Here is a 54,461-nt window from a genome sequence, read left to right as displayed (position 1 = left end):
ACGCCGACGTAGCCGACGATGTGCAGCTTCGGCGCGCGCCCCGCGAAGGTCAGGATCACCGGCAGCCCCAGCGCGATGACGACGTCCCCGACCAGCGCGACTCCGTAGAACAGCGGCCAGAGCTTGTAACGGAACACCTCCTCGCCGCTGCCCGGCGCGAGCAGATTGGCGGCGGCGTAAGCCCCCATCGTGACGATCGTGCCGACGATGAGCGCCCATCCGCCCAGGCGCCTCACGTTGATGGTCATGCTCTCCTCCACGAGCTCGCAGCGCCCCGCGCTATGTGTGATGCCGCCCGTCGGCGGCGCGCCTTCAGCGTGAGCCCGGCTGACCTCCGGGGTCGTCGTGCGGCGGTCGGCACCGGGTCATACCCCGGTCGCGAACCGGGCCGCCGGAAACGCGACCTGCGGATGATGCCGCGCAGGTCCGGCCGCCCGTAACTTGCCGATGTGATGCGCTTGATGACGCCGGTGAAGGCCCAGGCGCGGGGCCGTTCAGAGGCGCGAGTGGAGTCGGAGACGCGTACATGGCTGCGGCATAGGCCGCCGGGGTTGCTACCCGACGCGCTGTTCGCGATCGCGATCGCCGCCTTCGCCCAGGTGAATCTCGCGTTCCAGCTCGACAACTCGACACCGCACGGCCCGATGCCGCCGGATGCTCGGCCTACTGCGCGGCGAAGAGGCCCGGCTCGCGCTCAAGCCGCAGCCGGGCACGGCGGACCTCGCCGACCTGGCCGACCACATGGCGGAGAGCGGTCTGCCGGTCGAACTCACCGTGGAGGGCGCGACCCGGCCGCTGCCCCCCGGCGTCGATCTGACCGTCTACCGGATCGTGCAGGAGGCGCTCACCAACGCGCTCAAGCATGCGGCGCCGACCACCGCGCACGTCGTGTTGCACTACGACGATCAGTCCGTACACGTAAGTGTCCGGGACACCGGGCAGGCGGGCGGGTCGGGCGGCACCAGCGCGAACCGGGTCGGGCACGGCCTCATCGGGATGCACGAACGGGTCGGGCTCTACGGCGGCACGCTCGAGGCGGCGGCCGCGCCCGAGACGGGCTTCACCGTGACGGCACGGCTTCCACTGCAGACGGACCAGCGATGGTCCGCGGCCTGCTCGTCGATGATCAGGCCCTCGTGCGCGGCGGTTTCCACTCCATTCTGGACGGTCAGGACGACATCGAGGTGATCGGCGAAGTAGCCGACGGCATGGAGGCCATCGACAAAGCGCTCCTGCTGCTGCCCGACGTCATCCTCATGGACCAACCGCATGCCGCGGATGGACGGGATCGCGGCGACGCGTCGCCTGCTGGACGGCGGCCGCTGCCCGGCGCGCATCCTCGTCCTCACCACATTCGATGAGGACCAGTACATCTATCGGGCACTGCGTGCCGGGGCAAGCGGCTCCCTACTCAAGAGTGCACCGCCGTGCGAGCTGGCCGGGGCCATCCGGGCGGTCGCCGCGGGCGAGGCACTGCTGGCACCGGAGATCACCCGGCGCAAGATCGAGGAGTAAGGGGTCCACGATAGAACGCCGGACGAAGACGGTCCGGCAGCTGATCCCACCCTCACCGGCCGGTTCATGCGGCACTGCACGCGGCCGACGTCGACGGCGACGATTGCCTCCGTGGTGGACTACTGAATCTGTCGCACCTGCCGGCTCGGCTGGGTCGAACAGTCGTGGACCCTGCCCAAGTACCAGCGCCACGGACTGGCCGCCGCGGAGCTCCACGCGCCCACGTCCTTGAGGATGGACGTGGGCGCGCTTCGATCTCGTTGCTGGCGCTGCGAACGCTACGACTCGCCCACCCCGAACGTGCTGGTGACGGCGGTGTGATCGCTCGTCCACGCGCTCGTGCTGACGTTCGTCACCGACGGCCAGCCGGCGACGAGGGTGTTCGAGCCGACGAGCCTCAAGTTCTTACCGGCGTACCCGACGTAGTCGACACGGTCCTGCGGTTCGGCATTGTTCGCCGCGTCGTGGAACTTCTGGAACGGCGACCAGGTGTTGCCTGGTGCGGCTACCGGATTCGGGTTGGCTTTGCGGTAGGAGTCGGTGAGACCCGTGCCGAAGATCGCGTCCGTCGCCGGCCAGTCGGTGGCACCGACGCCGCAGTGGGCAGAGGCGGTTGCGGCGGTCCAGTCCGCACCGGAGGGCGATGCGAGGTCGCCGAGGAGGATCACCGGCGTCTTGTCGGCGTTCTTCATGTCCTTCGCCATCGCTGAGGCGACGGCCTTGGCTTGCGCGTAGCGGGTCGTGCCCTTCTCGCTCGCGACCAGAGCCGACGGTGTCGTCATGTTCTGGAAGCAGGCCTGGTACGGGCCGTAGCCCTGCTCGTCAAGGGCGACATCCCAGATGCGGATGGTCCTGCCGAGCACATTCGCCGTGACGCCCACCGCGGGTGCCTTGCTCGTCGCGTCGACCGTGTCCGACTTCGACAGCGGGAAGGCGGACACGATGCCGAGGCCCTGGCCACCCTCGTAGGAGTACCAGCCCAGGGCGCTCGCGAGCTGCGAGGCGTACTGCCCGCCGTCTTCCTGTAGACCGATCACGTCGAGGCCGTTGTTTGCAATGACCGCCAGGTCCTTCTTCAGCGCGTCGTCGCTGTGGCTGCCGGCGTCCCAGACGTTCCACGTCGCCGTGTGGATCCGTGGGCCGTTGCCGGTGCCGTTGCCGGCCAACGGGATCTTGACTTTGATCGTGGATGTGGTCGTGCCGTCCGTTGCCCGGACGGTGATTTCGGCAGGGTTCTGCGCGCGGGCGTGCGGCGCTGTGCCCGTGACGACTCCGTCGTCGCCGACCTTGAGCCAGCTGTCGCCACTCACCTTGGTGTAGGAGGTGACCGCGCCGCCGTTCCAGAGGCCGGAGATCCGCTGCGAGACCTTTCCGCCGGTTGACGCCGCGGCGGCGTGGAAGGTGTCGGTCACGAAGCCCTTGGCCACCGTGGAACCTGCGTTGTAGGCAACTGCGGTCGGCGCCTTGCTGAGCAGGCCGCCGTCCGACGGCTTGGTCGCGTTGTAGTCATTCACGACCTGCGTGGCCGGCACCGCCTTGTTGAAGAAGGCGAGGTTGTCGATGTACGCATTGGTGTAGCCGTCAGCGGTGTCCGCCTCGCTGCCGCTCAGCCCGCCGATGTTGAACGCGAGCCCGCTGGTGAAGTTCGCCGACGCCGGGATCGCCTTTGTGCCTTCAACCGCGCCGTCGACGTAGATGGTCTCCAGGGCCGCGTCGCGGTCGAGCACCACGGCCACGTGGTGCCACCCGCCGACGACCGACGGCGGGTTGCTCGGCGAGTAGTTCCCAGTGGTGCTGAAGCAGGACTCGAGCTGACCGGCCGTGGCATGGTTGAACAGCGTCATGCCCGGGTTGGTACAGGAGCCGAAGTTCTGGTTGCTCATGATCGGCCCGTAGCTCGTGCGCGACTGCTCCCAGATCCAGAACTGGTAGGAGAAGCTCGACGAGCCGTCGGTCTGGCCGGCGATGAGCGGCAGCTTGACGTAGTTCGCGCCGTTGCTGACGGATGCCGCGAGGCCGTCAAAGCCGGTGACGTAGGCGGGTGTGCCCTTCCAGGCGCCCGTGTGGCCGCCGCCGGAGCCGTCGCGCAGGTCGCCGTTGAAGTTGTAGGACAGCATGGGCGCCACGGCGTCACCGGCCGCGATCAGCTTGCGCCATACGGCGTACAGCGTGATCTTGTCGCCGTCCTTGTTCGTCAGGTTGCCGACCACTTGGCCGTCGACGTACGCCGGCTGGCCGTCCGCCGTGGTCGCCCAGCCCGCGAAGCCGTAACCGCTACGGGCAAAGGCGTCTGCCGTCAACGCCGCCTGCTGGTCGTAGCTGAATGTCTCCGGCGCCATCGTGCCGCTGTCGGCGCCATTGGCGTCGAACGCGATCGTGTAGTGGATCGGCGCCGGGACGGCCTTGACGACGACGTCCTGGGTCGGCATCGCGAACGTGCCGTCCGCGCCGATCTTGAGCCCGGCGGGCGACACGACCTCCCACGTGGAGGTGTACCCGGTGGCCGGCGTCGCGCTGAGCGTGACGGTCGAGCCCTCGGCGGCGAACCCGGTGAGGTCGACGGACGTCTTCACGGAGACGTGGCCGTCGCCGGTGGCCGTCACGAAGTGGCTGCCGTCGGGCATCCACAGGGCGTACAGGGTCGTGCTGTCGCTCGGAGCGAGGTTCTTGACCGTGCCCTGGTTCTTGTAGGCGGCCGGGAAGTTCTTCGTCGCGCTCCAGCCGACGAAGGTGTATCCGGCGCGGGTGAAGCCGTTCGCCGGCAGTGTCGCCGACTGGTCGTAGGTGAGCGTCTGCGCGGGCGTGAGACCGCCGTCCGCGCCGTTGCCGTCGAAGTTGAGGGTGTACGTGTTGGGAGCGAAGTTCGCCTTGACCGTCACCGGCACGCCCGGGGTCGGTTCCGTGAAGCTGCCGTCCGCGGTGATCGCGAGGTTCGCCGGTGTCTGGGGCGCCCACGAGTCGAAGTGGTAGCCGGTTGCGGCCGACGAGGTGAGCTTGACGTTGCTCCCCGCGCCCGGGGCGAGTGGCGTGGAGAAGCCGGTGCCGTGACCGCCGCCGTCTACCGTCACCGCGAAGTGCGTAGCCGGGTTCGTCGCGGCGTAGTCGGCCGCGATCTGGTTCGCGCTGATCGCCTGGTCGAAGAAGTTCACGTTGTCGTAGAGCGCGTCGACGTCGTTGCCGTAGTTGACCGCGCCGCTCTGTCCGAGCACGTAGGGCAGGCCGGAGCGCAGGCTGAGCGTGCTGGCGATCTGTGTCACTTGGCCCGCGACCTTACCGTCGACGTACCAGGTCACCGTTCCCGCCGTACGGTCGACGACCGCCGCGAGATGGTGCCAGGAGCCGACAATCGGCGGGTTGTTGAGGCCGACGTGTACGGCCGTCGTGCCGTAGCAGCCGGTCAGTACGCCGTTGCTGCTCGTGTTGTTGTAGTAGCCGAGGGCCGCGTCGGTACACGATCCGCCCGTCTGGTTGGCGAATACCCAGGCGTCGCCGGTGTAGGAGATCTCCTTGATCCAGAACTCGAAGGAGTAGCTGCCGGAGGCGTCCGTCTTTCCGTCGACGAACTTCAGCTTGACGTTGTGGCCTTTGCTCACGTGGGCGGCGAGGCCGGAGACGCCCGTGCTGTAGGACGCGGGTCCGGTCCAGCTGCCGGTGTATTCGTTGCCGGTCGCGTCGGTGACCGTGGTGCCTGAGTCGCGGTTGAAGTCGTACGACAAGATCGGCTTGATCGGGTCGCTGGGGTCGTAGGTCAGGTCGCTCGACGGTACGACCAACCCCTTGAAGGTGGCCTTGACGATGACCGGGACGCCCGGTGCGGTGAAGCTACCGTCGGCGGCGATGGTCAGGCCGGCGGGCGACTGGACCGTCCACGAGTCGAAGACGTATCCGACCGCCGGGGTCGCTGTGAGCTTGACCGTCTGCCCCTTGGTCGGCACCGTCGACGAGGCGGTGGCACTGCCGTGGCCGTCGGTGGTCACCTGCACGGGGTTTGCCGCGGTGTAGTCCGCCGCGATCTGGTCCGCGCCGATCGTCTGGTCGTAGTACGCAAAGTTGTCGATGTATGCGTTGACGTGTCCATCGCCGTAGTCGACGCCGCTGCCGCTGAAGCCGCCGATGCTGAAGGCGAGGCCGCTGTTGAACGCGGTGTTCGCCGTGATCGAGCCGCTGGGCGACTGCGCGGCCCGCACGCCGTCGACGTAGAAGGTCATCGTGTTCGCCGTACGGTCGACGACGACCGCGACGTGGTGCCAGTCGCCAGTGATTGCCGCCGGGTTGACGCCGTGGACGTACTCCTTCGTGCCGGCGGCGGTCTGGCCCCAGCATGCCTCGAGCACGCCCTGCGCGGCCTGGTTGTAGAGGGTGAAGCCAGGGTTGCTGCAGGACACGAAGTCCTGGTTGCTGACGATGGATCCGTAGCTCGTGCGGGACTGCTCGTCGATCCAAAACTCGTACGAGAAGCTCGACTTGGCGTCCGTCGCGCCGGCGACGAGCGGCAGCTTGACGAAGTTCGCCTTGCCGGCGGAGTCGCCGCTCGCGCTGACGAACGCCGCCTTGCCCGAGACGCCGTCGACGTAGGCGGGGATGCCACCCCACGTGCCGTCGTAGCCGTTGCCGGACGAGTCGACGACCGTTGTGCCCGAGTCGTTGTCGAAGTTATAGGAGACGACCGGGACGACCGGCGGCGCGGCCGCGGCCGGGGTGGGGGCAAGGGCAGCGTTCGCGGTCACGACGACGACGGCGGCAACGCCGATCACCACGAGGGCCGCCGCTGCGGCCGAGACGCGACGCCAAGGCAGGCGCGGGGATGCCATGAGCTTCTCCTGGTTGATGTTGTCCATGGTGGTCAAGCCTTGATCTGAGCGATACGGCCGGCGTAGCGGTGCTGCCAGCCGGTGCCCGTGTCGGCGGTGATGACGACGTCGTAGTAGCCCTCGGAGGTCGGCCAGTTCACGGTCTTCGACGCACCGGACTCGACGTGGACCGTCTGTGTGCCGCCGTCGTACTCATGGGCGACCAGCGTGTACTCGACGGTCTCGCGCCCGTCGTTGTGCAGTTCGATCGAGACCGTGGGTTTGGTGCCCGCGATGAGGCGCACGTCGAGGCGGGGCACGCCTGCGTTGTTCTGGCCGGCGGGTAGCACGGTGCCGGCGTGGGAGCGGACGAAGCCGTCGGGCCCGTATACGCTGAAGGCGTACCTGCCGTCGTAGCGCTTCGCGTCCCAGCTGTACTCGGCGGGCTGCGCGGCCGTCACGGTGTGGGGCGTGTTGGAGGCCGGCGCGTAGGCGTCGGGGAACGCCTGCAGGCTGACGGCCTTACCCGCAGGTCCGCCGACCATGCTCAGCTTCGCGGTCACCGTGCCGTTGACGCGGTCCTCCACGAAGGTGCCGTGCGGGTGATACGACAGCGGGCGGTGGATCAGCGGCCTGTCGAGCTTCCACTTCTCGCCCGTGTACGTCTTGCCAAAGTCCGCGCTCGGTGCGTTGTTGGCGATCTCGATGAGGGCGTAGGTGTCGGGCAGGGACGGGGTGTCGAGCACCGGATGCTCGAAGTCGATGGCGCTCGTGAGGTCACCGCTGATCGCGCGACGCCAGTCGGTGATCATCGTGCTCTTCGCCGGCTTGCCCAGAGACTCGGTCCACACCTCCAGGAACCGGATGATCGAGGTGTGGTCGAACACCTCAGAGCTCACAAAGCCGCCCCGCGTCCACGGCGAGACCAGGACCAGCGGAGTACGAGGGCCGTAGCCGATCGGGGTACCCGCCAGGTTCAGCTTGCCGCCGCTGGAGAATTCGTCCTTGGTGCCGGGCTCGGGGCGCGGCGGCAGCGCGTGGTCGAAGGTGCCGTCGTTCTCGTCGAACGCCAGGATGACCAGCGTGTGGTTCCAGATCTCAGGGTTGCCCTGCAACGCCGTGAGGACGCGGTTGGTGTAGTGGGCACCGTGCTCGGGGTCGGCCGCCGGGTGCTCGCTCCACAGATACGGCGCGACGATCCACGAGACCTCGGGCAGCGGGAACTCCGCGCCTGGCTTGCAGGCGGCGATGAAGTCCTCCAATACGCCGTTGAGGTTCTCGTCGGAGTCGTTGTTGGGCAGGCCGTGGGCCTGGTATGGCTCCGAGGCGGCGCGCCACACGAGACCGGTGCCCGCGGCGTTCTTCGCCGGGTCGTTGCGGTTCGCGAGGTCCGTCGCGGTGTTACCGCTCGTCGTGAAGGTGGCGAAGCCGCGGATTGGGTTGTCGGTGTAGTCGCCGCACCACGAGCTGCCGTTATTGGTGTTGTCGACGTAGTTACGCCAAGTCACGCCGGCGGCTTGCAGCTTCTCGGGGTAGGTCTCCCACGCGCGCAGGCCGTTCGACTCGGTGCCGTTGTCGGTAACGCCGTTGGAACTGCCGGTCCACTGGTAGAGGCGGTTCGGCGTGGTCGGGCCAGCCACTGAGCAGTAGTTCTGGTCGCAAATCGTGTACGCGGTCGCGAGCGAGTACTGGTAGGGCAGTTCCTCACCGGTCATGTAGATCATGGTGTTGGTGCCCTTGGCGCCGACCCAGTTGTTGTACAGGCCGTTGTTCCAGGCCGAAATGCCCGTGCCGTACCCGTGGTCGTTGCCGATGGACATACCGCTGACCGTGGACTGGTGCTGCGGGCTGAGCGTCGAGCTGCCGTGCGGTTGCTGGAAGACCGTGGTGCCGTCCTGGTACCGCAGCGCCTGCTTGTCATCGAAGCCGCGCACGCCGGGCAACGCGCCGTAGTACTGGTCGAAGGAGCGGTTCTCCTGTATGAGGATCACCACGTGCTTCAGGTCAGCAATCGTGCCCGAGAACCCTTCGGGCAGTACGTAGTCGCTGGGCGTCTGGTCCGGCGTGCAGGCCGCGGCGCCACCGCCGACCACCACGATGCCGCCCAGCATGCCAAGCGCTTTGAGCATCCCGCGACGCGAGAGCCCGGAATGGAGAATGGAGTCCGGAACTATCCGTCTGCGCCCGTCATCGTACGCATCGGAAGTGTCGTGGCTCGGCTCGTTGGCCATGTTGCTGGCTCCTAGGGAAAGGTGGGGGAGATTGTTGCCCCGCGTAGCCACGGCATAGCGACGCCGCCCACCCCACGTGACGGGAAAATGAACGAAATCTGAATGCCGAGATTTGGCACTGCGCGGCTGCAGGCCGATGCCGCAGGCGCTTCGAAGTCGAGTCGGAGTTCGCCTCGTCCCGTGGTGCTTGCGTTTGGGGAATTCGTAGTCGGTACACATCGATGTTCCTGACGCAAGCGAACCGGGAGTGAGAAGCATCGACAACCTCATCGCCGAATCTCGCGGCAACACTGTCGTGGCCGCACCAACTGTCGGCGTCGAAAGAATGCCCTTTCGCCGACGCGTCTACGGCAAGATCGAAAACTACAGGTGAACGCCCCCGGCTCGGAGCTGCTGCGATGAGTTTCCCGACGCCGGGGCGGTAACCGCGGCACGCGGTCAGAGGTCGCCACCTCGCCAAGTCCCCGGCCTACAGCATGACCTTCCGGGTGCTGCGGGAGCAGCGGGTGGTGTTCCGCCGCACCCAAACCAGGGGCCCCACCAGTCCCAGCAGCACGATCGATCATCATGTCGTGGCGATGCCCGCCGCGCGAAAGGCCGGCTCGAGCGAACCGCTGTCGACATCCAGGTCCTCCCACGCGCCGATTCCGACCAGGGCGGATGGGGTTTCGGCAAGGGCAGGTACATCATCCAGCGCGTGCTGGAGAGCGGCGCCGACCGGAGCACATACCTTACGGGTATCGATGCATTGACTGCCCGCTATGGTGCTCGGGACGCCCACGAGGCGTCCTGACCATCACGGAAGGCGCAACATGACCAACCTCTCCCGGCGCGGGGTCCTTGCCGCCGCCGCCGCGGCCGCCGCAGCCCCGTTCGTCGCGGGCCAGGGCGCACAGGCGAAGCCGCCGCAGCCGAAGACCTGGGACCTCACGCTGCTCGGCACGTCGGACACCCACGGCAACGTCTACAACTGGGACTACTACAAGGACGCCGAGTACGACGACGGCGCCCACAACGATGTCGGCCTGGCCAAGGTGGCCACGCTGGTCAACGCCGTGCGCGCCGAGCGGCGCGGCAAGGCGACGCTGGTGCTCGACGCTGGCGACACGATCCAGGGCACCCCGCTGGCCACCTACTACGCCAAGCAGGAGCCGATCACCACCACCCGCGAGCAGCACCCGATGGCGCGGGCGATGAACGTCATCCGCTACGACGCCGTTACCCTGGGCAACCACGAGTTCAACTACGGGCTGCCGCTGCTGGACCTGTGGATCCGCCAGCTGGGCTTCCCGGCGCTGGCCGCCAACGCGGTGAACGTCAAGACCGGGCGGCCGGCGTTCCTGCCGTACGTCATCAAGAAGGTCAACCTCGGCGAGAACGCGCCGCAGCTGCGGGTCGGCATCCTCGGCCTGACCAACCCCGGCATCGCGATCTGGGACCGGGCCAATGTCGAGGGGAAGCTGCGCTTCGACGACATGGTCGCCACGGCGGCGAAGTACGTGCCGGAGATGCGTGACCGCGGCGCCGACATCATTCTGATCTCTGCGCACGGCGGCGACAGCGGCACCTCCAGCTACGGCCCGGAGCTGCCGAACGAGAACCCGTCGGCGCTCATCGCCCAGCAGGTGCCCGGCATCGACGCGATCCTGTTCGGCCACGCCCACAACGAGATCCCGCAGCGGTTCGTCACCAACGCCGCCACCGGCGCGCAGGTGCTGCTGTCCGAGCCGTCGAAGTGGGGCCAGCGGGTCACCCGGATGGACTTCACGCTCACCCGCGACCGGGGCCGCTGGCAGATCGCCAGCAAGGCAGCGAAGACCATCAACACCAACACGGTGGAGGCCGACCCGATCGTGCTCGCCGCCGTGCGCGAGCAGCACAACAAGACGGTCGCCTACGTCAACCAGCCGGTGGCGACCTCGGTGCAGGAGCTGTCGGCGGTCGAGTCGCGGTACAAGGACACGCCGATCCTCGACTACATCAACAAGGTGCAGACCGACGTCGTGACGGCGGCGCTCGCCGGCGGCACGTACGCGTCCCTGCCGGTGCTGTCGATCGCGGCGCCGTTCTCCCGCACCGCGCTGTTCCCGGCGGGCCAGGTCCGGATCAAGGACGTGGCCGGCCTGTACATCTACGACAACACTCTCGAGGCGGTCGTGCTCACCGGCGCCGAGGTGCGCGCGTACCTCGAGTACTCGGCGAAGTACTTCGTGACCCTCGCCCCGGGCGCGCCCGTCGACCCGGCGACGATCAGCGACCCGGCCGTGCCGGACTACAACTACGACACGCTGTCGGGCATCGAGTACGACATCGACATCAGCAAGCCGGTCGGGCAGCGCATCACGCGCCTGGTCCACCCGGGCACCACCACGCCGGTCGGCGACGCCGAGCAGTTCGTCGTGGCGGTGAACAACTACCGGCGCTCCGGTGGCGGGAACTTCCCGGGGATCGTCAAGACGCAGGTGTACAACGCCCAGCAGGAGATCCGCCAGCTGCTCATCGACTGGGCGCAAGCCAAGGGCGCGATTGACCCGGCCGACTTCTTCACGCAGAACTGGCGGCTGGTGCGCGAGGGCACGCCGGTCTTCTAAAGCAGGACTAGCTGCGCCGGTCGCTGTCCACGGGGGATCGGGCGGCGGGGCCGACCGCCGCCCGAACCGCGATCGCCAGGCCGAGCAGGGCCGCCCCGCACGCGGTGAGCAGCACAAACCCGCCGGTGGCGCCGTTGGCCTGCACGACGGCACCGCCGGCGAGTCCGGCCAGCGCGATACCGGCGGCGCTAAGCGCTGACATCAGCGCGAACGTCTGCGTCAGCAGCGACCGGTCGACGTGCCGCTCGACGAACGTGCCGGTCAGGATGATGATCGGCCCGACCCCGAGCCCGACGACGAACAGGGCGGTGAACTCGGCAACCTTGTGGTGCACGGCGGCGAGCGCGGCCGCCCCCGTGGTGATGAGCAGCGCCGCGCCGAGACCAGGATCCCCTATCACTCTGGTTTGTTGTGCGCGTCTGCACCGATCGCGTAAGGGGTGTTGATCCCCTCGTACGCCAGGTGAGCCACGAGGCCTTCGGCGGCGTGCGGAAGGTTGTGACAGTGGTCCATCCAGATGCCAGGGTTGTCGGCGACGAAGGCGATGTCGTAGGACTCGCCGTTGGCGACGTTGAGCGAGTCCACCCACCAGGGGCTCCCGGTGGCGCGTACGCCGTCCCGGCTGAGCACCACAGCGTGATGGCCGTGCAGGTGCATCGGATGGACCTCGCCACTGTGGTTCGAGATGTGTATCCGTACCACGTCGCCTTCACGGACGACGAACATCGGCACGTCCGGGAACTGGTGGCCGTTGACGGTCCAGAACATACCTGGACGCCCGTCGAGAAAGCCGGGCCGGCGGCCGATGGAGTACTCGAACCGCCGGTCCGGTGTGTCGGGGTCGAATCCGAGCTGAGCGCCGATGCCGTAGGTGAGCATGTCGAGTGTCCCGCCCGGTCGGGGCACCGCGTCCATCGCGAACGAACCTGAACCGAGCACGACACCGGTCGCCCCACCCAGATGGATCCGTACGGGCGTGCCGTCGTGGGGCATCGTCAGCTCCAGGTCGGCGCGCCCGCCGGCGGTGACGAGCACGGCCATGTCCCGCATGGGGGTGGGTCCGGCAAGGTCCGCGCCGTCCACCGCGACGAGGCGGTACGGCGCTCCGTGGACCCATGCCGGCATCGGCCCGTTGTCGGTGTTGATGACCCGTATCCGCGCAAGTCCGCCCGGCGGCACTGTGACCCGGACATCACCCTCGAAGCCATTGATCGTGCGTACGCCGTGGTAGAGGTGCACCAGCGCCACGACGTCGACCGCGTCGGGCGGGGGTGCCGCCGGTGTGACGATCAGCGCGCCGAGCAGACCGTCGCGGACCTGTTCGTGGGACATCTGGTGGGAGTGGTACCAGTATGTGCCAGCCCGATCGGCGACGAACCGATACGTGAACTCGCTGCCGACAGCGACCGCGTCCTGGGTGACGCCCGCGACCCCGTCCATCGCGTTGGGTACGTCGACGCCGTGCCAGTGCAGCGTCGTCCCGCCAGGCACGGACTCGTTGACAAGCGTCACCTGTACCAACTGCCCGACCGTTGCCCGGATGCTCGGGCCAGGTGACTGGCCGTTCAGCGTGTAGCCGTCCACCTCGCGACCGGACGGTAACCGGACGCGTCCGTGGCGCGCCGTGAGCTTGATGGCGACGTCGGCTGGCCGGGCCGGATCCGCAACGAGCGATGCGAGACTTCGCCCGCCCGCCGCGTGGTGAACATGCGGGACGCCGGCGGTGTGACCGCCGGCGTCCACGTACCCCATGTCCATCACCGAGTACGTGTCCGGTAACAGGCTCGCCTGCCAGAACCAGGCGAGCGGTCCGACGACGAGCGCCGTGGCCGCGCAGGCGATGGCCAGGCGGAGCCGGTCCGCCCGACGTACCCGGCTCATCGACACTGCCATCACACCGGCGTCGCGACAGGCGCTTCGGGACGCTCGGCTCCCCTCGGCACGGCGCGAGCCCGGTGCCCTGCATACACGGCCGTGCCGAACAGCAGTAGCGCGTTGAGGCCGTGCAGCGCGCCTAACGCAGGGACGTCGTGGCCGAACATGCCGAGGCTGACCTGTACCGCCACGAGCAGGAGCACGAGGCCAGCCCATTTCACCGCCCCGCGGACCTTCGTGAAGAACGAGACGATCAGCATGGACAGCGCGATCAGCGGGATGATCATCATCCCGTTCATGCCGTGCACCGCGAAGCCAACCGCCCCGGGGAAGGACGTCTCGCCGCTTTCCATCACAGCCTTGTCGAGCACGCCGCCGCCGTCGACCCACTTGCCGAGTCCGTACATCGCATAGACCACGGCCGTAGCCTGCACGGCCACCTCGACGGCGATCAGATACGCGAGCACCTTGTAGACAGTTCTCATGACGTTTTCTCCTCCTGAACTTATTCGGATCGAAGGCGGACTTGCCGAAGACGCGGGCGAGCAGCCACGGCCAGACCGGAAGCGCCAACCAGCCGAGAGACGCACATGACAACGCCCGGCACCCCTGTGCGTCCGCGGCACGTGGAACCTCCTCGAGGGAGTCCCCTGACGCTAGGGGTCCGCCGGGATGCCGTCGTCAATCTTGCGGACCACTCCGCTACGCCCACGGGTGGATGCCGGCCATCGGATGAGGGTGATAGCTTCCCGGGAGTTTTGACCGACCGACGTCGATTCACGGCGACGAAGGGAACGTTCAACAACCACTGCATCGCATCGTCGGTCTCCGACTGCGGGGGTTGATGCCATGCATCCCCAAAATCGCCCTTTGCTCGCAACACCGCCCTGCCCCGCGTCAGCACAGCACTATCACAGTGACCTGGCCCAGCGCCGGCTCGTCGACGCCGAAACCGCTTGCCCCGGTCGACCGGGCTCGGGCCGGTGTGCTGCCCCTTTGAGTGCTCGCAGGTGCGAGGAGTCCACGATCGCCGCGGACAGGTCAAGCCGGCCGGCGGCGCGCAGCTCGGCCAGGATCAGCTCGTGCAGCTGCTGCCAGACGCCGGCCTCGTGCCACTCCTTCAACCGCCGCAGCACTTGAAAAACTTGTCGGCCGGTTGTCGAAGCCGCCCTCCCCTGTTCGAAGTCTGTACGGAAGCGAGCCCCGCGACCCCAAGCCAGCCCGGACAGACACCCGCAGGAGAGTTCCGTGCGCAAGATCATCGCCTCGACCTACGCCACCCTCGACGGCTACATCGACAACCCCCACGAGTGGACGTTCCAGTACTCGGATGAGCGGTCCCAGCAGTACGCGTTCACGATGACTCTCAAGGCGGACTCCCTGCTGCTCGGCCGGGTGACCTACGAGGGTATGGCGCAGGCGTGGCCGAGCATGGGCGGCAACCCCTACGCCGACCACGTCAACTCCATCGCGAAGTACGTGGTCGCCAACGGGCCGGTGGACACCGCCGCATGGGGGCCCGCGACGGTCATCGCCGGGGACGATCTCGTCGCCGAGGTCACGCAACTCAAGGAGCGCGCCGGCGGGGACATCCTCATCTGGGGGACTGGCCGCCTGACCGACGCGCTCGCCGCGGCGGGGCTGCTCGACGAGTACCGGGTCTGGATCTACCCGGTGATCAAGGGCAACGGCGAGCCCTTGTTCCGGCCGGAGAGCACCACCGCACTGGAGTTCGTCGACTGCACCACTTTCGACAACGGCGTGGTCGTGGTCACCTACCGCCCGGTCAGCTGATCTGACGAGTCGCACCGGAGCGTGTCGGTGACGCACGAGCCCACACGATGACGAGGACCGATACCTGAGGAGATCGACATGAACGACGACGTAACGACCTACATCAATCGGGGACTGCCGTGGCAGCTCGAGGTGTGCGAGAAGCTTCGGCAACTCGTCCATCGGACGGTCCCGGACGTCGAGGAGCGGCTGGAGTACGGCAAGCCGCACTTCGCCAGCGATGGTCGGCACGTGGCAGCGATCCACGTCGCGCGGGGCAAGATTTCATTCTTGATCTTCAATGCCAGCGGCATCGATCCCGTCAAGGGCGTTCTCCGGTCGTTGGGCAACGGTGACCGGAAGACCGCTGACATCAGCGAAGGGCAGGCGGTCGACTACGAGCTTCTCGCCGACGTCCTGGCCAGGACCAGCGCCCGCTAGCGTTACGCGGAGCAGGCGGAAGCGCGCAGACAGGAGGAGACGACATGCGAGTTCTCGTGATGACGAAGGGCGCCGGCGCCGACGAGGAGAAGGGCACGCCGACGGCGGAGATGTTCGAGCAGATGAAGGTGTACAACGAGCAGCTGGTCAACGCCGGCATCATGCTCGGCGGCGAGGGACTGCAGCCCAGCGCCAAGGGCGCACAGGTGGTGTTCACCGAGACCGGCACGTCGGTCGTCGACGGGCCGTTCGCGGAGTCGAAGGAGCTCATCGCCGGCTACTGGATCTGGGAGGTCCGCTCGCTGGAGGAGGCCGTCGAGTGGGCCAAGAGATGTCCGTACGACCCGCGGTACGGCGCGGATCAGGTGCTCGAGATCCGGCCGTTCTATGAAATGGCAGACTTCGATGCCACTCTCGCCGCCGCCAGCGCCGACGAGGAGAGCCCGGCGCCCCGGGAAGACGGATGACGATGGACGTGCGGCGTACGATCGAGGCGCTCTGGCGGATGGAGGCGCCCCGGCTGATCGCCACCCTCGCCCGCCAGATCGGGGACGTGGGGGTCGCCGAGGACCTCGCCTCCGAGGCGTTCGTTGCCGCGCTGGAGCAGTGGCCGGCCGAGGGCATCCCGCCCCGGCCCGGCGCCTGGCTGATGGCCACGGCCCGGCACAAGGCGATCGACCGAGCGCGCCGCGAGGAAGCGGGCCGTCGCAAGGCCGCACTGATCGCGGTGGAAGCACAGCCGTACACGCCCGACGTCGCCGACGACCTGCCCGACCCGATCTCCGACGACGTACTTACGCTGATCTTCATAGCTTGTCATCCGATCCTGCCCCGGGAGGCGCGGGTCGCGCTGACCCTGCGGCTCATTGGCGGTCTCAGCACCGACGAGATCGCCCGGGCGTTCCTCGTTCCCTCGGCGACGCTCGGCCAGCGGATCTCGCGGGCCAAACGCACCCTCAGCGAGGCGCAGGTTCCGTTCGAACCACCCGGCGCCGACACGCTGCCGGCCCGGGTCGGTGCCGTACTCGAGGTTGTCTATCTCATCTTCAACGAGGGCTACTCCGCGTCCTCCGGCGACGGCTGGGTCCGCCGCGACCTGGCCCAGGAGGCGATGCGGCTGGGCCGGGTGCTGGCGGGCCTGCTGCCGACGGAGCCGGAGGTGTTCGGGCTGCTGGCGCTGATGGAGCTGCATGCGTCACGATTCGCCACCCGCGCCGAGCCGGACGGAACACCGGTCCTGCTGGACCGCCAGGACCGGTCGCGCTGGGACCGCATCCTCATCGCCCACGGGCTGTCGATGCTCGACCGCGCGGCCAAGCTTGGCCGGCCGCTCGGGCCCTACGCCATCCAGGCCGCGATCGCCGCCCATCACTCCCGCGCGAGGACCTTCGCCGAGACCGACTGGGCCGGGGTCGTCGCGTTGTACGACGCACTCGCCCAGGTCGCCCCCTCACCTATCGTCGACCTGAACCGTGCGGTCGCGCTGCTCTACGCGGACGGGCCGGAGGCGGCCCTCGCGGCGATCGACGCGATCCGGGACGACAAGCGCCTGGCCCGCTACCACCTGCTGGGCGCCGTCCGCGCCGACATCCTGATCCGCCTGGGTCGGACGGCCGAGGCCGCAGAAGAGCTCGAACACGCCGCTGACCTCGCGCCGACGCTCCACGAGCGGCAACTGCTCCGCCGGCGGATGGCCGATGCCCTCGCTGGCAAGGCCGCCGACACCGCGCCTTGACTCCAACGACTCACGACGAGTGTCGGTCGTAGCCACACCGGCGGCGAACTCGATGCGGACGTCGCGCAGCACCAAGTACACCCGCCGGGCTGGTTGGGCCATTGCGGGCAGCGGGTGAAGCGCCGGTGGACGGCATGCCAGCAGCTTTGTGATGCCGGCGGCATCACCCGGAGGGTGGTAAGCCGCCCCTGACGTGGCACTGACGCGGCGGGTTGAAGATGACGGGATCACCTGGTCAAGGCCCGCGTTGCGGGTCGGCCCTGAGACAGCGGGGCCACCGAGAATCAGGCGTAGCGAGCGGACACTGTCCAGCGGAATCGCGTCAGCCGCTGGGACGAGGGCGGTCGCGGCGTGGCGAACGAGATTCTCAACGCCGCGATGCACCGCCGACGCCAGTAATGCTCACCGACATCACGATGTTCGCGATCCTGCTCGCCGCTGCCTCACCGGGGCCCGTACGAGCAGACACTACGCCGCCTGCTGCGCCGCGCCGTCGAAGCCACCGGCTGCCGGCTGATCCTGGCCGATCCGTACCTCATTGAACCCGACCGGACCGACCCGCAACGCGCGGCGAGCGATCGGTACGGCGACGTCGTCGGCGCCCTCGCGAAGGAGTTCGACGCAGTGCACGTCGGCACCCAGGAGGCGTTCGACCGCGCGCTGGCCGACTCGTCGCCGAGGACTGGGCCGGCGACCGCATCCACCCCAACCTGCCAGGCCACGCGATCATCGCCGATGCGTACCTCGGCGCTCGGCATCACGAATACGATCTGACGCAGCGCCAGCAGCCCCGGCCCGCACCTCCGCGGCGGCTGGCGCCGGCGTGCTCGGCGTCGATCGTCGAGTTTGAGGAACCCGCCGTACCGCGAATCGACGGGGCCCTGCTCGCGCAGGGTTGCGCCGATGCCCCAGATCACCCCGCCGCACACCACCTCGGACGCCCCAGACGAGCTCCACGTGCACGGCTACGATCCTGTTCGAGGTCGAGACCCACATCAGCGACCTCGTCCTGGCCCAGCTCGTCGTGCGGTAGTCAGCCGCCGCCCCGCCCCGACGCGCCCCCTGGCCGCTGGCCGCCGCCCCTCGGCCCTAACCCGGTCGACGAGGGCCTCGGACTGGCCGCGATCGCCGGCCGGTTCGCCGACGACGACCTGGTGTCGATCCTGGACCACCTGCGCCCAAGCGCTGGAGGGTCCGAGCCGCACAACGGGGTCTTCCACGGTCACCGGGGATTGACAGACAGAGAATCACAGGACACCGGCAGGAGTCGCATGAGTGGACTGCGGCCGCACAATGATGCCGTGATCCCACCGCCGCCAGAGCCTGACGCTGTGTTGTTCCGTACCTCCGTGGGCCGGACCGTCGCGTTGTATGCCGCCGCCGTCGTCTTCATCTGGCTGTTCGGTACGTTGGTCTACGTCGGGCTGACGGCGCTACTCGACCGCACCGTCCACTTTGCCCTATCTCTGCAGCCTATGATCACTCCCGTCGGCGTCCTCAGCGTGTTGTTCGGAATGCGGATCCGCAACCTGCACTGGGTCCGGCTGTCCGCCGCCGGAGTGGAAATCGGCACGACCCGCACCCGGGCGGTCCTGGTCCCGTGGTCGGACGTGGAGTCGGCAACGGTCCGCGGCCGGTCCATCCTCGCCAACGTCGACATCGTCCCGTACCCGGCGGCGACCGTCGCGTTGCAAAACGCAAAGGGCCAGCTGTCTCCAACACGCACTCGCGGCGGGCGGCGGGGCTATCCCGTGCAGGTCGGGCTCTTTCGGGGCGGCCCCGGCGCAGTGGCGGCCGCGCTGCGCGACCGAGGCGTCCCGTAGGCCCGCCCGCGAGATGGAGACCTGGCCGCGCCGGGCGGGTTGGCCTGAGGTGCCAGCATGGCGCGGGTGCGCACCGATGACGAGCTCGTGGCCCTCGCCCGTGACGTCTTTCCCGCTGGCGTCGCCGAGCGGTGGCTAGGCCTGCGCCGGGCGGCCGTGGGGCTCGTCCCGCTGCCGGTCGGGGACGTCCGCACGCCCGTGGTCGGGCACCTCGGGGGCGAGCCGGAGCTGCCCAACGACGTGCCGTGGCCGGAGGCCGGCGGCGGGCGCCCGCTGTACCACGTGGCCACCGTCGATCTCGGCGCGCTGGCCCCGGAGGCGGCCGCGGCGGCCGGGGTGCCGGCGCAGGGGCGGCTGCTGTTCTTCGTCGACGAGGCGCTCTTCGAGGACGGCGCCGACGAAGACGACGAAGCAGAGGGCCCGGTGCCGGCCGCGGCGGCCCGCCTCGTCCATGTCCCGGCCGGGCGGACGGTGCGCCGCCGCAGCACTCCCGGGCGCGGCAACGCCTACGAGCGGACCCGGCTCGGGGCGCGGCTCGTCGCCACCGCCCCGGGGGCCCACGACGCCGCGGTGCGCCGGGCGTTCGGCGCCGAGCTCGACGACCCCGGCCACCCGCTGTTCGGCCTGCCTCTCGCGAGGGCGCTGGCCGATCCCGAGCCCGACCACCGCCTCGGCGGCCACCCGCAGCCGCTGCGCGGCCCGGTCGAGCTCGACGCCGCGGTCGCCGCGCTCGGCCCGGGCGCGGACGTGCGGCTGCTGGCCCAGTTCGACCGGGGCGACCCGGACATCGCCTGGCACGGCGACGACGGGGTCCTGCTGTACTGGCTCATCCGCGCGGACGACCTCGCGGCGGCGCGCTTCGACCGGGCCGTCTTCGTGCTGCGCCGCCCGTACCCGAACTGGGAGTAGCGTCCCTGCCCATGGAGCGAACGACGGCCTACAGCGACCCGTGGTACCCCCGGCCGTTCCCCGGCCCCGAGTGGGCCTCACGGATCCTGTGGTCCGCGACGAGCCTGCTCACCGCGTGGTCGGGCGCGGCGCACGCGGCGGTGACCCCGGCCGGCGACCCGGCGCAGGGCGAGCCGACCGACGCCGCCACCGCCCGGGCGCTGCTCGCCGTGCCGGGGTTGACCGCCGCGCAGCCCGCGGCGGCAAGGTCGCTGCGACCCGGACGTGGCTGGCGTGGGCCGAGCAGTACGTCGCCGACCTCGACCCGCTCCGCGGCGGCCTCGGGCTTCTGCAGCTCGCTGAGCCGACGCGGGAGCAGTTGCGGCCGTTCATGCCGACGCAGTATCGGCTGGTGTGGCCCGACTCGGCCGTCGCCCGTGAGCGCCTCGTCGCCAGCTACGACCGGCGCCGGCGGCCACGTTCGACTATCTGCTGGGCATGCTCGCCGCGGACCGGGTCGACATCGACCTCCGTTGAGCAAGCTGCCGGCGCCGCCTACGGCTATGGCCTTTCTCTATTGTGTGAAGGACGGCGGGCATTTCCTTCATAAACTTCACACAATTTCGCTCAGGCACATTATTGAACAAGCGGATTGCCATGGCTGGGCGTTACTGCCGCCGTTCGTCGCGTATTCGGGTGCTGCCGGATACTGGGCCGAAACAAAACTGAGGCTCCTCCCCCGATGGGGAGGAGCCTCAGTTTCTTGCTCGGGTCGATCAGGTGTGTGCGGTCAAATTGCCGCCGGTGAGGTTGATCTCACCGGTATTGGCGCCGGTCCAGTCCGACGAGAAGAGCAGGGTGCCGCCGCTCCAGAGCGTGACCCCCACGGAGTCGGACGCGCCCGGGGTGCCGCGGTCGGTGGCCGTGACCTGCAGCGTCAGGCCCGTGCCGACGGTGACCTCCTTCTTCGGGTTGGTGACGTCGACCAGCGTTGCGGTGTACCGGGCGTTCGCCGTGCCGTCCGCGCTCACGCCGACGGCGTTGAGCGATGTCGTGCGGACCTCGTACTGGTGGCCGCCGGAGGTGAACTTCACCGTCGCGCTCCCGGTCCGGCCGGCGCCGTTGTTGACCTTCGCGTCCAGCGTGAGGTCCACCGGGGACCCGGGCGTCGTCGCGTAGGTGCCGGCGGGCCGGGTCGGGCGCACCGAGCCGCTGCCGGTGATGAACCGGCCGTTGGCGTTGGCGATGGTCACCGTGGCGGTGGCTGTGCCCGTGTAGTAGCCACGGACGACGGCCATGACGGCGTGTTCACCGGCCGGCAGGGTCGCGGTGCAGCTCGCCGACGCCTCCGTCGTGGCCGTCCCGAGCAGCGCCACCGTGCCGGTGCACAGGGTCGTGCCACCCTCCTGGAACGTCACCGTAGCCAGGCGGATGTCACCGGCGGTGGTGTCGGTCGACCCGGGCAGCACCGAGCCGTCCCGCACCGTCGCGCGCAGCAGGGTCGGCGCCCCGCTCTCGCCCGCCGCCGTGAACACCCGCGTGTCTCCGGTGTAGACGGCGTCGGCGCCCTCCGCGATCACCTGGACGGTGAACGAGGTGCTCCGGCTGATGCCGGTGCCGTCGGTGACGGCGACGCTGACCGGGTAGTCGCCCGGCGCCGCGGTCGTGGCCCCGGTGACGGTCCATGTCCGCCGGCCGGGCAGCGTGTCGCCGGCCGAGGTCGACGCCGCCGCGAGAGACAGGCCGGCCGGCAGGCCGGTCGCCGTCGCCGTGAGCTGGGCGCCCGCGGTGTCCTCATCGGTCGCCGTCACGGTCACCGTCGGGGAGAGCGCGTCGCTGTACTCGACGGTGGCCGTGCCCGACGGCGTGTCGTTGGACACCACCGGCGCGGCGTGGATCGTGATGTCGGCGTCGTTGAGGTCGAAGAAGACATTCCCGACGGGCTCGACCTTGATGCGGCCCTTCGCGGTGGGGACGTTCGGCATCGTCACCGTGGCGCTGCCGGTGTTCGGCACGTCGTCGGCCAGGACGTACGTGAAGTGCTGCCCGCCGTCGACGGAGAGCGAGATCCTCACGCGTGCCGCGTTGATCGGCGCCGCGTTCGTGCCGGCCACGTCCCAGGTCACGCTCTGCTGCGAGCCGCCCTCGACGGTACCGGGGGTGGCCTGCGAGGTGACCAGGAACGGTCCGGCCGCGGGGGCGAGCACCAGCGCGACGTCCGCGCTGCCGACGCCGCCGCCGCCCGGGTGCCCGTCGCGGGCGGTGAGCCGGAAGTGCATGGTCCGGTCGCCGGTGAAGCCGACCCAGTCCGACGTGGGCAGGAACTCCGAGTAGCAGTCGACGAGGTCGGCCGGCACGTTCGTCGCGCCGCCCGTCGGCGGCGCCGGTGGGGCGGCCGGGCAGATGCCGGTCGCGGCGTTGGTGTTGCCCGACGCGATCTGCGCCAGGTCGGGGAACGTCCGGGTCGGGTTCGTGGTCACGGCGTTCTCGCCCGGCGAGTGGTACTGCTGGGTGTCGCTGGGGCTGACGTACGCCGCGACCCCGAACTGCCGGAACAGCGGGCCGGCGGTCTTGGTGTTGCTGACCAGCGCCGTGCCGGCCGCCGCGCCGCGGTCGTTCTGCTCCCACATGTACGTGACGGTGTCGCCGTCCGAGTCCGTCGCGCCGCCCGTCAGGGTGAAGGGGGTACGGACGGGGATGGTGTAGGACGCGGCCGGAAGCGTCACGACCGGCGCGTGGTTGGCGGTCGGCTCCACGATGATGCCGCCGTTGTCGATCGCGCCGCCCTTGGCGGTCTCGCCGACGAATCCGGAGGTGCCGGACGGGCCGGTGAGCGAGAGCATACCCACCCTGGTCGAGGCCAGGGTGCCGCCGAACGTGACCTGGAAGCCCTGGTCGTTCAGCGTTCCGCTACCACCGAACGCCGCCACGGTCACCGTCGCGCCGGCGGGCCAGCCGGGGATCGCCTCGATCGCGGCCTTGATGCCCGCGGTCGTGTAGTTCGTGCCGCGCACGATCGGCGCCGAGTCGCTGCCGTTGTACCGCAGCGTGAACGAGTCGCCGTTGGTGTCGAACTCGTACAGCGACGCGGTCTGCACTGCGTTGATCGCCGGCCGGTTCGACGTGATGTACGTCGTGATCTCCGTGTAGCTGCGCTGCGACCAGTACGGGTCGCTGTGCGGCTGCAGGTTGTCCTGCTGGCAGATCCCGGCGTACGCCATGATGGACGACCCACTGCCCGGCTCGTAGGAGTTCGCCGCGCTGCGGTTGCCGCCCGAGCAGTTGTACTGCGTGCCGTTGAAGGTGTGGTTGCCGGCGAACTGGTGGCCCATCTCGTGGGCCACGTAGTCGACGGCGTAGTAGTCACCGACCGGCTGCGGCAGGCCCGTGCAGCCCTGCGCCTTGGAGTTGCCGCCGACGACGCCGAGGCTCGCGACACCGCCGCCGTTCACGCCGAGGCCGATGTGGCCGATGTCGTAGTTGCTCGCGCCGATGAGCTGGCCGAGCACGATCCGGTTGCGGCTCAGCGTGCTGCTGGCGCACGACGTGAGCTGCGCCGTGGTAAAGCACGCGGCCGCGCCGCACGGCCCGTTGGGCTCGGTCGCCAGGGCGGACGTGTTCAGGTTGATCTTGTCGGTGTCGTTGACCAGGATGAGCCGGATCGCGGTCTCGTCCTCGTACACCTGCGTGACCCGGTTGATCAGGGTCACCTTGGCCGCCGTGACGTTGTCGGCGCCGAAGAACGCGGCGTACGACGGGTCGGTGACCAGCGCGAGCCGGTACGTACGCAGCGTGACCTGCGGGCCGGTCGGGACCTCGGCCAGCGCCTGCGCGACCGTCGCCTCGACGTCCTCCTGCTCGGCGAAGTCCGGGTGCGCGTTGGTCAGGTCGCGCCCGAAGTAGCTGGCGTACAGGCTGTCGTCGCCGTGGTAGTAGGGGTCGATGTACCACGCGCCGCCGGCGGAGCGCACGGAGGCGTGGAAGCCCAGCGGGGTCAGGTCGGCCCGGATGGTTGCCGTCGGGTCGTCGAGGCCGCGGCCGGTGTACGTCTTGATCTCCGGGTGCTTGGCCGCGAGGCCCGCCTCCATGATGGGCGAGTCGACCAGCTCGAACCGCTGGAGATCGCCGCCCGGCGCCGGCAGGGAGACCACGAGTGTCGCCTGGCGGGCTGCCGTGCGCTGCTCGCGGGGCGCGGCGTCCAGATCGGACTTCAGGGCCGCCCGGTCGAGGGTGAACGCCGCGAGGCGCTTCGCCTTCATCCCGGCCTGGTGGCCGTGCTTGGACTTCCCGGGCGGCGTGCCCTGGACCCGCTGCCAGGGGTTCTTGCCCTTGCCCGGCGCCGCGGAGGCGGGCTGCGGGAGCATCGCGACCGGCAGTGCGAGCAGCGCCGCGAGCGCGATCGCGCTCAGCCGCGCGACGCGGGTCCGGGCGCGGCGACGGGAGGGGGTGGTGTTGTGTGGCGGACCAGATGGCATCGAACAGCTCCTAGCTGTGGTCTCGGGACGAGCCCGCCGTCGTGGGCGGACGCATTGCCACGGCAATAAGCCCTTAGGCCTCGTTCGTGCGCGCAAGGGCTAACGGTCATTGATGACCAGAAAAATAGGTGTTTCTGACCGGTAGCGACTATCCGCCGTACAGACGAGTGAAATTCGACCGGGCCCGCCAATAGGATCACCCGGCCCCAATCAGATCGCGGGGTCACCCCCCATTCCGCAGGAGGCGAGGATTTGAACTCCCGGTTGCCCAGATAGGCCTTATTCGCCGCGACAGCGGCGACGACCGTCGTGGCGGGCGCGGCACCGGCCGAGCCCGGCCGGTCTCCATTGCGGCCGCTACTACCGAGCGCCCGGGCTGTACATGGACGAGCGTTGCCGACCGCGTATTAGGCGGGTCTCCATTACGGCGACTTCACCAAGGGCGAGCCCCGCACCGTCCAGGACAGGCAGCACCGGCCGAGCCCGGCCGGTCTCCATTGCGGCCTGCTCGTCACCACCAAGCGTGTGCACTGGAAGTCGGGCAGCACCGGCCGTCCCCGGCCGGCATCCATTGCAGCGCCGACGCCAAGCACGCCGGCCCGGTGTAGCGGAGAGAACTAGAGGATGGCGAGGGACTCGGCCGCCACGCGATCGAAGCTGGCTGTGGTTTGACAGGCCTGGTGGCCGGTGAGCACGGACGACGTCACGAGCGAGCTCGACGCGGACCGGGCTGCGGCTGTTCGGCAGCTCGTCGCTCGTGTCGGGGCGGTGGGCCGGGTTTCGGGCCGCAGGCCGTGGCGGGCGCTGCTGCGGCGGATCAGCCGCGGCCGGTGGGGCCAACGGCACGGCTGGCCGGTGGTTCCGGTGCTGGGCACGCCCTGGCAGGACACCGGAGCTGAGGGAGCCGCGACGGGCCGAGGAGAGCGCGGGCGCTAGTTACACCAGATCCCCCGCTTGCGCGGAGGTTCCCGATTCGAACGGAAATAGTAGGAAGCGCCTGCATGGCCTCGGCCGTCGCCGCTTTACTCAGGGATCAGCTCACTGAGCCGATCCAAGCTATATGCCTCCGATCCCTCCGGCAACGCCTCGGGGGCCTCGAGGCCGATGAACACGACCGGCTCGTCCGGAGGCGAGCCGTCCCAGGTCCGCACGTCGGCCCGCTCGCGCCACCGGTCGACCAGGTAGGACATGGTCAGGTAGCGGCGCTCGACCACGGCCCGCACCCGGTCGGCCACGGTGAGCTTGTTGTCCTCCACCCGGTTGAACGACGGCCGGCCCTGCAGGTACAGGTGCAGCCACACGGCCTGCCAGCCGTGCTCGCCCCGGGCGAACACCATCGGCAGCGCGATGCGGCCCTCGCCGCGCATCTGCGAGCGGGCCCGCACGGTGCGGGGCTCGAACGGGACGCCGCGCTGGTCCTCCGTGCGGATCTGGTAGCCGAACATCGACTCGGCGACGTCGTAGAACGACTCCCCCGCGTAGATGTAGACCTGCGGAACCACGTACTGGCCGCGGACCGAAAGGGGTACGTCGATGAACTCGGTCGCGCCGTCCCTCCCGTCGGTGATGTCGCCGGAGTGCACGATGCCGTCGTGCTTGTAGTTGGTCCAGGACACCTGCCCGGCGGTGTGGAAGTCCTCGTCGAGCAGCAGCACCGACAGGTCGTAGTCGGTGCGGCGGCTGGCCTGGCGCCAGTACGTGAAGAAGCGCAGCAGCTCACCGTTGACCGTGCTCCGCGAACCACGAGGCAGCACGGCGAAGCCGCCCTCGGCTGCCTTGCCCGACAGCGGCAGGGCGACGTCGAGCACCGCCGGGTCGACCAGCAGCGGCCGGTCGAACTCGGGCAGCCGGGCGCCGATCTCCGCGTCGAGGCGCGCCGACAGGTCGGCGACCAGGTCGGCGGGCAGCGGTGGCCGGCGGTCCGGGCCGATGTACGCGCGCCGGGCGCGGTTCGCGAACATGCGGGCGGACGCGGGGCGCAGCCGGTTGTCGAGGTGCTCCCGCAGCGAGCAGAGCACCCGGCCCGACGCCGAGCCGAGCGCACCGGTGACCGCCTCGACCACAGCGGCCCGCTCCGCCGCCGGGGCCAGCCGCAGCAGGCGGTCGGCCGAGCGCAGGAGCATGCCCGGGGCGGCCGACAGCGTCGCCGCGGCCGGGGCGATGGCTCCGGCGCGGATCGCCGCCTCGGCGCGGCCGGCGAGGGTGGGCACCCGGCGCTCGCCGCGCGCGACCGCAAACACCTGCTGGGCGTGCGGCCACTGGGCGTACTCGTGCGGGTGCAGCCGTTCGCCGAGCCGCTTCCACCGCTCCGCGTAGCGCGGGACGTCGCCGAGCTTGCCCGGGCTCGCGCCGATGATGTCGTTGAGCGCGCCGAGCAGGACCCGCCGCTCCCGGCGCCGGAAGGCGCGGAATCGGGTGGGCGTGGCGAGCGAGACGTCGCCGGCTGAGGCCTGGCAGGCCAGGCGCAGCACGTCGGTCGTGGTGTCCACGGCGAGCAGCGGCCGGCCGAGCAGGAGCCGGATGTCGTTGAGCACGGCACGGTTCTCCCGCACCGGGATCTCGGCCGGCTGCGGGCCGTCGGCGCAGACGACGGCGAGCTCGTCGAGCAGATCGAGGTCCGCCTCGCCGAGCGGCGTCGTGCTGCCGGCCAGGGCCAGGTACAGCCGCTGCGCTTCCGCCTCGGCGGTGTCGCCGAGGTGCAGCAGGGTGACCCGGTCGCCGGTCGAGGCGATCAGCGCGTCGTGGGCGTCCAGGAGATCGGCGTAGGTGTGCTGGTAGGTGCCGTAGCCGGGCAGGTCGAGCAGGTTGACCAGGCCCGAGGCGACCGCGTCGCGCAGCTGCCCGTCGGTCGCGGTGCCGCCGCCGGTGAGCACGGCCGCGCGCAGGCAGTCGGTCCAGAACTCGACGGTGTCCGGTACGTCGTCGGGGAAGCCGATGAAGTAGGCGTTGTGCTGGACGTGGTCGCCGACCAGCTCGCGCACCGCGGACACGACCGTGGCGGCGAGGTCCATCGCGGGGCCGGTGGCCAGGGCGCCGATGTGGTCCAGCAGGGCGCGGGAGGCCGAGAACCCGACGTCGAGCAGCGTGACGTCCAGCTGCCGGGCGACCGCGGTGCCGTCGCCGGCCTCGCCGGTGCTGGCGGGTACCCGCAGCGTCTTCTGGATGATGAGCTTCTCGAACATGCGCGCCCCTCCGTTCCGCGGCGGTGATCGTGGCCCGGTCGAGGCTACGGCATCGGTACTCAAGGATCATTCGATAAAAGGGCGCCCTTGTTGCAAGTTGTTGGCAACTACCGCATAGTGGCAGTGTGGAGCAAGATCGTGGGCGGGTCTGGGTCGAGGTGCTGGTCGTCGGGGCGCGCGGGGGCGGTATCGGCTTCCGGGTGATCGGTGGCGAGCTGACCTCGGGGGCTCACCCGGACGCCACGGCGGCAGGGATGGCCGCCCAGTGCGATGGTCCTCAACCTTGCTGGGTGCCGCCGCCGCTCACGGTCTTGCATTCCACCTCGTGGCGGTATGAGCTCGGGCGGGTCGTGCTGACATATGTCGCCGTCCGGGACGGGATGCCCGACCCGGGAAGCGTCGCGCTGGGGGACGGGGAGATCGCCCGCTCCGGGGACCCGGTCGCGCCCAGCCCGCCGGCGGTCACACTCGACGCGGTGGCCGGGCATGCCGTGCGGCACCTGGCGTGGCTGCGCTCCACCGACGAGGTGGTCGCCACGGCGCTGGCCGGGACCGACGAACTCTGGTCGGCCCTCGACGCGTACGTGCCGGCGCCGGCCGGGGCGCTGCTGCCGTAACGCCCCGGCCTGGCAAAAAAGGTCAGCGTGCCGAGGGCTCCAGGACGCGGGCCGCCGGCTCGTCGGCCGTCCGGTCCAGGTGGTGGCGCAGCTGCTCGCCTTCGACGTCGACGTTGGGCATGGCCTTGTCGAGCCAGCGGGGCAGCCACCAGGCGGCACGTCCGAGCAGTGCCATCACCGCAGGCACGACGATCATGCGCACGACGATCGCGTCGAACAGGATGGCCATGCCCAGCCCGAAGCCGATCGACTTGATGATCGCCTCGGGGCCGAGCATGAAGCCGAAGAAGACGCTCATCATGATCAGCGCGGCGGCGGTGACGACCCGGGCGCCGTGGCCGAAGCCGGAGACGACGGCGTCGCGCGGCTGGGCGCCGTGCACGTGGTCCTCCCGCATGCGGGTGACCAGGAAGACCTGGTAGTCCATGGCCAGCCCGAACACGATGCCGATCAGCAGGATAGGCAGGAAGCTGATGATCGGCCCGGTCTGGGCGATGCCGAACAGGCCGGCGAGCCAGCCCCACTGGAACACCGCGACGAGCGCGCCGAACGTCGCGGCAACCGACAACAGGAACCCGAGGGTCGCCTTGAGCGGCACCAGCAGGGAACGAAACACCAGAGCGAGCAGGATGAACGCGAGGCCGACGACGAGCGCGAGATACGGCAGGAGTGCGCTGCGCAGGCGTTCGCTGATGTCGAGGTTGATGGCGGTGGTGCCGGTGACGCCGACGCCCGCGCCCGCGGTGCCGTCGAGGTCGCGGATGGCGTGCACGAGGTCCTCGGTGGCCGCCGCGTCCGGGGCGCTGTCCGGGATGACGGTGACGATCGCCGTGTCGCCGGCCTGATTGGTCGCCGCGGGGGTGACCGCGGCGACGTCGGCCAGGCCGGTGATGCGCTGGGCGACCTGCCCGGCCGCGGACTCGGCCGCGCCGGCGGGCGCGTCGACGACGACCGTCAGCGGGCCGTGGAAGCCCGCGCCGAACCCGGTCGTGAGCAGGTCGTAGGCCTTGCGCTGGGTGCTGCCGGGCGCGGCGGCGGTGCCCTCGGTGGGCAGGCCGAGGCGCAGGTCGAGCGCCGGGAGCGCGATCGTGCCGAGTCCGAGCAGCGAGACGAGCAGCGCGAGCACCGGCCGGCGCACGACGGCGCTGACCCAGCGGGTGCCGAGAGTCGCGTGGCCGCGCCGGCCGCGGGTCCGCCCGGCGGTGATCCGGCGCCCGGCGAAGCCGAGCAGCGCGGGCAGGAGGGTGAGGGCGATGAGCACGGCGATGGCGACGGTGCCGGCGGCGGCGACGCCCATCTCCGTGAGGAACGGGATGCCGACCACGGCCATGCCGGCCAGGGCGATGATGACGGTCAGGCCGGCGAAGACGACCGCGGAGCCGGCGGTACCGACCGCCCGGCCGGCGGCTTCCTGCGGTTCGCGCCCCTCGGCGACCTCGTGCCGGTAGCGGGAGACGATGAACAGGGCGTAGTCGATGGCGACGGCCAGGCCGAGCATCGTGGCCAGGGCCGAGGTCGTGCCGGACAGCTCGAGGAAGTGCGTGGCGATGCCGATCACCGCCACGCCCAGGCCGACGCCGAGGAGCGCGGTCAGCAGCGGCAGGCCGGCGGCCAGCAGCGAGCCGAACGTGATGAGCAGGACGACCGCGGCCACCACGACGCCGAGGATCTCGCCGACCGGGGCGTCGCTCGCGGCCTGCACGGCGTCACCGGAGACCTCGACGGTGAGCCCGGCGGCGCGCGCCGTGTCGATGACGCCGGTCAGCTTGCCGCGGGCGGCGTCGGTCAGGTCCGCGGACTTCGCGGTGTAGGTGACATCGGCGTAGGCGACGGTGCCCGCCTGGTTGACGGACCGTGTCTTGAACGGGTCCGTGACCGAGCCGAGCTGCGGTGACGTGCCGAGGTCGGCGACCGCCCGCTCGATGGCCGCCTGGCTGCCGGCCGAGGTCAGCGTCTGGCCGTCCGGGGCGGCGAACACGATCCGGGCGGCGGCGTCGCCGGCCGTGGTGCTCTGCGCCGCCGCCTGCGGAAACCGCTCCGCGAGCAGGTCGATCGCCCGCTGCGCCGGGGTGCCCGGGATGCTGAACGTCGACGATGCCGGCTTCGCCAGCGCGGCCATGCCGACCACGGCGGCCGCGAGCAGCGCCAGCCAGGCGAACGCGACCGCCCAGCGGCGACGGAACGAGAACCGGCCCAGCCGGTACAGCAGCGTGGCCATGAGCAAGATCTCCTGACTGCAGAACGGATAACATGCAACTGCCACTCCACGATCGCCGCGGACGGGGCCGAGATCGTCGTCCGACGGGAGCCGGGTGCTACTGCGATCGCAGTAATCGCGGCGTGCGGGCGTTGCTGCGAATGGACGACGAATGGCGACACGCCACCGCCTACCGTCGAAGGGGTGGGGACCGACATCATCGAGCTCGGCCGTGACTGGGTGACCCGTCATCGGGCCCGGCTCTCCGATCTGCTGCTGGCCGGCGCCGCCGGTGCGCTCGCGCTGCAGTCGGAATGGCAGGCCGGCCCCGGCCGCACGGCCGCGGTCCTCGCGGTGAGCGTGGCGGCGATCCTCGTGCGCCGGCGGTGGCCGGTGCCCGCGCTGCTCGCCGTGACCGCGGCGGCCCTGCTCACGGTCGTCCTCGAGACCCCCTCGGGGGCGCTGCTGCTGGTCCTCGGCGCGCTCATGTACAGCACCGCGCTGCACACGAGCCACCGGCGGCCGTGGCTGTACGCGCTCAGCGTCTCCGGGATCCTGTTCCTGGCCGGGCTGCTGGTCGACTTCGACCACTGGTGGGCGGCGAGCAGCATCGGGCTGTTCGCGTGGATCTGCGGCGGCGGGGCGCTCGGGGACGCGGTGCGCAACCGGCGCGCGTACATCGCCGAGGTCACCGAACGGGCGCTGCAGGCCGAACGGACCCGCGAGGACGAGGCCCGCCGCCGGGTGATGGACGAGCGCCTGCGCATCGCCCGCGAACTGCACGACGTCGTCGCCCACCACATCGCCGTCATCAACGTGCAGGCCGGCGCCGCCGGTCACGTCATCGCCCGGCACCCGGAACAGGCCGGACCCGTGCTGGAGGTGATCCGGGAGGCGTCCGACACCGTGCTACGGGAGATCAAGTCCGTGATCAGCGTGCTGCGTGAGCCCGGCGAGACCGACAGCACCGAGCCGAGTCCCGGGCTGGATCGGGTACCGGACCTGATCCGCAACTTCGCGGCCACCGGTTTCCGGATCGAGCTGCGCAGCGACGGCGAGCCGCGCCCGCTGCCGGCCATCGCCGACCTGGCCGCGTACCGGATCGTGCAGGAGTCGCTGACCAACGCGCACCGCTACGGCCGCGGCGCGGCGGAGGTGACGATCGCCTGGACCGCCCGCGCGGTCACGATCGAAGTCCTCAACGACATCGGCGCGGCCCGCCCCGGCCGGCCGACCGGCTCCGGGTTCGGGCTGCTGGGCATGCGCGAGCGCGCCGCCGCCGCGCACGGCACCGTCGTCGCCGGCCCGGCGCCGGGTGGACGGTTCCGCGTCCACGTCACCCTGCCGGCCACCGAGCCGGCCGGCCCGCCGCAGCACGACGCGGCCGCCGACATCACCGCCGAAGGAGATCAGCGATCATGACGATCCGGGTCCTGCTCGCCGACGACCAGGCACTCATCCGCGCCGGCTTCAAAATGATCATCGACGCCGAGGCGGACATGCAGGTGGTCGCCGAGGCCTCCGACGGCCGCGAAGCCGTCGATTTCGCCCGCAGCCGGCGCGCCGACGTCGTGCTCATGGACATCCGCATGCCCAACGTCGACGGACTGGAGGCCACCCGGCGTATCTGCTCGGACGACAGCCTCGCCGGCGTACGCGTCCTGGTCGTCACCACCTTCGAGGACGACGACAACGTCGTCCTGGCGCTGCAGGCCGGAGCGAGCGGCTTCCTGGGCAAGAACGTCGCGCCGAACGACCTGCTCGCCGCGATCAGGGTCGTCGCCGCCGGCGAGGCGCTGCTGTCGCCGGCCGCGACCCGGGGACTCGTCAGCCGCTTCCTCTCGCAGCTTCGCCCACCGGCACCCGACACGGCGACCGGCCTGGACCAGCTCACCGAGCGGGAACGCGAGATGGTGATCCTCGCCGCGCACGGCCTGTCGAACGAGGAGATCGGCGCCCGGCTGTTCCTGTCCCCGCTGACCGCGAAGACCCACGTCAACCGGGCCATGACCAAACTGAACGTCCGCGACCGCGCCCAGCTCGTGGTCCTGGCCTACCAGAACGGCCTGGTCCGGCAGGGCGACCGCCTGCCCGGACCCTAACGATCCTCCACGGAGCCCTCGCGGACGAGATCAATCGAGCCGCGCGGGGAAGGCAGGTCGGCCAGCCGCTGCACCTCGGGCATCAGGCGGGCAGCCACAGCGAGATCGGCCAGGCCCACCGCGGCCGCGGCGATCATGATGCCGGCGACCGGGGCGGCGGGAACCGCGATAGCGGCGATGATCCCGGCAGCGGCGCGCACGCGCAATAGGTCGCGGGCCGGGCGCGGATAGCGGCCCGAGACGGCGCCGTCGACCGCGGCGGGGATACCGAACGCCAGGGCGGCCGCCGCGGCGATCGTGGCCGAGTCGAGGTCGGGCTGGCGGATGATCATGATGCCGGCCGTGGCGGGCAGCGCCGCGCCGAGCAGCAGGACCGGCAGACCGCCGTAACAGGCCCGCAGCAGCTGGGTGCCGCCGAGCCGGGCGAAGGCGGTGCACAGCAGCCAGGCGCCGACGACCGCCGGGCCGAGGGCGCGCATCGGCATCGGCCACAGCGCGGCCAGCAGCACGCCGAGGAGGCCGAAACTCGCCGACGCCCACCAGCCGAGGATGCCGTGCAGGGGGCGGGCGTGGCGCAGCAGATCGCCGGTGTCGGTCCGGGCCCACGTGAACACTCGGTCGAAGAATATGCGCACGGACGACTGTTACCCACCGAACCGCCCAGCCATCCATGAACCGCCCAAAAGGAGCAGGTGGTCGACGAAAGCGCGCCGCGAAACACCGGAACGTCGGCGGTGTCCGCGACGGTAGGCTCGCGGAGCACGAGCCGTTCCGTCCGGATCGGCGGAAGGGCCACGACCGGCATCGTCGACCACGGCCGGCCGTGCGACGGGGAGGGGTCGTTTGCGGATCGGCCTGCTGGGACCGCTCGAGGTGCACACCGGCGACGGCGCGCCCGTCGAGGTCGGCGGCTCGCGCCTGCGCGTGCTCGTCACGCTTCTGGCGCTGGAGCCCGGGCGGGTCGTGCCCGCCGCCCGGCTGGTCGACGGCGTCTGGGGCGAGCACCCTCCGGCCGGCGCCGGGAACGCCCTGCACTCCCTGGTGTCGCGGCTGCGCCGGGCGCTGCCCGACGGGGTGCTGCAGGCCCGCCCGAGCGGGTACCTCCTCGACGTCGACCCGGCCGGCCTCGACCACGTGCGGTTCGAGGACCTCGTGCGGGCGGCCCGGGCCGAGGACGAGCCGGCGGCCTCGGCCGAGCTCTTCCGGCGGGCCGAGGAGCTGTGGCGCGGGCCGGCGCTGGCCGACGCCGGGGACTCCGCGTTCGCCCGGCCCTGGCGGGCCCGCCTCGAGGAGCTGCGGCTGGCCGCGACCGAGGACCGGCTGCACGCGGAGCTGAGCATCGGGGAGCGGGTGGTGGCCGAGCTGGAGGCGCTGGTGGCCACGCACCCGCTGCGCGAGCGGCTCGTCGCGCTGCTCATGCGGGCCCTCGCCGACGCCGGGCGCGGGGCCGAGGCCCTCGCCGCGTTCGAGCGGCTGCGGACCCGGCTCGCCGACGAGCTCGGCGCCGACCCGTCGGCCCAGCTCATGGACGTACACCTCGGGATCCTCCGGGGCGAGGCGGAGCGGGAACGCCGGGCGCCCGTCGCGGGGAACCTGCGGGCCGCGCTCACCAGCTTCGTCGGGCGCGACGCCGACATCGGCGCGGTCCGCCGCCTCGTGGGCGCCGGACGGCTCGTCGCGCTGGTCGGGCCGGGCGGCGCGGGCAAGACACGGCTGTCCGTGGAGACCGGCCGCACGCTCGGTGAGGAGTTCCCGGACGGGGTGTGGCTGGCCGAGCTGGCCCCGATCACCGGGCCGGCCGAGGTCATCCAGGCCGTCTGGGCCGCCCTCGGGCTGCGCGACCCGGCCGGCACCACCGGGCCCGGGCTGCGCGGCGGCACGGCCGAGCACGACGGCACCGACGCGCCTGGCCGGCTGGCCAACGCCCTCGCGCACCGGCGGCTGCTGCTCGTGCTCGACAACTGCGAGCACGTCATCGCCGCCGCCGCGACGCTCGCCGAACGGCTGCTCGGCGAATGCCCGCACCTGCGCATCCTCGCCACCAGCCGGGAACCGCTCGGGATCACCGGCGAGGCGCTGTACGGCGTCGAACCCCTCCCCCTGCCCCCGCCCGGCGCCGACGAGGTCGAGGCCGAGCGGTACCCGTCGGTGCGGCTGTTCCGGGACCGGGCGGCGGCCGTGCGGCCCGGGTTCGTCCTCGACGCCGGCACCGTCGAGGCGGCCGTGCGTATCTGCCGGGCCCTCGACGGCATGCCCCTCGCGATCGAGCTGGCCGCGGCCCGTTGCCGCACCCTCGCCCCGGCCCAGATCGCCGACCGCCTCGACGACCGGTTCCGGCTGCTGACCCGCGGCAGCCGCACCGCACTGCCCCGCCACCAGACGCTGCGCGCCGTCGTCGACTGGAGCTGGGACCTGCTCGACGAGCCCGAGCGGGCGCTGTTGTGCCGGCTGGCCAGCTTCCCCGGCGGAGCCACCGCCGCGTCCGCCGCCGCCGTCTGCGACCCCGACGGGCGCCTCGGCGACGTGGAGGAGCTCCTGGCCACCCTCGTGGAGAAGTCGCTGCTGCTCGGCGGGGACGACGGGCGGTACCGCATGCTGGAGACCATCCGCGCCTACGGCCTGGAACGCCTCGACGAGCGCGGCGAGGCCGACCAGCTGCGCCGCCGCCACGGCGCCTGGTTCCTGACCCTCGCCGAACGCCTCGAACCCGACCTGCGCACCAGCCGCCAGCTGCAGGCCCTCGCCGTGCTCGAGGCCGAGCACGACAACCTGCACGGTGCGCTGCGCCGGGCCATCGACGCCGGCGACGCCGACCTGGCCGTGCGCCTCACCGCGGCTGTCGGCTCGTACTGGTGGCTCGGCGGCCACCGGGTCGAGGGCTCCCTGCTGGCCGCCGACGCCCTCGCGCTGCCCGGCCCGGTCGACCCCGAGGCCTACGCCATGGCCTGCGGCACCGCCGCCGTCAACGGCTTCGACGGGCTCGGCGACACCGAGCTGCTCGACGAATGGTTCCGCGCCGCCATCGACTACGACGGCAGCCACCCCATGTTCCGGCTCTTCCAGGTCATCGCCGGGCTCTATCGGGAAGGGCCGGTGCCGCAGGTCATCGACCGCATCGGGTCCCTGGCCGACGACCCGGACCCGTGGATCGCCGGCGTGGGCCGGCTGCTCGTCGGCCACACCGTGCTCAACGTCGGGGCCCGCATCGACGACGCCCTGGCCTCGTTCGAGTCGTCGCTGGCCTGCTTCCGTGGCATCGGCGAACGCTGGGGCATGTCCTTCGCGCTGTCCGCCCTGGCCGAGGTGGTCGCCCGCCGAGGCCGCCACGCCGAGGCCATCGCCTACTACGAGGACGCCCTGGCCTACCTGCGGGCGCTGGGCTCCACCGAGGACCGGCCGGTGACCGAGGTGCGCCTGGCCCAGGAGTACTACCTCGTCGGCGACCCCGACAAGGGCGACGCCGTGTTCGAGGAGGCCCGCCGCACCGCCCTGCGCTCCGGGGTGCCCGACAGCATCGCCTTCGTGGAGTACGCCTGGGCCCACCGCGCGCTGCGGGCCGGCGAGCTCGACCGGGCCCGCGCCCGCTTCGCCCGGGCCCAGCAGCTCGTCGTCGGCAACCGCGTCTCGCCGCAGATGGTCGGCATGCTCGACAGCGGCCGGGCCCTGGTCCTGGCCCACGACGGCGACCACGCCACGGCCCGGGCCGTGACCCGCACCGCGATCGGGCACGGCCTCGCCGCGTTCGACGCGCCGATGATCGGCGCGGTCCTCGACGACGCGGCCGAGGCCGCCCTCCTCGCCGGCGAGCCCCGGCGGGCCGCCACCCTCCTGGCCGCGGCCGAGGTGCTGCGCGGCGGGCCGGACCAGACCCGCCCGTGGACGGCTGGCGTGGCCGCGCAGGTCCGGGCCGCGCTCGACGCGGACGAGCTCACCGCGGCCGCCGACGAAGGGCGCAAGGCCACGTTCGACAACATCCTGGACTTCTTCCCGGAGGAACCGCCATGACCGACACACTGCTGAGCGGCCTGGGCATCCCGGAGTCGGCGCGCTGGCGCGACGGACGGATCTGGCTGGCCGACTGGGGCGCCGGCGAGATCCTCGCGATCAAGCCCGGCGGGCCGGCCGAGGTGATGGCCCGCCTCGACGCGCTGCCGATCTGCTTCGACTGGCTCCCCGACGGGCGGCTGCTCGTGGTCGACGGCTCCGGCCGGCGGCTGCTGCGCCAGGAGCCCGGCGGCGAGCTCACCGCCGTGGCCGACCTGCGGGCCGTCGCCGACGCACCGTGGAACGAGATCGCCGTCGACGCGCGCGGCAACGCCTACGTCAACTCCATCGGCTTCGATTTCCCCGGCGAGGAGTTCCGGCCCGGGCTGGTGGCCCTGGTCACTGCCGACGGTGACGTACGGCAGGTAGCCGGCGACCTGATGTTCCCCAACGGCATGGTGGTCGCCGGCGGGGACCTCGTCGTCGCCGAGTCCTACGCCGGCCAGCTCACCGCCTTCACCATCGGCCCCGGCGGCGAGCTGACCGGCCGGCGCGTCCTCGCGAGCGTGCCCGACTCCGCGCCGGACGGCATCTGCCTCGACGCCGGCTTCATCTGGTACGCCGACGTGCCCAACCGACGGTGCGTCCGCGTCTCGCCGCAAGGCGCCGTCGACCGGGTCGTGGAGACGCCCGACGGCAGCTTCTCGTGCGCGGTCGGCGACGGCACCCTGTTCGCCCTCACCGCCGGATGGGGCCCCCAGGGACCGGTCCCCGACAGCGGCAAGGTGCTCGCCGTCCCGCTGTAAATGCGTTGAGCTACCCCGGGGTGAAGGGCAGGCTAGGACCACCGCTGCGCTTCACCCCGGGGGACTCACCATGCGCCTCATCCGTGACCTATGGGCCACATCACCGCGCCGAACGGCGCTCGTGGCCCTCCTCGTCGTGCTCGGCGCGGCCGGGCAGGCCGCCGCCTCGGCCGTCGGTGGCGCGGTCCTCATCCACAGGTCATGGGCCATGTTCGCGGTCCTCGCCGCCGCCCTCGCCGCGGCCGTGCTCACCGACCTCGCCGTCGGGCTCGTCATGGCCCGGCTCACCGCCGACTGGGCCGCCGACGTGCGCCGCCGCCTGTGCCGGGTCGCCTTCGGCCAGGACCTGCCGACGCTGGAGACCACGCCGGTCGGCGAGCTGCTCGACCGCATCGACGGCGACGTCTACCAGGTCGGCGCCGAGCTGCGCAACGCCGGCGTGCGCATCGCCCAGGCCGCCTGCTACACCGTGCTGTCGGTGGCGACCGCGCTGTTCGTGTGGTGGCCGGCCGGCCTCGCGATGATCGTCATCGCCGTCGTGCTGACCCTGGCCCTGCGCGCGCCGACCGCGAAGATCGCCGCCGCCCGCATGCGCGAGGAAGAGGCCTGGTCCGACCTGGCGGCCGTCATGGAAGAGAGCATCCACGGGCAGGACGACGTCCGCACCACCCTCGCCCGCCCCTACGTGCTGCGCCTCTACGCCCGCCGGGCCGCCACCGTGCTCTCCCGCGGCCGCAAGGTCTGGGTCCGCTCCTCCGCCGTCACCTCCGTCGCCTCCGCCTTCGTCCGGCTCGGCATCGCCCTCGTCGTCCTCGGCGGCGTGTGGGGCCTGGCCACCGGACACATCGACGTCGCCCGGCTCAGCGCCGTGTGGCTGCTCGCGCTCGGCTTCGGCGCGACCGTCGAGCACACCAGCCGGATGGTGCCGGAGCTGCAGTACGCGCTGGGCGCCTGGGCCCGGGTACAGCTGCTGCGGGAGGCCGAACAGGAACCGATAGGCGGGCTTCCCCCCGCCGCCGGCGATCTCGAGGTACGCGGCCTCACGTTCCGCTACTCCCCCACCGCCCACCGCCCGGCCCTGCGCGACGTGACCCTCACGTTCGCCCGGGGCCGTTCCTATGCCCTCATCGGCCGCACCGGCTCGGGCAAGTCGACGCTCGCCAAGGTCCTCACCCGGGCCGTGCAACTGCCCCGCGGCGCCGTCTTCCTCGGCGGGACCGACCTGCTGGACCTCGACGTGGAGCAGCTGCGGCGGTGGATCGCCGTGGTACCGCAACGCACCGAGATCCTGGCCGGCACCCTGGCCGAGAACATCGCGCTGTTCGACCCCGAACTGCTCGGCGCGGCCGCCCGGGCCATCGACGAGCTCGGCCTCGCCGGCTGGGTCGCGGAGCTGCCCGACGGGCTGCAGACCCGCCTCGGCGAGGGCGGGCACGTGCTGTCGGCCGGGCAGGAGCAGCTCGTCGCCTTCGCCCGCATCGTCGTGCGCGACCCGCAGGTCGTCATCCTCGACGAGGCCACCGCCCGGCTGGACCCGGTGACCGAGGCGCAGGTGCAGCGGGCCACCGCACGGCTGCTCACCGGGCGGATCGGCATCATCGTGGCGCACCGGCTGTCCTCGGTACAACAGTGCGATGAAGTCGTCGTGATGGCCGACGGCGCCGTGCTCGAGGCCGGCCCCCTCGCCGCGTCGGCGCGCTTCGCCGAGCTGCTCGCCACGTCCAACGCCGAGACCGCCGAGACCGCCGACTCCCCCGCGCCGCCCGTCGTCCGGACCGTCGTGACCACCGCCGCCGCCAAGGCCGACCCGCCGCCGCTGCCCGAGCGGCCGAAGGCGCGCACCTTCTGGAACATCTTCCGGCTGGCGACGAACGACTGGCGTTTCGGCCTCGTCTCCGTCGTGCTGTTCGCCCTCATGACCGTCGTCGGCCTCGACGGCTCCGTGCTGCCGTGGCTGTGGGCCGACCTCGTCGACGGCAGCGGGGACGTGTGGTGGCCCGCCCTGGCCATCGCGGGTGCCCTGCTGATCGCGATGCCGCTGCCGTACTTCACCGGCCGCCTCTTCCCCGAGTGGTGGGTCCGCCAGCTGCTGCGCATCAGCCTGCGCCTCGTGCACGGCCAGACCGGCGCCCGCCGGGTCAGCAAGCACACCCCGGCCGAGGTGGTGGCCCAGGGCGGCGACACCGAGCGGGTCGTCGTGCTGGCCGACAACCTCATCGACCAGTGGATCTGCGTGTGGGTCCTCGTGGCGATGACGGTCGTGTCCGGCTCGTTCGTCCCGGCCCTGTTCATGGCCGCCACCATCGTGCTCTCCGGCCTCGCCGCCACCCTGTTCGGCCCGGCGCTGAAGGCCTCGGCGCAGAAGACGGTCGCGGCCCGCGCCGCGTTCGCCACGGCGCTCGTGTCCTGCATTTCCGCCGCCCGTACGGTGAAGCTCTCCGGCGCCACCGCACCCGTCCTCGCCCACCTCGCCCGCCTCGACGGCGCCCGCAGCGAGCGCCAGCGCCGCGAGATCGCGGTGCAGGTGTGGGCCCGCTCCACCCCGGCGCTCGCCAGCGGCCTGCTGCCGATCGGCGCCTGGGCCCTGCTGCTGTCCGGCCAGATCTCGGCCGGCGCCGCCCTCGTCGCCGTGTCGACCCTCGGCTCGGCGCGCTGGTTCGCCTGGACGACGGCGTCGCTCGTCTCGCAGCTGCCGTCGGCCCGGGTGTGGACCCAACGGACGGTGGACATGGCGGGCGTGGTCGAGTACGCCGCCGCCGTCCCCGGCGTCGACCTCTCGGAGGGCACCGCCCCGGCCCCGGTCGCCGCGCCCCGCCACCCGCTGCGCCGGCTCGAGCTGGACGGGTTCACCGCCGTACACGAGGACGGCACCGTCGCCGTGCGCGACCTCGACCTGTCGATCGAACGCGGCCAGCTGGTCCTCGTCGTCGGCCCGGTCGGGTCGGGCAAGTCGTCGCTGCTGCGGGCCCTGGCCGGGATCGTGCACCACACGGGCCGGCTGCGCTGGAACGGCGAGCCGGTCACCGAGCCGGAGATGTTCCTGCGCCCCAACCAGATCGGCTACGTGGCCCAGCTGCCGCGGGTGCTGTCGGGCACGGTCGCGGACAACATCGCGCTGGGCCACGAGGTCGACGCCCACAGTGCCGTCTCCACCGCCCAGCTGGAACACGACCTCGAAACCGCCGGCGCCGGCCTGGGCCTGCTCATCGGCCACAAGGGCACCCGGCTGTCCGGCGGCCAGCTGCAGCGCCTGGCCCTGGCCCGCGCCCTGGCCCCGCGCACGGAACTGCTCATCGCCGACGACGTGTCCTCGGCCCTGGACGTGACCACGGAGCTGGCCCTGTGGCGGGCGCTGCGCGAGCACGGCGTCACGGTGATCGGCTCGACCTCCAAGCGGGCCGCCCTCACCCAGGCGGACCGGGTGGTGGTCCTGCAGGGCGGCGCCGCCGCGGCCCAGGGCACCTGGCGCGAGCTCGAGTCCCGCTGGGGCCACCTGGCGGGATAGTGCGGCCCGGACGTCACAGGGCGGACAGCTTGGCGATGCAGTCCCGGTAGGTGCTGACGTCCGGTGGATGGGAGACGGCGCCGGCCCAGCGTTCCCACAAGCCGTCGGAGGCGAGATAGCGCTCGGCGTGGCTGGTGCCGCGTTGCCTGTCGAGGTGGAGCAGTGCGCCCAGCGCCCAGTGCTGGTCGTAGCGAAGCTCGGCCCTCGGCAGATAGCGGTCGAGGTAGGCGACGAGGATCTCGGCGTCCTGGTCCGTGCCGAAGGCGGCGAGCGCGAAGCAGTAGCCCTGGCCGCTGTAGCAGACCTCGCTGGCCAGCAGGAGGTCACCGATGGTCTCCCGGAACTGTGTGCGCCGGCCGATGCCGATGAGGTAGGCGGCCACCAACCGCGGTCGCCAGTTGGGCATCCTGCCGGGTTGCAGCAGAAAGGTCAGTTCCTCATCGCTGATCCGCTCGGCGTCGTGCCGCAGGCCGTGCAGCACCGCGGTGTTCTCCGGCCGGCCGAGGCGGCCACCGAGGAGGTCCATGTAGCGAGGGCTTCCCGGCCTGTGCGCGACGACCACGTAGCGGCTGATGGTGTCAGGTGCCGGATCTGCTATCGGCGGCAGGTAGTCCACGACACCATCTTCCCCGAATCGGTACCGCGCCCGGGCTCGCCGGCCGGCCTGGCGCTGTTCACCGGCATCTCATCCGTGGTTCCGCCCGCGCTGACAGGGCGCAAGGACACGCTGTACCCCCACAAGTCCAACGCCGAGTACCAAGCCTATGTGGACGGTGACCCGGCCCTGCTGGCGGTCCTGGCCCAGATCGACGGCCAGCCCCGCACCGCCCAGGTGGCCCGGCACGTGGTCTCGCGCCCCGAAGGGCCGGGGAGTCAGCCTCCCGGGCCCTTCGGAGTGAGCTTCTCTGCTCACGCCGGCGAGATGGGTGACTTCCTCGCGGCGCGAACCGGGGACCCGACGGTGACCCGTGGCTGTAGGTGATGCCGGCCCGCTCGGGGGTGATCTTTGCCCGGCGGGTGGCGAGGAACTCGCGTACCTGCGTGCGGTTGCCTGTTTGCCCGCATTTGCCCCTCTTACCGTGGAGACATGGTTCCCGTGATCACGCTGAACGACAAGACGACGATCCCGCAGCTTGGCTTCGGCACGTACCTGGTGCAGCCGGAAGAGACCGCCGCGGCCGTCAGCAGCGCCCTCGAAGTCGGCTACCGACACATCGACACCGCCCAGATGTACGAGAACGAGGCCGGCGTCGGTGCGGCGGTCGCCGCGTCCGGGCTCCCACGTGACGAGCTGTACCTGACCAGCAAGCTCAGCAACGCCGCACACCGCCCCGATGACGTGCGCCGCACGTTCGGCGAGACCCTCGACAGGCTGCGGGTCGACTACCTCGACCTGTTCCTGATCCACTGGCCGCTGCCCTCCCGCTACGACGGCGACTTCGTCTCCACCTGGAAGGCCATGACCGAACTGGTCGCCGACGGCCGGCTGCGCTCGGCGGGCGTATCCAACTTCGAGCCCGGGCATTTGGAGCGCATCATCGGCGAGACCGGCGTCGCGCCGGCCGTCAACCAGATCGAAGCCCACCCGTACTTCCCCAACACCGCCGCCCGCGAGGCTTCCCTCGCCCACGGCATCAAGGTGGAAGCGTGGGGGCCGCTCGCTCAGGGCGCGGTCCTGCACGACGAGACGATCGCCAAGATCGCCGCCGCCCACGGTAGGGCCGCCTCCCAGGTCGTCCTCCGCTGGCACATCCAGCGTGGCGACATCATCTTTCCCAAGTCGATGCGCCCGGAGCGCATGCGCGAGAACTTCGCACTGTTCGACTTCGTCCTCACGGACCGGGAGATGGCCACGATCGACGCGCTCGACAAGGGCGCGATCGGCCGGGTCGGCCCAAACCCGGGCACCTTCGACTGGATCCCCAGCTGATCGCCGCACTCCGGGGGGCCGGCCAACCTCATGGCGGCCCCTCACCGCACGATAGATCAGGAGTAGTAGTCCTCCAGCCGCGCAGGCGTCAGGCCGGCCCGTTTCATGCCCTGGAGCGCGGCGATGAAGTCCTCGACGAACTGGTCGCGGAAGTGCATGAGGATGATGTCGCCCGGCTGGACGACCTTGACCTCCTGGTACCAGACGTTGCCCTGGTTGACCGACTCCTTCCAGAAGAACGCGGCCTTCATCCCGCAGTCGCGCACGGCGCGCAGCGTCGTCGTGTCCTTCTCGCCGAACGGCGGCCGGAACAGCACCGGCCGCCGGCCGTAGAGCTCGCCGAGCCGGTCGGCCGAGCCGCAGATCTCCCGCCGCTGCGCGTCGTACGACAGACCGGACAGCTTGTTGTGCGTGATCGTGTGCGCCTCGATCACGGCGCCGAGGTTCTGCAGCGTCCGGAAGTACTCCGGGTTGTCGCTGATCGCGTTGATCGTGAGGAACAGCGTCACCGGCACGTGCGCCTCCCGCAACAGCTCGGCCGCCTCGGGATGCTTGACCCAGCCGTCGTCGATGGTGAGGAACGCGACCCGCTGGTCGGTCGGCACCCGAGCGACCCACGGCACGGCGCCGTCCTCGGCGACCGCGGCCGTGCGGACAGCGGGCGGGGCCTTGTCGAACCGCGGCAAGCGGTCGGCGTAAACACCGGGGGACGGCGAGGCACTCGGCGATGCCGTCGCGCTCGCGCCGGCGCTCGGCAATGCCGACGGATGGGCACCGGCGGAGACCGGACGCACGCCGCGGCCGGTGAGTTCGGCGTCCGCCACGAGGGGCGCGGCCAGCAACAACGCGGCCGCCAGCAGGTATATCCAGCGCATCTTGACGCCGCGGACCAACATGCGCCGAGCGTAGCCAGAGGCGGGCGTGCCCCGAGCGAGGTCGGGGGCGAAACCGCGGGCGAGCGACAGCCGGCACCCACAGATACCCAGGGCCCGGCTGGTCGGCTGCCGCCGCGGTCGCGTTGAGCACCTCCACGACCGACCGCGGCGATGGGCTACGGCAAGGACCACCGTTGGGCGCCGGACTGGTTACAGGCGGCCATGCGCAGCGAGGTCCTGCCGTCCTCATCGTCGTCGTCCGGCTTGCCGAGACACAGCCCCGACGCCGGATTGATCAGCGAGCCCGCGGCTCCCGACCGCCATTGCTGGGCGGAGCCTCCGTCGCAGGTCTGCAGGGTGACCTGACCGCTCGCCGCCTGCAGGCATCGGCCCTGGGTCTGCAAGGTGCCGTCGCCCGCCACGGTCCACGTCTGACCCGCGCCGTCGTCGCAGCTCCACCTGCGGACCCTGTCGGCGTGCGGGCCGGCGCCGCCGTCAAGGCACAGCCCGGAGGCGCCGGTGATCCGGCCGGTGCGAGCGCCGGCCGACGATGGTTGCACCGGCGTGGGCTGCTCACCGAGAACGGGGGTACCGCTCGGCTGGGCATTGTCCGATGGACGGGGTGGCTGTGCGGATGCGGGCGGCGCCTCGGACAAGGACAAGGCTGCGGCCATTGACGGCGTGTTCGATGTCGGCGACGGCGATGGGGCCTGCGCGGCGCCCGTGGTGAAGTGACTTGGCTTCGGTACTGCGACCCCGTCCGCGTCGACAGCCGGAGACGCCGGCCGGTCGCCGACGGCGAGTACCAGTGCGGTGATGCCCACCAGCAGGATCAGCGCGCCCGAACTGACGGAGAGCAGGCGACGTCGGCCGCGATGTACCGCCGAGGCGTGCCTCTTCAGGGCCGAGCCGATCCGCCGGTGTGAGCGGGCAGGACCCGTGCGGTCGGGCGGCGCCGCGGGCCGGTCGTGACGCTCGGGTTGGTCACCCGACGGCGGTGGGTCGCCCTTGACCTCGTTTGCGGGGTCTTCCGTGTGCTGACGAAGGCGGACGTAGGGACGTACCATAAGCGGAGGTTCTTCGTCGATCTCCGGATCGCCCATGCCCAACACCGTCTCGTCGGCGTACGTCATTCGCCGGCCGCCTCGTCCACCACGGGCCGCCGGCCCGGGCCGGTGTTCGTGTCGCGGTACTCGACGTCATCGCGGCCGGGCGCGCGTTTCGTCGCCGTCGGGGGCCGGCACCCGCAACGGCTGATCGGCGCCCGGCTCGACGTGAGGATCAACCGTACTGGCAACACAACGAGCATCGTCAACGGGATGTCGGGGGGCATGCACCGACGGTAAGGGCCATTGCCGTGCGCCGATGAGTTCGTCCGGGGTGATATGCGGATTCACCCTCCTCTCTCACCCTGCCCGGGCGAGAACCTCGTGCGCCGCAAATGATCTGACGCATTCCCGATACTTGCGCCGTTTTCGGTAACCCGGGCGAGCCCATTCACGCCCATTCACCCAGACACATTCCACGTGGCTGGACGTGGTAGGCGCACCTGGAGGCAACTGGCCGCGCCGCGATCGAGCCCCCTGTGACGTGATCTTTCAGCATCCTCATTCAAGGACGGTCATGAAGGACTACAGGGCACCCGAAAACCGGAGCGAAGCCCTCGCGCTCCTTGAAACCCACATCGAACGGGACGGAATATGCGAAGGCTGCCTGGCATCGTGGGCGCGGCTGGTCGACTTCCCCTGCTCGTTCGCACAGGCGGCACACCGCATCCTCGCCGATGATGCTGCCACCGGCGACCGGTGACCGCTTCTGCGAGACCACCGCGCATTGCATGACCGGCGCCTCGTGATCATGCGCCGATGATGCTGAGGAAGATCGCTGACAGCCACCCCGGAATGGTCCGGGGTTGCCGATGCCATGCCTGGCTGGCGAGGCTGTCGATGACGGCGGCGGTCCCGCCGGGAGGAGTCGCCGTTGGTGATCGGGCAATCGCTGTGGCGCCGCGTCGCCGGGTTTCGCGGCCGTACGCGCGGCTGGTCGCGTCGTACCTGCGCCGTCTCGCCGGCCTCGCCGACCAGGCGCGGGCCGAGGCGGTGCTGGCGGCGCGGCGCTCGGAGCTCGCCGCCGCCGTCATGCGTGCGGTGCGGACCGTCCTGCTGAACGTCCGCGTCCACGCCGGCGCCAACGCCGTCACCGTCCACGCCGACGTCGAGGCGGACACGGACGGCTGGGAGATCACGGTCGTCGACGACGGGGTGGGATTCGACCCCGATCGCACGCCGCTCGGATACGGGCTGTCCCACCAGGCCGGAGACCATCTGCGGCGCTTGAGCGCCGCGCCGTCGATCGGGTGCGACCCGTAGTCGGTGTTGACCTTGACCTCTACGAGTGCGACTCCGAGGTCGGCGGCGTAGTTGTAGATCGGCGACTTCGCGGCGGTCGCGCACCAGGTCGCACGGACGGCTCCGGTCAGCGTCGTCGGTGAGCACGAGAACGCGGTACCGCCGCCGCCGTCTTCGTCGAGGAAGAGGACGTGGTCGCGGTACCAGTCGCCGGGTTGCAGGATCTGGACTTCCAGACTCGACTGGTCGCTCAGCCCGTCAGCGGTGGCCGTGGAGTCCCCGGCACCCCAGCCGCACACGGTGCCCGGGTAGGAGTCGAAGTTCTTCGACTGCCACTGCGCCTCCGTTGTCGGCATGGCGCCCGGGTGCGGCTCGTTGTACGTGTCGGTGAGCACCTCAGTGGTCCGCATCAGCGCGGTCGTCTTGGGCATGATCGTCCCGCAGTCGTACTTGAGCTTCCGCAACGCCGCGTCCGGCCGCGCGGCGGCCGTGGACGACCCGTCCACCGCGTGTGAAGTCGCGGCGCCCTCCGGGTCGTGTCCGGCGCAGCCTCCGACGCCGACCAGGACGAGACCGACGGCGAGGGCGCGGATGGCGGGGTGAGAGTGCTTCAACACGAGGTCACCGTAAACACCGGACGTCGGCACAAGCACCCGGGGAAAGTCCCGGGTTCACCCACTGCCGTCGTACGTGCGAGCCTTGCGGCGTGCGTTGTAAGTGTCGGCCAACTGACGTATCGGCGCATCGGGGTTGCCCGTCCTTCTCCTGACGCACCGGAACTCTCACCGTCGGTGCCCAATGTCAGGAGGAGCCATCCGGCTGTGCGAAGACCACGCCCGGTCGCGGCGGCTCGCCGCCCACAACCTCAGCGCTATCTGGAGGGACGTCGTTGGTCCGGCTCGAGCTCTTCGGTGGTTTCCGTGTCACGATCGGCGCGCTGGTGGTGCCCGACGAGGCGTGGCACCGACGCAAGATGTCCGCGTTGATCAAGTTGCTGTGCCTGGCGCCGAAGCACCGGCTGCGCCGCGACCAGATCACGGCGGCGCTGTGGCCTGACCTGACACCGGCGGCGGCCGCGGCAAACCTGCGCAAGACCGTGCATTACATCCGGCACATGCTCCCCGAGCAGCACTACGAGACCAACCCGATCGTCGCCGAGGGCGACCTGCTCGGCCTGCCGGTCGAGCACATCTGGGTCGACGTGGTGGCGTTCCGGACGCAGGTCGTGCAGGCCCGCGAGCGCCGCGACCTCGAGGCATACGCGGAGGTTGTCGAGCTCTACCGCGACGGTCTGCTGCCCGAGGACGACGACGAGTGGACCGCGAGCTACCGCTTCGACCTACGCCGGGACTACGTCGCGATCCTGGAGGAGTACGCGGGCATCCTTGAGGCGGCCGGGCTGCTGGAGGAGACCGCTCGGGTCGCCCACACCCTGATCGAGCTGGACCCGCTGATCGAGTCCGCGCACGTGTGCCTGATGCGGGTGCTCGCCCTGGCCGGGCGTCGGGCCGAGGCGCTGCGGCAGTACGAGGTCCTCAGGCGGGTCCTCCAGGTCGAGCTCGGTATCGAGCCGGGCCCGGAGGCGCAGCGGATGCACGAGGAGGTGCGGGTTCGTCAGGTCACCGAGCCCGCGTTGACCTCCGCCCTGTGGGAGCGCGTCGGCACGCTGCGGATGGTCTCCGGCGATCCGCGGGGCGCGGTCAAGGCGTACACCTCGGCGCTGGAACGCACGACGGGGCAGGCCGACGCGGCCCGGCTGCACCGGCTCCTCGCGTCGGCCCACCTGGACCGCCACCAGGTCGCCCTGGCCGAGCCGCACCTTGCGCGGGCCGAGGCGATGACGACGGACCCGGCGGAGGCGGCGCGGCTGGCATGTCTGCGTGGCGAGGTCGACTGCCTCAACAGCGACCTCGACCGTGCCCTGCACAACGCGTTACGAGCTCGTGCGCTCGCCGCCGTCCACGGCACCGCCGAAGACCGGGCGCGGGCCGAGGAGGCGATCGCCATGGTGTCGCACGTGCGCGGCGACTGGCGACGCGGTCTCGACGCCGAACTGCGCCGCGCCGGTGGGCAGCTCGACACCGACACGTTCGTCGGGCCGTTCGACATCCACCAGTGCATCGGACAGTTCCACCTGTACTCCGACGAGCTCAGCCGCGACGTGGAACAGTACGCGCGGACGACGCTCGCACACGCCTCCGACGCCGGCGTCGTGCGGGTCCAGGCGTTCGCCTGGTGCCTGCTCGGCGAGTCGCTGCTACTGCACGAACAGTTCGACGAGGCGGCCGGCTGCCTCGGGCAGAGCGCGGAACTGCACGCGTCGCTCGGCTCGACCTCCGGCGCGTTGCCGTGGCAGCGGCTGGCCGAGGTCGCCGTCTGCCAGCAGCGCTACGACGAGGTCGGCCCGGCGCTGCGCAGGGCGTCCGCGATCGCGACGGTCTCACCGATGGCCCGGCACGTGTGGCAGCGAATCCACGCCACCGCCGCGTTCGCCCGCCTGGAGCGCGGCGAACCCGAGCAGGCAGCCCGGTCGATCCGCGCCGCGGCCGCGGCGGCGGCCCGATACGGCGGCTGCCCCACCTGCGGCGCGCTGCTCCACCCGATCGCCGCGGAGACCTACGCCGCGCTCGGCGACTGCGAACCGGCCCGCGCCCACGCGGTCGCGGCGGCCAGGATCGCCGAGCGGTTCGGCGGCTCGGCGTGGCAGGCGATGGCCTCGTCGTCCGCCGCCAGCGCCGCGCTCGTCGAGGGCGACCCGCGGGCCGCGGGCGCCGCGTTCACCGCCGCCGCGGCGGGTTACGAGCGGGTCGGGCACGCCTACTGGGCCCGTCGTTCCCGCCGTCAGGCGGCCGGCGCCGCGGGCCTCGCCGGCCTCGCTGACCAGGACGGGAACGTTCACGGAACGCCGCGTCCCTAGGGTCTGCCCGACGACTCATCCGAGGGGACGACCATCATGCACCGCTTCACCCGCCTGTTAGCCACCACGGTCGGCGCCGCGCTGCTCGGTGCCGCGCTGACCGTGGCCACCACCGCCCCGGCCGCCGCGTCGCCGGGCGGGCCGTCCTGCGTCGGCGTCAACACCACCGACCTGACCGTGATCGGCTCGAAGAGCGGCTCCAGCACGACGAGCATCGAGAACTGCGACCCGTCGTTCACCGGCAGCACGATCAAGCTGGACCTGCACTTCACCGCCGGCAGCGACATGAGCGCGCTGGACATCGCGCTGCTGGCTCCCGCCGGGACCGGCTACCACCCGGTGGCCTGCTCGCTGAGCTGCACGCCGATCGGCCTGAACTACACCATCCGGCTGTACCTGGCCTCCAACGAACTGCGCAGCGGCACGTGGACGCTCACCGTCGCCAACCGCAGCTTCTTCGGCAACGCGACGCTGGACTCCTGGCAGGTGGCCGTCGACCTGACCAAACCGCCGACGGGTTGCTACGGCACCAACGGTTCCGACGTCGCGACCGGCAGCTTCGTCGCCACCAGCATGATCCCCATCGCCTGCAACGGCAAGGCCGCCGCGAACACCACGGTCGAGGTCCACCTGAACCAGCCTTCGCTGTCGGCATTCCTGGTGTACCTGGTCGCCGAGAACAACGACAAGTACCTGCTGAAGCCGGCCGACGACGAGCGTGACGCCATGAACACCGTCTACACCGTCGACGTCTCCTCCGAGGGGGCGTACCAGCACTGGCGGCTGCAGATCGTCCCGAGCCCGTACTACGTGCCCCCGTTCCCGGCGGGCGTGCTCGACTCGTGGTCGCTGAACGTCGCGCCGGTCGGCCCGGCGACGGCCTACACCGCGAGCAACAACACCGCGCAGACGATCTGGAGCACGGGCCAGGTGTCCAGCCCGATCACGGTGAGCGGCGTCGGCGGCAACGCGTCCAACCACTCGACGGTCCGGGTGCGCATCACGCCGACGAACGACGTCGACTACCTCTCGTTCTACCTGATCGCCCCGGACGGCACCCGCTACCTGCTGGGCAATGCGCCGTACGACCACACCGCCCCGATCGACGAGACGTACCCGGTCAACCCGTCACTGGAGCTGCGCAACGGCACCTGGAAACTGCTGGTCTCGCCCTCCGGCTCGAGCGGCAACTACGCCTACGGCACCCTGCAGGGGTGGACGCTGACCGTCTGACGACGCAGTTCGGCGATGGGCGGTCATCCGGGGGGTATGGCCGCCCATCGCGCTCCCGTGGTGGGACAGTGACGTCGAGCGGGAGACGATCACCCGGCTCGCCAGCGCACTCGGCGCCGGCCTGGCATGGAGGCACTGGTGGGCCGCCGGGGACTCGAACCCCGAACACTTCGATTAGAAGGAGAAGGAAGCGCCTCCATGCCCGCACAGGCGGAGAGCGGACGCGCTACGCATTCGAATGCTCTACCAATTGAGCTAGCGACCCGTCGTCGATGGTGGCATGGCCCGCCTCCGCGGTGCTATCGAGTTTGCATCGCGGGACGGGAGGCGGCACGTTCGCCGGGTGCCGAGGTGGACGCAAAGCGACTTCGGGACAGCTGGACCTGGCCCTTGATCGATACTCTGCTGCCGTGACCGTGTTGAGACGTAGCCCAGGCGCTACAGGGACCGCAGGACGACGGCGCGCAGGCGGGTCACGGGGATGGGGCCCTCCTGGCGCGAGTCGTAGCTCTCGTCCGGGTTGTCGCCGGTCACGACCAGGAAGCCTGGCGGGACCGTGGGATGGGCGGCGAGAGGCGCCCACCCCGCGAGGTCGGCCGGCACGGGCTCACCGGCCGCGGCGACCAGGCGCTTGACGAACCACAGCCGGCCGGGGTCGGACGGGCGTACGGCGCCAGGCTCCGCCGGCGGCGCCAGCAGCACCAGCCGGCCGGTGGCGGCCCGGCGGGTGCGGCGGGCCAGGACCTGGGCACCGTCGGCCAGGGTCGGCAGCATGCTCGGCCCCTCGACGCGCACCAGGACGAGGTTGCGCCGGCCCCACCACAGCGCGGCCAGCAACAGTGCCGCGGCGACGATCAGGAGCACCATCCACATAGGACTCACGCCTTCGCCGTCTGGTAGCCCGAGGCCTGCAGCGCGAACAACGTGGCGTACTCGCCGCCGGTGGCCAGCAGCGACTCGTGGTCGCCGCGCTCGCTGACCGCGCCGGAGGCGAGGACAACAATCTCGTCGGCCTCGCGGATGGCGTTGAGGCGGTGGGAGATGAGGACGCTGGTCAGGCCCTGGCGCTGGGCGCGCAGCCGGGCGTGGACCTCATGCTCGGCGGCCGCGTCCAGCCCCGCGCTCGGCTCGTCGAGGATGACCAGGTCGCGGGCGTCGCGCAGGAACGCGCGGGCGATGGCGATGCGCTGGCGCTGGCCGCCGGAGGGGTTCACGCCGGTGGTGTCCACGCCCTTGGCGTCGGGGGCGTTGAAGCGGCGGCCCAGCATCGTGTCGTAGCCGTTGGGCAGGGCGGCGAGCAGCTCGTGGATGCCGGCCCGGTCGGCGGCGGCGTGGATCCGCGGGCGGTCGTCCAGGGCGGGCAGGTCGCCGACGCCGATGTTCTCCGCGGCGCTCAGCTCGTAGTTGATGTAGTCCTGGAAGACCGCGCTGATGCGGGCGCGCAGGTCGGCGGGGTCGAGCTCGCGCAGGTCGACGCCGTCCCACAGGATCGCGCCGCGGGTGGGGTCGTAGAAGCGGCACAGCAGCTTGACGAGCGTGGACTTGCCGCAGCCGTTGCGCCCGACGAGGGCGGTCGCGCGGCCGGCCGGGATGGTCAGGTTGAGGCCGCGCAGTACCCACGGGTGGCCGGGGCCGTAGCGGAACCACACGTCGCGCAGCTCGATGCCGGTGCGCAGCGGCGGGACGGGAAGGCAGACCGGCGGTACGGTCAGGTCGGGCGGGTCGGCGAGCACGGCCCGGTAGCTGTCGAACAGCAGCAGCGCCTGGATCGCCTTGGCCGCCTGCGTCGCGGCAGTCGCGAGCGCGGTCTGCACACCGAGCACCGCGGCGAGGAACATCGCGATGTCGCCGACGCTGTGCCGCCCGCCGCGGGACTGGGCGGTCACCACCAGCAGCGCGGCGCCGGCCACGACGGCTGCGGCGGCGGCCAGGCCGGCCTGCACGAGCATCGCGCGGCGGTCGGTGGTGTGCTCGGCCGCCTGGGCGGTGCGCCGCTCGCGCAGCATCCGCTCGCGCAGGAACCCGCCGAGGCGGAACAGGCGTACCTCCTTCGCGGCCTGCTCGGTGGCGAGCATGTCGCGGTAGAACAGCTCGCGGCGCTTGGCCGGGCTGATGTCCCACTCGGTCCAGGCGCGTTCCCGGCCCAGGATCAGCTCGGCGGCCAGGACCGGCAGGCCGGACAGCAGCACGGCGACGGCGACGGCGGGGCTCACCGTCCACAGCGAGGCGACGAGACCGCCGACGGTGAGCACGGCGGCGAAGACGCCGAACGCGCTGTCGATGACCTGGCCGGGACCGCGGCCGCCGGACTCGTCGGCGAGCATGAGGCGGTCGAGGTACTCCGGGTCCTCGAACCGCGCCACCCCCACCACCAGGTCGACGGCGCGGAACAGCCGGTCCTTGGCCAGCAGCGCCACCGCCCGCTCGACGTCGGCCCGGACGTAGGCCAGGACGGCGGGGGCGAGCCCGAGGAGCAGCCCCACGCCGGCCAGCGCGCCGACGGCCGCCGTCCAGCCGGTGCCGGTGGCGCCCCGGGCGAGGCCGTCGACGACCGCCCGGGTCAGCAGCGCGGCGGCGACCGGCAGGGCCGCCGTGAGCAGGGTGCCCGCGGTCAAGACGGCGGTCCGGCCCGGCGCCGCGCCAACCGCGAGCCCCACGGCGGCGCGCACATGCGCGGCGATCCGAGCCGGGGCGAGGCCGAGCCGCTGCTCGCTCATGCCGTCGCGACCAGCTCGGGCTGCTGGTAGTCGTGGCTGGCGATGGTCTGGCCCGGGCCGACGGTGCAGAACGACGGCGTGGCCAGCACGTGGAACGCCCGGGCGACGGGCCCGCGGCGCCGCTCGATCAGCGTGCGCACCCCCGGTCCGAACGCCTCGACCATGAGGTCGGCCTCCTCGGACTCGCGGATGACGGCGAGGGTCCGCGACCGGTCGCCGAGCGCGTTGGCGGTGGCGGTGAACGCGGTCACGTGCGACTGGCACAGCTCGCAGTCGGGGTCGAAGAACCCGATGACCGTGCCGGGGGCCAGGTCGTCGCGGGTGAGCACCTCCCCGGCGGTGGTCGAGGCGGCGAAGTCCTCGATCCGCTCGCCGATGTCGGCCATCGTGGGCGCGCCCTTCTCCAGCGTGGCGAGCCGGACCTCGTGGCCCGCCACCCGGCGCAGCAGGGCGAAGGTCAGGACGATGTTCAGGGCGACGACAAGCGTCAGCACGACGGTGAGCGCGATGATCATCGCGGGACGCCTCCTAGGGTGGGGCCGGGCCCAGCGGCGCACCGCCGGGCCCGGGTGTGGGAACCGAAACGACTCAGCAGCAGGGGCGGCGGCCGTCGGCCGTCTTGGCGCTCAGGACGCCGTTGCTGCCGCAGCCGAAGCCGCAGGTGCCGCGCACCGGGGTCGCCTTCGCGTCCGCCTGCGGCACCACCAGCTTGAGCAGGCTGTGGGTCAGCTTCTTCATGTCGATCGCCTCCACGTGGGTTGTGGGCTCCTCTGCCGGGCGGCAGAAGTCTTTGGCGGGAGCAGGAGTTGTCGTACGTCGTCCAGCACGGTCACCAGCGCGCCCCCGAGGACGCCGGCGAGCCCGGCGAGCAGCGCCCCGCCGAGGTCCGGGCTCGTGTCTGTGACGAGCCCGGCCACGGCCGCCACGGCGGCGATCGCGATCAGCGTGAGGTTTCGCCAGATGTGGAACTTCCCCAGCGGTACCGCGCTGTGCCCGAAGCACTGGCAGGTGGTGCTGACCCCGCGCCACACGACGAGCCCGATCGCCCCGGCGAGCCCGGTCAGCAGGGCTGCGGCCAGCCCGAGCCCGAGCGCCCCGGTGATCCGGGTCGGCGCGGCCAGCAGCAGCACGATCGCCACTTCGCACCCGACGACGAGCACGGCGACCGGCCGTACGAGCCGCTCGGGCAGGATCGCCATGCGCCGCGTGGAGCGGCGGAACGCCCCGAACGCGGCGGCACTGCGGACCTTGGTGAAGGCCGAGACCGCGAACACGGTCGCGATGAGTACCCTGCCGAAGAGCGCGACGTACAGCACCCGACCTCCCCCATGCATCGCAGTGGGTCGATCGTGCTGGTGCGGCGTTGGAAATTCGTTAACTTTTCGTTGAATCCCTGGTCGCGAACTGTTACGAAGGCAGTCGCGCCCCCTTCCGCGGTCGGCCGCGCTCCGGGACGAAAGATCGTCTCCGGGCCCGTAGAGTGCGCCTGGTCCGGGTCGATCAGCGCGAAGCCGTATCGGGCCGGACCGGGCGAAACGCGCAGGAGGGAGGCCGCGTTGGTCGATGTGGGAACGGTGCTCGCCGGGCGCTACGAGATCACCCGGCACATCGCCGCCGGCGGCATGGGCGACGTCTGGCAGGGCGTGGACCAGATCCTGGGCCGCACCGTCGCCATCAAGCTGCTGCGCGCCTCCGACGACTTCGTCGACCGCTTCCGCTCCGAGGCCCGCATCATGGCCACGATCAGCCACCCCGGCGTGGTCGACGTGTACGACTTCGGCGAGGACCCGGCGGCCGCCGCCCGCTGCTCGTCGGCGCCGCCGCGGTGCTGGCCGTCGCGCTCGCGGTCACGGCCGTGGTGCTCCTCGGCGGCGGCCACGACGGCCCGCAGCCGCCCGCCGAGGCGGCCGC

Annotated in this window: 41 protein-coding genes, 1 tRNA gene and 2 pseudogenes; 21 read left to right on the top strand and 23 right to left on the bottom strand. The window is 71.2% G+C overall.

Annotated elements, in window-relative coordinates:
• Positions 1 to 248 (bottom strand): hypothetical protein (locus ABD352_RS06015; RefSeq protein WP_344611201.1); only part of this gene is annotated, 248 nt, incomplete at its 3' end.
• A 406-nt stretch (positions 249 to 654) separates the two neighbouring features.
• Here ABD352_RS06015 and ABD352_RS06010 point away from each other — a divergent pair.
• Together ABD352_RS06010 and ABD352_RS06005 are read left to right on the top strand one after the other, a co-directional pair.
• Positions 655 to 1,188: a sensor histidine kinase gene (locus ABD352_RS06010; protein ID WP_344611200.1), complete on the top strand. Its 534-nt coding sequence runs from the start codon at positions 655 to 657 to the stop codon at positions 1,186 to 1,188.
• Between the two features lie 81 nt (positions 1,189 to 1,269).
• Positions 1,270 to 1,515, top strand: coding sequence for a response regulator (locus tag ABD352_RS06005; protein ID WP_344611199.1), 246 nt, complete (start codon positions 1,270 to 1,272; stop codon positions 1,513 to 1,515).
• Between the two features lie 278 nt (positions 1,516 to 1,793).
• Here ABD352_RS06005 and ABD352_RS06000 read toward each other — a convergent pair whose 3' ends face one another.
• The 3 genes from ABD352_RS06000 to ABD352_RS05990 form a co-directional block, all read right to left on the bottom strand.
• Positions 1,794 to 6,353, bottom strand: a complete 4,560-nt coding sequence (locus tag ABD352_RS06000; RefSeq protein WP_344611203.1) for a LamG-like jellyroll fold domain-containing protein — start codon at positions 6,351 to 6,353, stop codon at positions 1,794 to 1,796.
• Positions 6,354 to 6,358: 5 nt separating this feature from the next.
• Complete coding sequence (locus ABD352_RS05995; protein WP_344611198.1) at positions 6,359 to 8,755, bottom strand: alkaline phosphatase family protein; 2,397 nt, start codon at positions 8,753 to 8,755, stop codon at positions 6,359 to 6,361.
• Between the two features lie 346 nt (positions 8,756 to 9,101).
• Positions 9,102 to 9,317, bottom strand: a complete 216-nt coding sequence (locus ABD352_RS05990) for a hypothetical protein (RefSeq protein WP_344611197.1) — start codon at positions 9,315 to 9,317, stop codon at positions 9,102 to 9,104.
• A 31-nt stretch (positions 9,318 to 9,348) separates the two neighbouring features.
• Between ABD352_RS05990 and ABD352_RS05985 the strand changes: the two genes are divergently transcribed.
• Positions 9,349 to 11,127: a bifunctional metallophosphatase/5'-nucleotidase gene (locus tag ABD352_RS05985; RefSeq protein ID WP_344611196.1), complete on the top strand. Its 1,779-nt coding sequence runs from the start codon at positions 9,349 to 9,351 to the stop codon at positions 11,125 to 11,127.
• Positions 11,128 to 11,134: 7 nt separating this feature from the next.
• On the opposite strand, the gene ABD352_RS05980 is transcribed toward ABD352_RS05985, so the two are convergent.
• The 4 genes and pseudogenes from ABD352_RS05980 to ABD352_RS05965 form a co-directional block, all read right to left on the bottom strand.
• Positions 11,135 to 11,527, bottom strand: a complete 393-nt coding sequence (locus ABD352_RS05980; protein WP_344611195.1) for a hypothetical protein — start codon at positions 11,525 to 11,527, stop codon at positions 11,135 to 11,137.
• A complete protein-coding gene (locus ABD352_RS05975) occupies positions 11,524 to 12,879 on the bottom strand; it encodes a multicopper oxidase family protein (protein ID WP_344611202.1) in 1,356 nt (451 codons plus the stop codon). Before ABD352_RS05975 ends, ABD352_RS05980 begins: the two co-directional genes overlap by 4 nt.
• A 140-nt stretch (positions 12,880 to 13,019) precedes the next feature.
• Positions 13,020 to 13,487, bottom strand: a complete 468-nt coding sequence (locus tag ABD352_RS05970; RefSeq protein WP_344611194.1) for a hypothetical protein — start codon at positions 13,485 to 13,487, stop codon at positions 13,020 to 13,022.
• Positions 13,488 to 13,957: 470 nt separating this feature from the next.
• Positions 13,958 to 14,132: pseudogene (locus tag ABD352_RS05965) on the bottom strand (IS5/IS1182 family transposase); the annotation flags it as partial.
• A 118-nt stretch (positions 14,133 to 14,250) separates the two neighbouring features.
• Here ABD352_RS05965 and ABD352_RS05960 point away from each other — a divergent pair.
• The 6 genes from ABD352_RS05960 (at position 14,251) to ABD352_RS05935 (ending at position 19,683) form a co-directional block, all read left to right on the top strand.
• Positions 14,251 to 14,796 (top strand): dihydrofolate reductase family protein, encoded by a 546-nt coding sequence (locus ABD352_RS05960; protein ID WP_344611193.1) that lies wholly within the window; start codon positions 14,251 to 14,253, stop codon positions 14,794 to 14,796.
• A gap of 78 nt (positions 14,797 to 14,874) precedes the next feature.
• Positions 14,875 to 15,216 (top strand): DUF1801 domain-containing protein, encoded by a 342-nt coding sequence (locus ABD352_RS05955; RefSeq protein WP_344611192.1) that lies wholly within the window; start codon positions 14,875 to 14,877, stop codon positions 15,214 to 15,216.
• Between the two features lie 44 nt (positions 15,217 to 15,260).
• Positions 15,261 to 15,683 (top strand): YciI family protein, encoded by a 423-nt coding sequence (locus ABD352_RS05950; RefSeq protein ID WP_344611191.1) that lies wholly within the window; start codon positions 15,261 to 15,263, stop codon positions 15,681 to 15,683.
• A 2-nt stretch (positions 15,684 to 15,685) separates the two neighbouring features.
• Positions 15,686 to 16,951, top strand: coding sequence for an RNA polymerase sigma factor (locus tag ABD352_RS05945; RefSeq protein WP_344611190.1), 1,266 nt, complete (start codon positions 15,686 to 15,688; stop codon positions 16,949 to 16,951).
• 1,349 nt (positions 16,952 to 18,300) lie between these two features.
• Positions 18,301 to 18,774: a hypothetical protein gene (locus tag ABD352_RS05940; RefSeq protein WP_344611189.1), complete on the top strand. Its 474-nt coding sequence runs from the start codon at positions 18,301 to 18,303 to the stop codon at positions 18,772 to 18,774.
• 66 nt (positions 18,775 to 18,840) lie between these two features.
• Entirely contained in the window at positions 18,841 to 19,683 is an 843-nt protein-coding gene (locus tag ABD352_RS05935) for a DUF1963 domain-containing protein (RefSeq protein WP_344611188.1), read from the top strand.
• Positions 19,684 to 20,438: 755 nt separating this feature from the next.
• Here the strand turns inward: ABD352_RS05935 and ABD352_RS05930 are convergent.
• Both ABD352_RS05930 and ABD352_RS05925 read right to left on the bottom strand, forming a co-directional pair.
• Positions 20,439 to 24,137 carry a reprolysin-like metallopeptidase gene (locus ABD352_RS05930; protein ID WP_344611187.1) on the bottom strand — a complete coding sequence of 1,233 codons (3,699 nt, stop codon included), beginning with the start codon at positions 24,135 to 24,137 and terminating at the stop codon, positions 20,439 to 20,441.
• A 1,022-nt stretch (positions 24,138 to 25,159) separates the two neighbouring features.
• Entirely contained in the window at positions 25,160 to 27,319 is a 2,160-nt protein-coding gene (locus tag ABD352_RS05925; RefSeq protein WP_344611186.1) for a TerD family protein, read from the bottom strand.
• Positions 27,320 to 27,444: 125 nt separating this feature from the next.
• Between ABD352_RS05925 and ABD352_RS05920 the strand changes: the two genes are divergently transcribed.
• The gene (locus ABD352_RS05920; protein WP_344611185.1) at positions 27,445 to 27,936 is read left to right on the top strand and encodes a hypothetical protein; all 492 of its coding nucleotides are present in this window, start codon (positions 27,445 to 27,447) and stop codon (positions 27,934 to 27,936) included.
• Positions 27,937 to 27,958: 22 nt separating this feature from the next.
• On the opposite strand, the gene ABD352_RS05915 is transcribed toward ABD352_RS05920, so the two are convergent.
• A complete protein-coding gene (locus ABD352_RS05915; protein WP_344611184.1) occupies positions 27,959 to 30,154 on the bottom strand; it encodes an MMPL family transporter in 2,196 nt (731 codons plus the stop codon).
• Between the two features lie 183 nt (positions 30,155 to 30,337).
• Between ABD352_RS05915 and ABD352_RS05910 the strand changes: the two genes are divergently transcribed.
• A complete protein-coding gene (locus ABD352_RS05910; RefSeq protein ID WP_344611183.1) occupies positions 30,338 to 31,555 on the top strand; it encodes a sensor histidine kinase in 1,218 nt (405 codons plus the stop codon).
• Positions 31,552 to 32,235 (top strand): response regulator, encoded by a 684-nt coding sequence (locus tag ABD352_RS05905; RefSeq protein ID WP_344611182.1) that lies wholly within the window; start codon positions 31,552 to 31,554, stop codon positions 32,233 to 32,235. The genes ABD352_RS05910 and ABD352_RS05905 overlap by 4 nt, the downstream gene beginning before the upstream one ends.
• Here the strand turns inward: ABD352_RS05905 and ABD352_RS05900 are convergent.
• Positions 32,232 to 32,870 (bottom strand): hypothetical protein, encoded by a 639-nt coding sequence (locus tag ABD352_RS05900; protein WP_344611181.1) that lies wholly within the window; start codon positions 32,868 to 32,870, stop codon positions 32,232 to 32,234. The genes ABD352_RS05905 and ABD352_RS05900 overlap by 4 nt on opposite strands.
• 208 nt (positions 32,871 to 33,078) lie before the next feature.
• On the opposite strand from ABD352_RS05900, the gene ABD352_RS05895 reads away from it, so the two are divergent.
• The 3 genes from ABD352_RS05895 (at position 33,079) to ABD352_RS05885 (ending at position 40,530) form a co-directional block, all read left to right on the top strand.
• Entirely contained in the window at positions 33,079 to 36,240 is a 3,162-nt protein-coding gene (locus ABD352_RS05895) for an AfsR/SARP family transcriptional regulator (protein WP_344611180.1), read from the top strand.
• Complete coding sequence (locus tag ABD352_RS05890; protein ID WP_344611179.1) at positions 36,237 to 37,025, top strand: SMP-30/gluconolactonase/LRE family protein; 789 nt, start codon at positions 36,237 to 36,239, stop codon at positions 37,023 to 37,025. Before ABD352_RS05895 ends, ABD352_RS05890 begins: the two co-directional genes overlap by 4 nt.
• A gap of 70 nt (positions 37,026 to 37,095) precedes the next feature.
• Positions 37,096 to 40,530, top strand: a complete 3,435-nt coding sequence (locus tag ABD352_RS05885; protein ID WP_344611178.1) for an ATP-binding cassette domain-containing protein — start codon at positions 37,096 to 37,098, stop codon at positions 40,528 to 40,530.
• Between the two features lie 13 nt (positions 40,531 to 40,543).
• Here ABD352_RS05885 and ABD352_RS05880 read toward each other — a convergent pair whose 3' ends face one another.
• Positions 40,544 to 41,056, bottom strand: a complete 513-nt coding sequence (locus ABD352_RS05880; protein ID WP_344611177.1) for a DUF6000 family protein — start codon at positions 41,054 to 41,056, stop codon at positions 40,544 to 40,546.
• Between the two features lie 21 nt (positions 41,057 to 41,077).
• Between ABD352_RS05880 and ABD352_RS05875 the strand changes: the two genes are divergently transcribed.
• Entirely contained in the window at positions 41,078 to 41,512 is a 435-nt protein-coding gene (locus ABD352_RS05875; protein WP_344611176.1) for a hypothetical protein, read from the top strand.
• Positions 41,513 to 41,617: 105 nt separating this feature from the next.
• Positions 41,618 to 42,460, top strand: a complete 843-nt coding sequence (locus ABD352_RS05870) for an aldo/keto reductase (RefSeq protein WP_344611175.1) — start codon at positions 41,618 to 41,620, stop codon at positions 42,458 to 42,460.
• Between the two features lie 56 nt (positions 42,461 to 42,516).
• Here the strand turns inward: ABD352_RS05870 and ABD352_RS05865 are convergent, their stop codons facing one another.
• The 3 genes from ABD352_RS05865 to ABD352_RS05855 form a co-directional block, all read right to left on the bottom strand.
• Positions 42,517 to 43,356: a polysaccharide deacetylase family protein gene (locus tag ABD352_RS05865; RefSeq protein WP_344611174.1), complete on the bottom strand. Its 840-nt coding sequence runs from the start codon at positions 43,354 to 43,356 to the stop codon at positions 42,517 to 42,519.
• 155 nt (positions 43,357 to 43,511) lie between these two features.
• Positions 43,512 to 44,468 carry a ricin-type beta-trefoil lectin domain protein gene (locus ABD352_RS05860; RefSeq protein WP_344611173.1) on the bottom strand — a complete coding sequence of 319 codons (957 nt, stop codon included), beginning with the start codon at positions 44,466 to 44,468 and terminating at the stop codon, positions 43,512 to 43,514.
• On the bottom strand, positions 44,465 to 44,668 hold the full coding sequence (locus ABD352_RS05855) for a hypothetical protein (protein WP_344611172.1): 204 nt from the start codon (positions 44,666 to 44,668) through the stop codon (positions 44,465 to 44,467). The genes ABD352_RS05860 and ABD352_RS05855 overlap by 4 nt, the downstream gene beginning before the upstream one ends.
• A gap of 290 nt (positions 44,669 to 44,958) precedes the next feature.
• Between ABD352_RS05855 and ABD352_RS05850 the strand changes: the two genes are divergently transcribed.
• Positions 44,959 to 45,144, top strand: coding sequence for a hypothetical protein (locus ABD352_RS05850; RefSeq protein ID WP_344611171.1), 186 nt, complete (start codon positions 44,959 to 44,961; stop codon positions 45,142 to 45,144).
• Between the two features lie 46 nt (positions 45,145 to 45,190).
• Here the strand turns inward: ABD352_RS05850 and ABD352_RS05845 are convergent, their stop codons facing one another.
• Positions 45,191 to 46,300, bottom strand: coding sequence for a hypothetical protein (locus tag ABD352_RS05845; protein WP_344611170.1), 1,110 nt, complete (start codon positions 46,298 to 46,300; stop codon positions 45,191 to 45,193).
• A 272-nt stretch (positions 46,301 to 46,572) separates the two neighbouring features.
• Here ABD352_RS05845 and ABD352_RS05840 point away from each other — a divergent pair, with 272 nt between their 5' ends.
• Both ABD352_RS05840 and ABD352_RS05835 read left to right on the top strand, forming a co-directional pair.
• A complete protein-coding gene (locus tag ABD352_RS05840; RefSeq protein WP_344611169.1) occupies positions 46,573 to 48,600 on the top strand; it encodes an AfsR/SARP family transcriptional regulator in 2,028 nt (675 codons plus the stop codon).
• 36 nt (positions 48,601 to 48,636) lie between these two features.
• A complete protein-coding gene (locus ABD352_RS05835) occupies positions 48,637 to 49,833 on the top strand; it encodes a proprotein convertase P-domain-containing protein (RefSeq protein WP_344611168.1) in 1,197 nt (398 codons plus the stop codon).
• 136 nt (positions 49,834 to 49,969) lie between these two features.
• Here ABD352_RS05835 and ABD352_RS05830 read toward each other — a convergent pair.
• The 6 genes from ABD352_RS05830 to ABD352_RS05805 form a co-directional block, all read right to left on the bottom strand.
• Positions 49,970 to 50,098 (bottom strand) — tRNA-OTHER (locus tag ABD352_RS05830).
• Between the two features lie 173 nt (positions 50,099 to 50,271).
• Positions 50,272 to 50,706, bottom strand: coding sequence for a S26 family signal peptidase (locus ABD352_RS05825; protein ID WP_344611167.1), 435 nt, complete (start codon positions 50,704 to 50,706; stop codon positions 50,272 to 50,274).
• 5 nt (positions 50,707 to 50,711) lie between these two features.
• Positions 50,712 to 52,550, bottom strand: coding sequence for an ABC transporter ATP-binding protein (locus ABD352_RS05820; RefSeq protein ID WP_344611166.1), 1,839 nt, complete (start codon positions 52,548 to 52,550; stop codon positions 50,712 to 50,714).
• The gene (locus tag ABD352_RS05815; RefSeq protein ID WP_344611165.1) at positions 52,547 to 53,065 is read right to left on the bottom strand and encodes a hypothetical protein; all 519 of its coding nucleotides are present in this window, start codon (positions 53,063 to 53,065) and stop codon (positions 52,547 to 52,549) included. The genes ABD352_RS05820 and ABD352_RS05815 overlap by 4 nt, the downstream gene beginning before the upstream one ends.
• Before the next feature lie 73 nt (positions 53,066 to 53,138).
• A complete protein-coding gene (locus ABD352_RS05810) occupies positions 53,139 to 53,303 on the bottom strand; it encodes a hypothetical protein (protein ID WP_344611164.1) in 165 nt (54 codons plus the stop codon).
• Complete coding sequence (locus ABD352_RS05805; protein WP_344611163.1) at positions 53,285 to 53,866, bottom strand: MauE/DoxX family redox-associated membrane protein; 582 nt, start codon at positions 53,864 to 53,866, stop codon at positions 53,285 to 53,287. The genes ABD352_RS05810 and ABD352_RS05805 overlap by 19 nt, the downstream gene beginning before the upstream one ends.
• A gap of 240 nt (positions 53,867 to 54,106) precedes the next feature.
• On the opposite strand from ABD352_RS05805, the pseudogene ABD352_RS05800 reads away from it, so the two are divergent.
• Positions 54,107 to 54,461 (top strand): annotated as a pseudogene (locus ABD352_RS05800) (hypothetical protein); the annotation flags it as partial.

Source organism: Dactylosporangium salmoneum (genome assembly GCF_039532525.1).
GTDB lineage: Bacteria > Actinomycetota > Actinomycetes > Mycobacteriales > Micromonosporaceae > Dactylosporangium > Dactylosporangium salmoneum.
The sequence above is the reverse complement of the archived record's forward strand: the minus strand, read 5'-3'. Positions and strand labels throughout refer to the sequence as shown.

What these genes read in the sequence shown, in the direction of transcription:
- ABD352_RS06010 (WP_344611200.1), top strand. Translation starts at nt 655, where the DNA reads ATGCTCGGCCTACTGCGCGGCGAAGAGGCCCGGCTCGCGCTCAAGCCG.
- ABD352_RS06005 (WP_344611199.1), top strand. Translation starts at nt 1,270, where the DNA reads ATGCCGCGGATGGACGGGATCGCGGCGACGCGTCGCCTGCTGGACGGC.
- ABD352_RS06000 (WP_344611203.1), bottom strand. Translation starts at nt 6,353, where the DNA reads ATGGACAACATCAACCAGGAGAAGCTCATGGCATCCCCGCGCCTGCCT.
- ABD352_RS05995 (WP_344611198.1), bottom strand. Translation starts at nt 8,755, where the DNA reads ATGTGTACCGACTACGAATTCCCCAAACGCAAGCACCACGGGACGAGG.
- ABD352_RS05985 (WP_344611196.1), top strand. Translation starts at nt 9,349, where the DNA reads ATGACCAACCTCTCCCGGCGCGGGGTCCTTGCCGCCGCCGCCGCGGCC.
- ABD352_RS05975 (WP_344611202.1), bottom strand. Translation starts at nt 12,879, where the DNA reads ATGGGGTACGTGGACGCCGGCGGTCACACCGCCGGCGTCCCGCATGTT.
- ABD352_RS05970 (WP_344611194.1), bottom strand. Translation starts at nt 13,487, where the DNA reads ATGAGAACTGTCTACAAGGTGCTCGCGTATCTGATCGCCGTCGAGGTG.
- ABD352_RS05955 (WP_344611192.1), top strand. Translation starts at nt 14,875, where the DNA reads ATGAACGACGACGTAACGACCTACATCAATCGGGGACTGCCGTGGCAG.
- ABD352_RS05950 (WP_344611191.1), top strand. Translation starts at nt 15,261, where the DNA reads ATGCGAGTTCTCGTGATGACGAAGGGCGCCGGCGCCGACGAGGAGAAG.
- ABD352_RS05945 (WP_344611190.1), top strand. Translation starts at nt 15,686, where the DNA reads ATGGACGTGCGGCGTACGATCGAGGCGCTCTGGCGGATGGAGGCGCCC.
- ABD352_RS05930 (WP_344611187.1), bottom strand. Translation starts at nt 24,137, where the DNA reads ATGCCATCTGGTCCGCCACACAACACCACCCCCTCCCGTCGCCGCGCC.
- ABD352_RS05925 (WP_344611186.1), bottom strand. Translation starts at nt 27,319, where the DNA reads ATGTTCGAGAAGCTCATCATCCAGAAGACGCTGCGGGTACCCGCCAGC.
- ABD352_RS05915 (WP_344611184.1), bottom strand. Translation starts at nt 30,154, where the DNA reads ATGGCCACGCTGCTGTACCGGCTGGGCCGGTTCTCGTTCCGTCGCCGC.
- ABD352_RS05905 (WP_344611182.1), top strand. Translation starts at nt 31,552, where the DNA reads ATGACGATCCGGGTCCTGCTCGCCGACGACCAGGCACTCATCCGCGCC.
- ABD352_RS05890 (WP_344611179.1), top strand. Translation starts at nt 36,237, where the DNA reads ATGACCGACACACTGCTGAGCGGCCTGGGCATCCCGGAGTCGGCGCGC.
- ABD352_RS05885 (WP_344611178.1), top strand. Translation starts at nt 37,096, where the DNA reads ATGCGCCTCATCCGTGACCTATGGGCCACATCACCGCGCCGAACGGCG.
- ABD352_RS05880 (WP_344611177.1), bottom strand. Translation starts at nt 41,056, where the DNA reads ATGGACCTCCTCGGTGGCCGCCTCGGCCGGCCGGAGAACACCGCGGTG.
- ABD352_RS05870 (WP_344611175.1), top strand. Translation starts at nt 41,618, where the DNA reads ATGGTTCCCGTGATCACGCTGAACGACAAGACGACGATCCCGCAGCTT.
- ABD352_RS05865 (WP_344611174.1), bottom strand. Translation starts at nt 43,356, where the DNA reads ATGTTGGTCCGCGGCGTCAAGATGCGCTGGATATACCTGCTGGCGGCC.
- ABD352_RS05860 (WP_344611173.1), bottom strand. Translation starts at nt 44,468, where the DNA reads ATGACGTACGCCGACGAGACGGTGTTGGGCATGGGCGATCCGGAGATC.
- ABD352_RS05855 (WP_344611172.1), bottom strand. Translation starts at nt 44,668, where the DNA reads ATGCCCCCCGACATCCCGTTGACGATGCTCGTTGTGTTGCCAGTACGG.
- ABD352_RS05850 (WP_344611171.1), top strand. Translation starts at nt 44,959, where the DNA reads ATGAAGGACTACAGGGCACCCGAAAACCGGAGCGAAGCCCTCGCGCTC.
- ABD352_RS05835 (WP_344611168.1), top strand. Translation starts at nt 48,637, where the DNA reads ATGCACCGCTTCACCCGCCTGTTAGCCACCACGGTCGGCGCCGCGCTG.
- ABD352_RS05825 (WP_344611167.1), bottom strand. Translation starts at nt 50,706, where the DNA reads ATGTGGATGGTGCTCCTGATCGTCGCCGCGGCACTGTTGCTGGCCGCG.
- ABD352_RS05820 (WP_344611166.1), bottom strand. Translation starts at nt 52,550, where the DNA reads ATGAGCGAGCAGCGGCTCGGCCTCGCCCCGGCTCGGATCGCCGCGCAT.
- ABD352_RS05815 (WP_344611165.1), bottom strand. Translation starts at nt 53,065, where the DNA reads ATGATCATCGCGCTCACCGTCGTGCTGACGCTTGTCGTCGCCCTGAAC.